This window comes from Nocardia sp. NPDC049737 (assembly GCF_040674755.1).
GTDB lineage: Bacteria > Actinomycetota > Actinomycetes > Mycobacteriales > Mycobacteriaceae > Nocardia.
Genome location: NZ_JBFANH010000004.1, coordinates 116,033 through 173,703 on the forward strand (window position 1 = coordinate 116,033; position 57,671 = coordinate 173,703).

Sequence of the window (57,671 nt, forward strand, 5' to 3'; positions counted from 1 at the left end):
CCCACGCCAGGCACACCAACCCATGCCAGGCACACCAACCCATGCCAGGCACACCAACCCACGCCAGGCACACCAACCCACGCCAGGCACACCAACCCACGCCAGGCACACCAACCCACGCCAGGCACGCAAAAAAAACTTGCGCCAGGCACGCAAAACTTGCTCGGCGGTGGCCGAACCGTGCCCGGCACGCCAGTGTGTGAGCGGCGGCGGTCGGCGGGTGGCTACGCCCGCATTTCGTAAGCGCCGTCGTAGGCGGCGACTTCGGTCCAGACGCGGTCGAAACGGGGGCGGTCGGTGACCGGTGGGCGTAGCGCGGAGGCGGCCCACGCCTGCTGGTCGGGAGTGGCGGAGGGCTTGCCGTAGAGGGTGGTGGCGTGGCCGTTGAAGTCGCGGATCTGGAAGTCGAAGATCTGCTCGATGATGTCGCGATCCAGGCCGGTGATGGCGCCCTGCTCCAGGATCAGCTGGCCGTAGACCACCAGGGAGAACAGGTGGCCGATGGTCAGCATGAAGTCCAGGTCCTGCTGCTGGTCGGCATCGGGGGCGGCGGTGGTCAGCAGGGTGCGCAGGGCTTGGGCCTGTTCGTAGAAGCGCGCGACATTTGGCAGGTCGGCGTGCTTTTCGTACACCGGTGCCCAATCGGCGAACTGCACCTTGCCCGCGCCCCGGGCCGGCCCCTGCCGGAAGAAGAACTCGTCATCGGCCGCATCGAGGCGGGTGCCGATCTCCGGGTATTCCTTCGGATTGAACAGGTAGTTCGGCATGAATTTCAGGATCTGGCCGACATTGACGTGCACCGTGCCCTCGAGCCGAGGCAGCGTGCCGATATAGCGCGCGACCTGCGCGAAGTAGGTGTTCTTCTCGAATCCTTTGGCGGCGAGCACATCCAGCAGCAGCGTCATGACGGTCTCGCCCTCGGAGGTCACCTTGGACTTGGTCATCGGGTTGAACAGCAGGTAGCGGCGGTCCTCGAGGCTGGCGCTGCGGAAATAGTCGACGGCGCGGTCACTGAACAGCTTCATCGCGACGATGCGCGCGTACGCATCCACGAAATTCGTACGCACATGCGGGAATTCGGTGACGGCCTTGCCGTAGAGAATGCGGTTGTTGGAGTGCGTGATGGCCTCGTAGAACGAGTGCTCGACCATGCCGATGCTGCCGTGGCACAGGTTGAACTTGCCGACATTGACGGTGTTCAGCGCGGCGGAGAAGGCCTCGGGACCGGTGGACAGGATGTCGGCGGCGGTCACCGGGTAGTCGTGCAGCGCGAAGGTGCTGACATACAGCTGACCATGGATGACATTGTCGATGAGCTCGTAGTTGTCGTGGCGGCTGTCGGCGGCGAACCACACGTAGCCGTCCGCACCTTCGATATCGGCGCGGCGGGAGAAGACCGACACCATCGATGCGACATTGCCATTGCCGATGTAGTACTTGACGCCATTGGCGCGGAACAGGATTCCGGCCTCGGCATCCGCGCTGCCCGGTTCGGTCGGCGTCAGGATCAGGTCGGTGTTGTAGATGTCGGCACCGTGGTCGCGCTCGGACAAACCGAACGCCATCACCTGACCGTCGGCGAGATCGGCAGCCGCGCGCTTCTTGGCGTCCTCGTTATCGCTCTGCCAGATCGGGCCGAGGCCCAGGATGGTGACCTGTTCGGCGTACCAGTACGCGAGACCGTAGAAACCGAAGATCTCCGACAGCGCCGCATTGCGCGCACCGTCCCACCGCCGGTTCGCGTCACCGTCGGCGTAGGCGGCCGGGGTCAGGAAGGTCGCGAACAGGCGCTCCTTCTTGACGAACTCGAGGAAATCCGACACCCAGACCGCATCCGAGTCATCAGCCAGCAGCTGCCGTTTACCCCGCGACTCGAACCACTCGATGGTGGCCGCGAGCAGCCGCCGCGTCTCGGCGTCGAACTGCTTCGGGTCATAGCTGGTCGGGTTGAACAACAACGCGTCGGTGCTCGTCATGCCGCTAACTTACCAGCGGGTAACAGCAGCCAGAAGGGGGTCCGGGATTAACACGCGACACGAATCGTGCCTACGGAACCGTAGGTCGGACGAATGCGAGAAGCCCGGTCGACTGGGCTCAGTCGACCGGGCTTCCCCACCGGTTATCGAAGGCCGAATCTACTGTCCGCCGCGGACCTGCGCGAGCACCGATTCGACCACCGAATCGGCCGGGACCTCGTTGGATTCGCCGGTGAAGCGGTCGCGGATTTCGACCTTGCCCTCGACCCAGCCGCGTCCGACGACCACGACAAGCGGGACGCCGATCAGCTCGGAATCCTTGAACTTCACGCCGGGCGAGGCCTTGCGGTCGTCCAGGACGACATCGAGTCCAGCCGAATCCAGCAGCGCCGCAACCTGTTCGCCGCCCGTACGCGAGGAGTCGTCCTTGTTCGCGATCACCACGTGCACGTCGAACGGTGCGACCTCGCGCGGCCAGCGCAGCCCCTTCTCGTCGTGCTGCTGTTCGGCGATCACCGCGACCATGCGGGAGACGCCGACGCCGTAGGAGCCCATAGTGAGCCGCACCGGCTTGCCATTCTCGCCGAGCACATCGACCTCGAACGCGTCGGTGTACTTATTGCCCAGCTGGAAGATGTGGCCGATCTCGATGCCGCGCGCGGACACCAGCACGCCGCGCCCGTCGGGTGACGGGTCGCCGTCACGCACCTCGGCGGCCTCGATGGTGCCGTCGGGGGTGAAATCGCGACCGGCGACCAGGCCGACGACGTGCTTGCCCGGCTCGTCGGCGCCCGTGATCCAGCTGGTTCCGGTGCCGATGCGCGGATCGACGAGGTAGCGAACACCGTTGGCCTGCAATGCCTTCGGGCCGATGTAGCCCTTGACCAGGAACGGGTTGGCGGCGAAATCGGCCTCGGTGAGCAGTTCCACCTCGGCGGGTTCGACCGCGGCGCCGAGGCGCTTGTCGTCGACCTCGCGGTCGCCCGGGATACCGATGCCGAGCAGTTCGGTCTTACCGTCCGGGTGACGCAGCTTGACCATGATGTTCTTCAGGGTGTCGGCCGCGGTGACGGGACCTGCGGAGATGCCCGCATTGTTTGCCCAGTCCACCAGCGTCGCGATGGTCGGGGTGTTCGGGGTGTCGTGTACGACGGCCGCGGGCAGACCGTCGATGGGTTGCGGTTCGGCAGCGGGCGTGACCACCGCTTCCACATTCGCGGCGTACCCGGACTCCCGGCACACCACGTAGGTGTCCTCGCCGACCGGGCTGTCGGCGAGGAATTCTTCCGACGCGCTGCCACCCATCGCACCAGAGGTGGCCGCGACGATGACGTACTTGACCGCGAGGCGGTCGAAAATGCGCTGGTAGGCCTCGCGATGAGCGTTGTAGCTTGTCTCGAGTCCGTCCTCGTCGAGGTCGAAGGAATAGGAGTCCTTCATGACGAATTCGCGCCCGCGCAGGATGCCCGCGCGAGGCCGCTCCTCATCGCGGTACTTGGTCTGAATCTGGTACAGCGTGACCGGCAGATCCTTGTACGAGCTGTATTCCCCCTTCACGGTGAGCGCGAACAGCTCCTCGTGTGTGGGCCCGAGCAGATAGTCCGCGCCCTTGCGGTCCTGCAGCCGGAACAGGCCGTCGCCGTATTCAGTCCACCGGTTGGTGGTCTCGTACGGCTCGCGTGGCAGCAGCGCGGGCAGCGAGATCTCCTGCGCGCCGATGGCGTTCATCTCTTCCCGCACGACCTGCTCGACCCGCCGCAGCACCCGCAGGCCCAGCGGCAGCCACGAGTACACACCAGGGGCGATGCGCCGCACATATCCGGCGCGGACGAGGAGTTTGTGACTGGGCACCTCGGCGTCGGCGGGATCGTCGCGCAGGGTACGCAGGAACAGGTGGGAGAGGCGGGTGATCACGGAACGACAGGGTAGTCGCTGGCCGCGCCATGTCTGCAACGCATTCGCCCATTCGGCGTGAGCGGATCTCTCCGAGACTACGCAGGCAACCGCCTCCGAGGCCGCACCACCCCACAACGACAACTCGCGCGCTCGGTCCATAGTGCGCGATTGCGCGCGGTGTTGATGGTTCGCTCGACGCGCTCGCTCATGACTCCACCTCGCTGCCGCTCGGCTCCGCCACGACTGAGCGATGCTCGGCTGTGTTGACGGTTCACCAGCTGACGTTCACACACGCGGTACCGTATCCGCTCGTGCTGGTGCTGCTGCCTCCTTCCGAAACCAAGTCCGATGGCGGAACCGATGTGCCGCTGGAGCTGGAGTCGCTGGCGATGCCGCAGCTCACGGCGGTGCGCGACCGGCTCATCGACGAGGTCGTCAAGCTGGCCGCCGACCCGGACGCCTCGCGCGCGGTGCTCGGGCTCGGCAAGGGGGCTGATACCGAGATCGCGCGCAATGCGGCGCTACGCACGTCAGCCACCCGGCCTGCACTGGAGCGCTACACCGGCGTGCTCTACGACGCACTGGATGCCCGCTCCTTCACCAAGGTCCAACGCGCCAAGGCCTATGCCCGCCTCGGCATCGGCTCCGCACTGTTCGGCGCCGTCCGCGCTGATGACCTCATCCCCGCCTACCGGCTCTCCGGCGGTTCCAAACTTCCCGGTCTCCCGACGCTTTCGGCCATCTGGCGCGATATCCTGCCCGACGCCCTGGTCGCCGAGGCCGCCGGGGAACTCGTCATCGACCTGCGCTCTGGCACCTACCAGCAGCTCGGCCGCATTCCGGATGCCATCACCGCCAATGTCCTCACCGAACACCCCGACGGCTCCCGAACAGTGGTGAGCCACTTCAACAAACACCACAAGGGCCTACTCGCCCGCGCCCTCGTCCTCACCCGCGCCGACCCCACCGACATCCGCGCGGTAGCCCGCATCGCCACCAAATCCGGCCTGCGCGCCGAAATAGCCTCCCCCACCGAACTCCTCATCATCACCAGCTGATGTCGGCACATGACCAGTGCACCTCTCACATAGGTCGCATGCAACCTATGCGCGACGTCGACTGCGTATGCGACACCATCGGTAGCGGGCTCGGACCCGCGGCGGCGAGCAGTCGACGGGGTCCTGTCCTACGTACCGTCAGCGCTGTGCGGCGGCCAACGCGGTTCGGATCTTGTCAGCAGCCGCGGGGGCAGCGGGGTGCTCCCAGAACGGGAGATCCGCGGCGTAGGGGTCGCCATAGACGGGGGTGTTGGGCTGGGAGCGCCAGCTCTCGTTCAACGAGCCGACGTCGACTGTGTCGTAGCCGAGGGTGTCGAGTAGTTCGGCGGCGCCCTTTTTCGCATCGGCGTCATCGCCTGCGATGGGAAGGGCCGAGCGGTCGAGGGCACCGGAGGGGCGGGCGAGGGCTGCCAAGTGGGGATAGAAGATGTTGTTGAAGGCCTTGACGACCTTCGAGGTCGGCAGGTGGCGCTGCAGCAGTTCGCTGCTGGTGGTGGTGCCGTCCTCGAGTTCGGGAAAGATGCCATCGCGGTCCGGGTAGTAGTTGTTGGTGTCGATGACGACCTTGCCCGCCAGCGGCTCCACCGGGACCTGCCGGTAGTTTTTCAACGGCACCGTGACCACGACAATGTCACCGGCCGCGGCCGCCTCCGCGGCGGTGGCGGCACGCGCCCGTGGCCCGAGCTCGGCAACCAGCTCCGCCAGCGTCTGCGGCCCCCGCGAATTGCTGACCACGACATCGAGTCCGGCCGCGACGGCCAACCGTGCCAGCGTGCCGCCAATATTCCCGCTACCGATCAATCCAAGCGTTGTCATGCCCCCACCCAACCGAGTCGACGCCACAATTGTTCCCGCATGCGCTCGGTGCAACGGAAAGCGTCGCGAGCAGTAAGCGGAGTGGGCCACGATGCGCGCGGTAGCCGACCTGATCGGCGTCGAAACCCCGGAAATAGGCCGCAAGTCGGTGCGCCAAAGCCAGATCGAAACCGCTACCCATGCCAGGGTCAGCACCGACGAGTCGGCGGAGCTGCAGCGGGACAACGCAGAACTCGAGCGCGCCGAAAGCGTCCCGATGTTGCGTCCGGTCGGACACAGGCGTTCGACGAAGATGGGCGAAGTCAGTGCCCAGGGTGGCTCCGGCGACCGCTCCATTGCGCCGACACCAGGCTCCATGCCCTCCCGCGCGAAAACTCGGATGCGCGGAAAATAATCGGTCTGTAGTGTTCGGCGAGCGGCGGGGGAAATCCGAAATGTAGGGCCGCACAAGGAATGTGACGGCATCGAGGGCGTCCGGGGAGGTAATTGATGACGAAGTTGAATCAGATCATCGCGGTGGAGAAGGGCGTCAAGAACGGCGCATTGCGCGAGTTGGCACACACCCAGGGTCAGCTGCAGAAGTCGGGGCTGCTGTCCGGTATCGCACGCACCTACCAGCCGAAAGACGAAGAGGGCGAACAGCTTCCGCCGGAGTCGACGCGGGTGCAGGTGAAGTCCGAGGAGGTTTTGCGCCAAACGGCCGCGACGCTGACCCGGCTGTTCGATGTGACGGCGACCAAGGACTGGGCGAACTGCGAGGCCAAGGCCGACGTGCGCGTCGACGAGGAGACCCTGCTGGCCGCAGTACCGGTGTCGTACCTGCTGTTCCTGGAGAAGCAGCTGGCCGACCTGTACACCTTCGTCAAGCAGCTGCCGGTGCTCGACGCCGCGGAGGCCTGGGCGTTCGACGATTCGTCCGACACCTGGCGCACCGACGCCGTGCGCACCATCCGTACCAAGAAGGTGCCGCGCAACCACGTCAAGGCCGAGGCGACCGAGAAGCATCCGGCTCAGGTCGAGGTGTACTACGAGGACATCGCCATCGGCTACTGGACCACGGTGAAGTTCTCCGGTGTGCTGCCGGCCCGCCGGGTCAACGAGTTGGTCGAGCGCATCGAAAAGCTCCAGCAGGCAGTCAAATTCGCCCGCGAGGAGGCCAATGGGAGCCAGGTCACCGACCGCAAGACCGGTGATGTGATCTTCCGTTACCTCTTCCGCTGAACCGGTCGGGGGCGAACCGTCGCCCCCGACCCACAGACGCCCTCGCCGCGTGCGAGGGAAGCGCAAGAGCGCAAACTCAAACTGAAGATAAGCCTGAAGACACGGTGACAGTGCGGGTTCGAATCCCGCTCCGGGCACACGCCCGGATAGCCCAATTGGTAGAGGCAGCCGGAATCTCAGACTCTCGCTCCAGATTGAGCATTCGCCGCCGAACACCCGATCACGAGGAAGGACACAATCGCGACGAGATACGGGTTCAAATCCCGTTCTTCCAGCCACAATGGAAGATGGTCTAATCGTATGACACGTCGTATCAGTTTGATCCGATCCCACCGACCCGGTGCGCGAATTCGGGTGGCACCAAGGAACCCGAGGGCAGGCTACGCCCTCGGGTTCCCTTGCGTTGGTACAGGCATGGTCAGAGCGCGTACTTGTCGGCGAGTCCGAGCACGTGGTCGAGAATGTGCAAGCCTTGTTCGGCCTCGGTCTCGTCGATAATGCACGGCGGAACCACATGCAGCCGGTTGAAATTGACGAAAAGCAGCAGACCCGCCGCCTTGGCCGCGGCAACAGTTTCGTTCATGGCCGCGCTGGTGCCGCCGTATGGTGCGAGCGGTTCGCGAGTTCGCTTGTCCCGCACCAGTTCCAGTGCCCAGAAGACGCCGGTTCCGCGCACCTCACCGATGCTGGGATGACGTTCGGCGAGTTCGCGTAGGCCGGGGCCGAGGACGCGGGTACCGATATCGGCAGCGTTCTCCACGATTCGCTCGTCCCGCATCGCATTGATCGTCGCGACCGCGGCGGCCGTCGCCAGCGGATGACCTGAATAAGTCAGCCCGCCCGGGTACGGACGATCATCGAAGGTCGCGGCAATGGTTGGACTGATCGCGACGCCGCCGAGCGGCACGTAACCGGAATTCACCCCCTTGGCGAAGATCAGCAGATCAGGGATGACGCCATCGAAATGCTCTATGGCGAACCACTTTCCGGTGCGGCCGAACCCCGACATCACTTCATCGGCGATGAATACGATGCCGTATTTGTCACACAACGCCCGGACACCCGCCATATACCCGGGCGGCGGAACCATGATTCCCGCTGTGCCAGGAATGGATTCGAGCACGATGGCCGCGATCGTGTCCGGCCCTTCGAAAACAATGGTCTGTTCGAGATGCGCCAAAGCCCGCTCGGCTTCCTCGTTTTCGTTGCTCGCATGGAACTGCGAGCGGTACAGGAATGGACCGAAGAAGTGGACGATGCCGCTATTGCCGTGGTCGTTGGGCCAGCGCCGCGGATCGCCGGTGAGGTTGATCGCGGTCTCGGTGCCGCCGTGATAGGAGCGGTAGCGCGAAAGCACCTTGTACCGGCCGGTATGCAGGCGTGCCAGCCGAACCGCGTGTTCGACCGCATCGGCGCCGCCATTGGTGAAGAAGATCTTGTCGAGCTCGCCCGGGGTACGCTCGGCAATCAGCCGAGCGGCCTCGGAGCGGGCATCGTTGACGTGCTGTGGTGCGATGGTGCACAGCTTGGCGGCCTGCTCCCGCACCGCGGCAACGACTTTCGGATGCTGGTGACCGATATTGGTGTTGACCAGCTGCGAGGAGAAATCGAGCAGGCGATTGCCGTCGCCGTCCCATACGTAGCAGCCCCGGGCCGCAGTGATGGTCATGGGCGTGCGCTGCGCCTGCGCCGACCACGAGTGGAATACGTGGCGGCGATCGAGCTCATAGGCGCGGTCGGCGGCCTGCCGGACGAGTTCGGGTGCCGATCCATTCGCGAGGGTCATCGAATTCTCCTGCGAGCTAGTTGTTCTGGGGGAATCCGAGTTCGAGTCCGCCGTGGCTGGGATCGAGCCAACGCGTCGTTACGGCCTTACCCCGGGTGAAGAAGTGCACGCCCTCGATGCCGTGCGCATGCGAATCGCCGAACAGCGAATTCTTCCAGCCACCGAAGCTGTAGTAGGCCATCGGAACCGGGATCGGCACATTGATGCCGACCATGCCGACCTCCACCTCATTGTGGAAGCGCCGGGCCGCGCCGCCATCGTTGGTGAAGATGGCGGTCCCGTTGCCATAGGGATTGGCGTTGACGAGTTCCAGCGCGTCGTCATAGCTGTCGACGCGAACAACCGACAGCACTGGACCGAAGACTTCGTCCGTGTAGACGCTCATCTCGGTGCCCACATGATCGAGAACCGTCGGCCCGAGCCAGAATCCATCCGCTTCGCCATCGGGCTGAACGCCGCGACCGTCGAGAACGACACTGGCACCGGCGGTTTCGCCCGCATCGATATAGGCGGCGACTCGATCGCGGTGCTCGCGGGTCACCAGCGGACCCATATCGGTGTCGCGGGCACCGTCACCGGTCCTGATGGTCTTGGCCCGCTCGGTGATCTTGGCGACCAGTTCGTCACCGACCGCACCGACCGCCAGCACCACACTGATGGCCATGCACCGCTCCCCCGCGGACCCGAATCCGGCGTTCACCGCGGCGTCGGCGGCCAGATCCAGATCGGCATCGGGCAGCACCACCATGTGGTTCTTGGCGCCGCCGAGCGCCTGCACGCGCTTACCGCTGGCGGTGCCGCGCTGGTAGACGTACTTCGCGATGGGTGTGGAACCGACGAACGAGACGGCCTTGAGATGCGGATTGTCGAGCAGTTCGTCAACGGCGACCTTATCGCCCTGCAGCACATTGAAAACCCCTGCGGGCAAACCGGCTTCGTGCCACAGCTCGGCCAACCACAGCGATGCGGACGGATCCTTCTCACTCGGCTTGAGCACCACGGTATTTCCGGCCGCGATCGCGATCGGGAAGAACCACATCGGCACCATCGCCGGAAAGTTGAACGGCGATATCACCGCGACCGGGCCCAGCGGCTGGCGGATCGAGAAGATATCCACCTTCGTCGAGGCGTTCTCAGTGAATCCGCCCTTGATCAAATGTGGGATACCGCAGGCGAATTCGACCACCTCCAAACCGCGGTTCACCTCGCCGAGCGCATCGGAGTGCACCTTGCCGTGTTCGGCGGTGATGAGCTCGGCGAGTTCTTCCTTGCGCTCGTTGAGCAGTTCGCGGAATCGGAACACGATCTGCGTGCGCCGTGCGAGTGAGGTATCACGCCAGTCCGGGAAGGCCGCCTTGGCCGATGCGATCACCGCCCTGGCGTCCTCGACACCGGCCAGTGCCACCTGCCCGGTCACCACCCCGGTCGCCGGATTCGTCACCGGCGCGGTCGCGGAGCTCGTGCCCGCGAAGGGTTTGCCGTCGAGCCAGTGCGCGATTGTCTGCATATCTCCTCGATTCGATGCTGAGCGCCGCATGGTGTCGTGGTTCCGACTCTGCACCATCGATGCCCGTTTTCTGCCCGACGTTCTGTATGCGATTTCGCATTTCCTATTACGATTTGTCGGATGCTGCTCTCCGTTGCCGATGTGCTGGCCATGCCGGTCGTGCGTGCGGGCGAGCCGGAGGTCGTCGGTGCGGCCGCGCTGGATCGGCCGGTGCGGTGGGTGCACGTCAGCGATCTGCCGGATGTCGCCGAATTGCTGGTCGGTGGGGAGCTGATGTTGACCACCGGTTTGGCCATGACCGGCAGCGACGAGTCGACGGTCGCGTATCTGAATTCGCTGGCCGCCGCAGGGGTGGCCGGACTGGTCATCGAACTCGGTGCGGCGGTGCCGCACTTACCGCCGATCGTCGTGGCGACCGCCGACGCACTGGAGCTCCCGGTCATAGCGCTACATCGCGTCACACGCTTCGTGGAAATCACCGAGGCCGTGCACCGAGTGATCGTGGCCGATCAATACGCCGAACTCGAATTCGCGCGCACCGTGCACGAGACCTTCACCGAGCTCAGTGTGCGTCGCGCCGCGCTGGCCGAAATCGTCGAGACGGCTGCTGACATGCTCGATTCCTCGGTTGTACTGGAGGATCTGGCGCACCGGGTGCTAGCCCTGACCGCCCGGCACACCAGCACCTCGGCGATCCTGGAGAACTGGGAGACCACCTCCCGACTGCTGCCGGAGGGCTGGGATGTGGTGCAGGTCGGCCCGCATACCCAGCGCTGGGGTCGGCTGATCCTGCGTTCGAGCCGGGTCGCGACACCTCGCGCCCGCATGGTGCTCGAGCGTGCCGCACAGACACTGACGCTGCACCGGATGATCGATAAGGATCGCTTCGGCCTGCATCGTCAGGCGCAGACCGGACTCATCGACGATATGGTCAACGGCCGCGTCCTCGACGAACTCGATGCACAGGCCAGGGCCGCGGCGCTGGGGCTGCTGACCCGGCGTGTGCACTACGTTCCGCTCGCGATAGACGTTGCCGCCCTTGCCGAAGCCGATCAGGTCGCCAGGCAGCGCCGCAGCGCGGGGGTGCTCGACGCGGTCACCCACGGTCTCGGACTGTCGAAGGCCACCGCATTGACCGCGGCCGAGCACGGCGACCGGGTCGGCATGCTGCTCGCGATCCCACGCGGCGCCGATCTCGACGACACGCTCCGCACCGTTTGCTCGGCGATCATCGCCGAAGTGCGACGAGTGGATGGGGTACGCCGGGTGGTCATAGGCGTTGGCGCGGAGGCGGATTCGCTACTGGACACCGCGCGCGAATTGACGCATGCGGCGCACGTCGCCGAGGTCGCGTTATCGTTGGAGTCGACGTTTGATCGGCCGCGCTCCCGGGACGCTACGTCGTCACGCTCCGCTACCGCCTCCGCGTCCGTCGCTCGCGCGGCAGTGCCGCGACCGTTCTATCGCAGCGGCGATATCCGGTTGCGCGGGTTGCTCTCGCTGATCCGCAATGAACCCGGTGTGCAGAGCTTCGCCGAAACTGAGCTGAGTGCGTTGCTGCGCTACGACATTCGGCATGCCGCCGATCTGACGCGCACGTTGCGACAGTTCCTCGACGTCGCGGGCAATAAGACCGAACTCGCCAAGCGGCTCAATATCAGCCGACCGACCCTCTATGACCGGCTCGCTCGCATCGAGCGGATTCTCGATGTCGACCTCGAGGACGGTGAATCGCGCACCTCACTGCATACCGCACTGCTCATCCGAGATCTGACCGCCGACTCGAACTCCAGGACCGACAAGTGATTTCGATCGGATCGGGAATGTTCGAGAGTCGGCGAACGTTTCACCAATTCATGACAGCTGTGCTCTCCGAGGAATTGAAGAAGTACCTGGACGAGTCGAAGGTCTTCGCGACCGCCGCGACAATCGGACCGAACGGACAACCGCACTTGACCGTCATCTGGCTCGAGCGCGATGGCGACGATCTGCTGTTCTCCACGACGGTGGATCGGCAGCAGGGCAAGAACCTGGCCCGTGATCCGCGGATCACGGTGATGATCAATCCGCCGGATAATCCGTACGTGTACGCGGAGATCCGCGGCACCGCCACGATCACCCCCGATCCGGATAAGGCACTGCCGGACAAGCTGTCGCACCATTACACCGGGCTTCCGTACGCCGAATTCAACCCGGCCTCCGTCAACGACGGACCCCGCGTGATCGTCCGGGTGACCCCACGCAAGGTCACCGGTCGCCTGTGAGCTCGCCGCCGGGCGCGGTTCAGCCCTGCCCGGCCTCCTCGCGCGCATGCTGCGCTTGGCCGACCTCAGCCGCCGTATAGCGCAATGTCAGTGCCACCAGGCCGACCAGCAGTGCGCCGATGGCGGTGACGAAAAGCACCAGCGTGTAACCACTTCCGAGGGCATCCAGCTCCGCGGGCGTCATACCGGTTGGCTTACCCGTCCGACCGCCGTGCGACAGCGTGCGGGCGGCGGCAACCGGAGCGAGCAGACCGATCGCGAAGGGTGTGCCGAGGTTCATGAACATCTGGCCGACCGCCGTGAGCGGGCCGATATTCTTCGGCGCGACACCGACCAATACGCACAGTGGGACGACCACCACGGCAACACCGATACCGAAGCCGATCATGATGAACAGACCCACCAGGGTCGGCCAGTACCGCACCCCCCGTTCGAGCGTCGAGCCGAACAGCAATCCGACGACGAGAAGCGCCGCGGCACCGCTCAACAACCAGCGCGGGGCGACCGTCATCGCCAGCTGCGAAGCCGTGGCGGTGCCCATACCAGCGCCGATGGTGAATGGGATGAACGCGACCCCGGCGACCAACGGGCTGTATCCGACCACATTCTGAACGAACAGACCTGCGAAATATGTTGTCGCGGCCAATACTCCACTGGCCAGGAAGATGGCGCCGAAGGTGGCGACCCGATCACGCTTATCGAACAGCGACCAGGGCAGCAGCGGGTTGACCACCCACCGCTCGGCGAGCACGAAGACGATCAACAGCACCAGACCGACGGCAATCGACCCGATGATGACCGGACTGTCCCAGCCGAACTCGGGCCCTTCGGTCGCACCGAAGACCAGGGAGGCGCAGGCGAGGGTGCCGAGCACGGCACCGCGCACGTCCAGGGACAGTCGGTGGGGGGTGGTGTCGCGCAGCCGCAGCACCGCGCCCGACAGGATCAACCCACCGATCGGCACATTGATCAGGAAGATCCAGCGCCAGCTCACCTCGGTGAGCGCACCGCCGATCACCAGTCCGCCGACCGAGCCGACCGCTATCATCGAGCCGAAGATCGCGATCGCCTGATTGCGCACCCGACCGGGCGCGAAAGTGGTCGCTACCAGGGCAAGTGCGGTGGGGGCCGCGAGTGCCGCACCGGTGCCCTGGATGGCGCGGGCCGCGATCAGCATGCCATCGTTCTGCGCGAGCCCGCACAGCAGCGAGGCCAGCGTGAACAGCGCGACGCCCGCGATGAACATGCGTTTGCGGCCGAACGAGTCACCGATCCGGCCGCCGAGCAACATCAAACCCGCGAACGGCAGACCGTATGCGGTGACCATCCAGGCGCTACCGGAGCTCGATAGCGCTAGTTCTTCCTGTAGCCGGGGCAAGGCCAAAATCACCACGGTGCCGTCGAGCACGACCATCAGTTGCAGCCCGCTCAGCACCAGGATCGCCAGGCCGAAGGCCCGCCGCGTCACCGGATACGGCGTCGTAGCGGGATTGTCTGGCACAGTCAGCCACTGTAGTCAGAGCGACGGATGACAGGTAGCGGCCCCGTCCGCGGCACCACCGGCATGGAGCCGGTCCGCTGCGATTCCTCTTGCGCGTGCTGTGCCTCGGCCAGTTGTCGGGGCGTATAACGCAATGTCAGCGCGACGAAGCCCGCCAGCACCGCGACCAACGAGCAGACCGCGAGCACCAGCGTGTATCCGCTGCCGAGCGCGAAGATCTCGGCCTCGTTCATATCGGCCGCCTTACCTGTGCGCCCGCCCATCGACATGGTGCGCGATGCCGCGATGGGAGTGAGCAGCCCGATGAATACCGGCGTCGCCAGGTTCATGAACATCTGCCCCACAGCGGACAGCGGGCCGATATCGGACGGTGGCACCCCGACGAGCACGCACAGCGGCGCGAGCACCATTGCCACGCCGACACCGAAGCCGATCACTATCAACAGTGGCAGCAGGGTGGTCAGGTAATTCACGCCGCCGTCGAGCTGCGAACCGACCAGCAGTCCGGCGGCCAGCACGAATGCCGCGCCGCACACCAACCAGCGCGGTGCGACGTACAGCGCTGCCTTGGAGGCCACCGCACCGCCGATGCCGATGCCGATGGTGAACGGAATCGACGCGATACCCGCGACCAGTGGTCCATAGCCGAGCACATTCTGCAGGAACTGCGCGACGAAGAAGGTCATCGCACCGAGTACGCCACCGGCCAGGAAGATCAGCATGAAGGTGGTGACCCGATCGCGACTGTCGAACAGCGACCACGGCAGTAGCGGATCATCGACGGTGCGCTCCACGACCACGAAAACGATCAACAACACCGCGCCCGCCACCAACGCACCGATTACGGCCGGACTGCCCCACCCCAACTCGGGCCCCTCGGTCGCGCCGAACACGATCGACGCGCAGGCCATGGTGCCGAGCACCGCGCCCTTGATGTCGAGTGCGGATCGGTGGTGTTCGGTATCGGCGAGTTGGGACAGCGCACCGAGGATGATCAGCACGCCGATGGGCACATTGATCAGGAAGATCCAGCGCCAGGACAGCTGGGTCAGGGCACCGCCCACCACGAGACCGCCGACCGAGCCGATACCGACCATCGAGCCGACGATCGCAATGGCCTGATTGCGCGCCTTGCCCGGTGCAAAGGTGGTTGCCACCAGCGCGAATGCAGTCGGCGCCGCAATTGCCGCGCCCGCACCCTGCACGGCGCGGGCCGCGATCAACATGGCCTGGCTCTGCGCCAACCCGCACATCAGCGAGGCGATTGTGAACATCCCGACGCCGAGGATGAGCATGCGTTTACGACCGAACGCATCCCCGAGTCGCCCGCCGAGCAGCATCAGCCCCGCGAAGGTCAGACCGTAGGAGGTCACCGTCCACGCGCCGCCCGCGCTGGTCATGCCCATTTCCTCTTGCAGTCGAGGCAGCGCGAAGATGACCACGGTGCCGTCGAGCACAACCATCAGCTGCAGCCCACTCAGCACGAGAATGGCGAGCCCGAAGGCCCGCTGCGTCACCGGGTACTGCATCTTCGCAGGGGGATTATCGAGCACGGTGAGCCACTGTAATTGATCCGGAACCCAGGTCTCCGCTCCCGCGCGTGCGATTCACTCAGTCATAGCGAAAGTCACTGGTCGGTTGTGAAACCTTCCAGTTGCGGGAGCCGAGCGGTTGAGTCGTCGAATCTCGCACGCGGCGTTCGCGGCCGGATGCGGCAGCGGCGAAGCCGGAACGAACCGATTGAGCTCATCGAGCGGCATAGACGCGATGATTCGTCGATGCCAGGATGCGTTATCCGGCAGCGGACTTTGCCTGCGGTTCGGCGGCATCGGCGGAGAAGCCGGCCGTGGGCCCGATCACAACGATCGCGGGTGGGCGGATGGCTTCTTCGCGAACGCGAGCGGCAACAGTGCCGAGGTCGGCACGCAGGACGCGTTGGGTGCGCAGCGTGCCCTCCTGGATCACCGTCGCCGGTGTGTCGGCGGGTCGGCCACCCTCGATGAGGGCGGTGGCGAATTGTTCGATGCGCTCGACCGCCATCATGAGCACGATGGTGCCACGCAGGCGGGCCAGGGCGGGCCAGTCGACGAGGGAGTCCGGATGATCGGGTGCGACGTGGCCGCTGACCACCACGAATTCATGGGTGACGCCACGATGGGTCACCGGAATGCCCGCCGCGGCGGGCACGGAGATGGGGCTGGTGATGCCGGGGACCACGGTCACCGGAATGCCCGCCTCGACGCAGGCCTCGACCTCCTCATAGCCGCGCCCGAACACATATGGGTCACCGCCCTTGAGCCGCACCACGAACTTGCCCGCCTTGGCGCCCTCGATCAGCGCGGAATTGATCGCCTCCTGCGCCATCGCCCGCCCGTAGGGAATCTTGGCCGCGTCGATCACCTCGACGTCCGGACCGAGTTCGGCGAGCAGTTCCGGCGGTGCGAGCCGGTCGGCGACAACGAGATTCGCCCGGGCCAGCAGGCGGCGGCCGCGCACCGTGATCAGATCCGGATCGCCGGGACCGCCGCCGACCAGCGCGACACCCGGGGTGATCGGCGTCGAATCATCGTTCACCACACCTGATTGCAGCGCCTCGAGCAATGCATTACGCACGGCCGCGGACCGCCGATGCTGTCCACCGGCGAGCACGCCGAGCGTGAGGCCGTCGTGGCGAGCGGTCGCCGGAGTTACCGCCGTGCCGAGCCGGGCGACATCGGCGCGCACGCAGAAAATCCGTCGCTGGGTGGCTTCCTCCACAACCGCGGCATTGGTCTCGGGTTCATTGGTGCATGCGATCGCGTACCAGGCACCATCCAGATCGCCGTCGGCGTAGGCGCGCAAATTCAGCGTGAGTTGCCCGGACGTAGCCATTCCCTCCACCGCCGGGGTGACGTCGCGACTGATGACGTGCACGTCCGCTCCGGAGGCGATCAATAGTCCGAGCCTGCGCTGCGCGACCGTCCCGCCGCCGACTACGACGACGCGCCGCCCATTGAGATCGAGCCCGACCAGGTAGTTCGGATCACTCGCGGGACGGTCGGCCGGGTTGATTTCCGGCTGGTCATCGGTAGGTACTGACGTGTTCGGCACAGTGTTCGAGCCTACGTCCTGCGTGCACGCGCCCGGCAATCACCCGCCGCGGACGGCTTCCCTATACTTCGGCCCATGAATCGCTGGGGGTCGGGCGGGGTGGAGCCATGACACAGGCCGATCAACTACTCGAGGTGGCTTACGCCGAGGCACTACGTGGCCGGGCCGAAGGCGGGGTTCCGATCGGCGCGGCCCTGTTCGCGGTCGACGGCACCCTGCTCGGGCGTGGGCACAACCGCCGGGTGCAGTCCGGTGATCCCAGCATGCACGCCGAAACCGATGCGTTTCGCAATGCGGGTCGCCGCCGTGACTATGGCTCGACCATCATGGTGACCACGCTGGCACCGTGCTGGTACTGCAGCGGGCTGGTGCGCCAATTCGGGATCGGGGCGGTAATCATCGGGGAAGCGCAGACTTTTCATGGCGGGCAGGACTGGCTGGCCGAGCACGGCGTCGCGGTAACCGTGCTCGACGACCAGCGCTGCATCGACCTGATGACCGATTTCATCGCCGAGCAACCGCTGCTCTGGAACGAAGATATCGGGGTAGCCGGGGATTGATGTCGGACAAGGGATTTCAGCGGAAGTACGGATAGTCCTGCACCCAGTTGAACCCACGGCCGCGCAGCGGGAAGCTGTTCAGATCAACCTGCTGCAAGGTGATGGTCACCGGCCGACCGTTCAACTGCCCGTTGAGCCTCAGACGGTCGGGCGCGGGCTGTTCGAAGCTGAAGTCGGCGATCTGAGCGGGTTGCGCGTCCGGCCGCTGCGGCGGCGCGGACACCGAGATCTTGTGCGCGGCGGTATCGATAGCGGGAACGGCGGGCACAAGGGTGCCGTCCATCTTCTGATAGGTCATGCCCGGCACATCGAAAACTACACGCTGCCAACGAGTTTCATCGGTGGTCAGCGGCGGGACCGGCACGCCGTCCTGGGTGAATTCCGATACCGTCCAGATCCCGTACAGCGGCGGCTTCGGGCTGCCACCGCCACCCTCGCTCCAGTACTTCAGGCCGGTGTGCACGAAGCCCGATGCCATCCACACTCCCACTACGACTTGCAGTGCGATCGCGATCCGGCGAGTTCGGTTGCTGCGGAACGGATCCGGCTGCGTGGCGGGTTCGGATGGCCGATTAAGCACCAGTACATTCGCCAACCGCCGCGCCTGCGGTGCGAGCAGCACCATGCTCAGCAGCATGAGGTGGAAGGCCAGGATCTTGACCGGCACGTCGAAGGTCATATTGAGCACGAACACCTGCGCCAAGCTCACCAAGCTCAGCATGGCGCCGACGGTCGCGGTCCTAGGCAGCAACAGCAGCAGTCCGCCGAACACTTCGGCGCAGCCGAGCAGGATCTCGTAGCCGGGTGAACTCCCGACCTGATTCCACAGCACCGAGGCGGGACTGAACTCGCCGTAGGGTTGCAGCAGTTTGGCCAGTGTCGGCTCCGGCATCTGCGTCGGAATCGCCTTTGCGAACCCGTAGAGCAGCATCTGTCCGCTCAAGGACATCCGGATGAAGAGCAGGAACCAGGCCTGTAGCTGCCGATAGTTCGGCCTGCGCCGGTCCAGCCCGGTCCAGATGAGGGTCGCCACCGCGGCGGCGATCAGTACGCAGAAGACGAATGTCCAGATGAAGTATTGATCGCCGCTGCCCGAATCCTCGCGCAGCACGACATCGGTATCGAAGAACAGTCGTCCGGCCGGCTCGATGATCGGGCGCAAGGCGCGAAATTCCCAGAGCACCGCGTCATCCGGCAGCGATTGCGCGAGCAGCCCGGCGAAGGCGAACGGAATCTGGGTGAACAGCAGGCAGAACAGGACGAAATAGCCGAAGGAGAACCGAAAAACGATCCTGGTCACCGGATTCCATCGATCGGGCTGTTCGGGCGGTATGACGCTGCCTTCCCTATCGAGAACCTCTGTACCGATCGCGCTCACAACCGCGCCTCGCTGGCGCTCGGCTCCGTCGTGCGCGAAGGCACCCTGTGCCGATGGTTCACTCGCTGGCGCTCGCTCACGCAGATCCTTCCCTCTCACAACTCCACGTCAGCCGACGGTATCGACGCCGCGGCCCGGCCCGCTTCCAGGAAAACCCCGATTTCCACCCCGATCCATCGGCGTACGCGACTCCGCCGGAGGTATGACCCGCCACCTGGTGCAGGGGATTGTCAATACCGAATATCACCCAGTGAGGGTCGCTCGATTTCTTCGGATTTCTGCGGTAAGCACCGACTAGAACGCGTTACAGTTTCCGCAGGCACATGCGTCAGGAGGACAAAGAATGGCCGACGATCCCGATCCCACCGCGCGACGGCAGCTGACCGTCAGCGCGCGGGACCTCGACACCCTCGCCGAGGACCTGTCCCGGTGGCTGGACGGCAAAGTCCACGCGGATCACCCGCCCAGGATTTCTGCGCTGTCGCGGCCGCAGGGGGCGGGAATGTCGAGTCCGACGGTGCTGTTCGATGCGCAATGGAGTGTGGACGGGCGCGCCGACGGCGGTTCGTTCGTGGCCAGGATGACACCGGAGGCCGATTCCTTCCCGGTCTTCGAAAACTATGACCTGGAGCTGCAATACCAGATCATGGCAGGAGTCGCGGCCGCCTCCGCGGTGCCGGTCCCCGAACTGTGCTGGCTGGAACCCGACGAGAAGCCGCTCGGCACAAAGTTTTTCGTGATGCGCCGGGTCGAGGGCAGGGTGCCCTCGGACAATCCGCCGTATGTTTTCATCGGCTGGCTGTTCGACGCGAGTCCCGAGGAGCGGGCCGAGCTGACCGCGAAGACCGTCGAGGTCATCGCGAAAGTGCACGAAATACCGGATCCGGCAACGCGATTTCCGATGCTGGACGGTCCGGGCCAGGCGCTGCGCCGACATGTCGAATGGCACCGCAACTGGTACCGCTGGGCATTGGCCGATGACGGCTATTCGATTCCCCTGATCGAGCGGACCTTCGACTGGCTCGACGCGCACTGGCCCGCCGATCCCGGTCCGGACGTGCTGAGTTGGGGCGATTCGCGCCCGGGCAACATTCTGTACGAGGGCTTCACCCCGGTCGGGGTACTCGATTGGGAGATGGCCGGACTCGGCCCGCGCGAACTGGATATCGCCTGGGTGATCTTCATTCACCGCTTCTTCCAGGACCTTGCCACCCGCTTCGATCAGCCCGGACTGCCGGACTTCCTGCGGCGCGCGGATGTCGTCGCGAAATACGAAGAGGTCACCGGATATACGGTTCGCGATCTCGACTTCTACATCGTGTACGCCGCGCTGCGGCACGCGATCGTGATGGCCAGGGTCAAGCGCCGGATGATCCATTTCGGTGAGGACACCGACACCCCCGATCGCGACGACTACGTGATGCACCGAGCAAGCCTGGAGGCGCTGCTCGACGGAACCTACGAATGGGATTAGAGGAAATCATGGCTGTATCCGATGGTCGCTCCGCAGGCTCCGCTCCCTCGCCCCTTGACGAATACCCCATCCACCAGACGCACCTGTCCATGTCCCGAGTCGCCAGCAGCGACCGGAACTTCTACGACAGAAGCTATTTCAACGGACACGACCGCGACGGCGGCACCTTCTTCGTCACCGGCGGCGGGGTGTATCCGAACCTCGGAGTGATCGACGCGTACGCCTGCGTCCGGCGCGGCGATATCCAGCGCACGGTCCGCTTCTCCGACGCGCTCGGCGATCGCGGCGTCGACCTGCGAGTCGGCGGCTACCGCGTCGAGGTGCAGGATCCGCTGCAGCGGATCCGGGTGGTCTGCGAGCACAATGACCTCGGCTTCGACCTCACCTGGCACGGATCGTTTCCCGCCGTCGAGGAACAACCGCATCTGATCCTCAACGGCAACCGCCCGATTATCCAGGCGACCCGCTTCGCGCAGGTCGGCTCGTGGGAGGGGACGCTGCACGTCGACGGCACGGACCTCACCGTCGACCCGGCCGTCTGGATGGGCACCCGGGATCGCTCCTGGGGCATCCGCCCGGTCGGCGAACCCGAACCGCCGGGCCGGGCCGCCGCCGAACCGTCCGGCGGATTCTGGTGGATGTATGTGCCGCTGCGCTTCGACGATTTCGCCATCGTGCTGATCCTGCAGGAGGAACCCGACGGCAAGCGCACCCTCAACGACGCCGTCCGCATCTTCCCGGACGGTCGCACCGAACAGCTGGGCTGGCCCCGCTACCACATCGAATACCGTTCCGGGACAAGGCATCCCATCGGCGCACGGCTGGAACTGACCACCCCGGACGGTAAGCCGCTCGAGGTCGAGGTGCGGACCGTCACCAATATTCCCCTACACGTAGGCTGCGGGTACGGCGGGGATCCGGACTGGCTGCACGGTCGATGGATGGGTCGCGACTGGTCGTCGAGCAGCAGCTACGACCTCACCGATCCGGCGATCGCGGGGCGAATCCCGTTCGGGGTCATCGACCACGTGGCGCATGCGCGCTGCGGGGATTCCGAGGGGTGGGGCCTGTTCGAACACGGGAGTCTCGGACGGCACGATCCGACCGGGTTCGCCGACTGGGGTTCGGTCGCACAGTAAGGTTTTCGGTGGGCGCGTGCTCGTGCGCGCCCACCCGAGTCAGCTCACCGGCCGCGCCAACTCGGGACGTTTCCGGTAGTCCGTCAGCCCGATCACATTTCCCCACGGGTCGGAAACCTCTACGCTCCAACCGGTTCCGACCTCGAACGGCGCGCTGATTACCTGCACGCCGCGCCCTTCGAGCTCGGCCGTCGCGACCAACGCATCGGGCACCTCCAACCACAGCCGCATTCCGGACAACCCCGCCTCCCCCGCCCGTGGATCCACCCGAGCCATCACACCGGCCACCTCCCCGCCGACATCGAATACCGCAATCCCCTGCTCCGGCAGCGTGAACTTCACCGCCAATCCCAGCACGCCCCCGTAGAACGACACCGCGGCATCCAGGTCACCGACCGAAACCAGCACATTGTCGATACCACAGATATCCATCACCCCACTAAACCACGCCGGTCCACGGGATCGGTGACGAATCGATGGGCTTCCCGCAGCTGAGAACTGTCGTACCAGCGGGCTGACCCGATGTCTGGCACCATGCCCCTCCACCGGCGAAACATCTTGCTGAACATGATGATTCGGCGGAAGTTTTGTCTGGTCGTGTATGCGACCGATCGTCCATACCCGTGCCAACGGGTCGGCACCGCCCGAGGGGTCATCATGACAAGTCTTCCCGCATTCCCCGCCGCCGACGAAAGCCCGCTCGACACCTGCATCCGGCTACAGCAGACCGCTCCGGTGGTCGAAGTGGAATTCCCGGGCGGTGTGCCCGCCTATTTGGCCTTGACGCACGATGCCGTTGCGGAGATCCTCGCCGGAGATAACAAGACCTTCGCCAGGGACCCGAAGCATTGGCCCGCGCTATACGACGGATCGATCCCGGAGGACTGGCCGCTGCGGGCCATCGTCCAGGGCGACCACCTGGCCACGAAGGATGGGGAGGATCACCGCCGGTTGCGTGGTCTGGTCGGAAAGGGGTTCACACCTCGGCTGGTACAGGCAATGGAGCCGCGGATCCAAGAGATCATCGATGGACTGCTGGACGAGGTGATCGCGGCAGGTGATGGAGTGGACCTCGTGCCCATGTTCACCGACGCACTGCCGATGGCGGTCATCGCCGAATTGTTCGGTGTGCCCGAAGGGGACCGACCACGGCTGCGGAAATGGACCTCTACTCTGTTGGCCCACACCACCCCACCAGAGGTGGCATTCGCGACCCAGAACGAACTCGGGGCGTTCCTGCACGAACTGGTGCAGAGCAAACAGCGGGAACCCGGTGACGATCTGACCTCGGATCTGGTGCAGGCGCGCGATGCGGGCGATCGGCTCACCACCGACGAATTGGTCGGCGTGCTCTGGCTGATGCTGATCGCCGGTCACGAGACCACGGTGCATCTGCTCGGCCACGCCGTCGTCGCACTGCATCGGAATCCCGATCAGCTCGCAGTGGCCAAGGCCGAAGACCGCTGGGCGGACGTGGTCGAGGAGACGTTGCGGTTCCGCCACTCGGTCATGATGACCAGCTACCGGTTCACGCTGACCGATGTGACGATCGCAGGTGTGACCATTCCCAAGGGGAGTGCGGTCGGTGTGGTCTATCAGGCGACCGGAATCGATCCGGAGAAGTACGGCGAGACCGCGAACCAATTCGACCTGACCCGCCAGCAGACCGGACATCTCGGCTTCGGACACGGACCGCGCTACTGCATAGGCGCACCACTCGCGCGATTGGAGAGCCGACTTGCCCTCGCCTCGCTCTACGGGCGACTGCCTGACCTGCGGCTAGCCATCGACCCGGATGAGATTCCCTACTCGCCGTCGTTCTTCACCGTCGGCCCGTTGTCCCTGCCGATCGAACTGGGAAAGGTGTCCTGACTCTCGTTACGTCAGTGGTGATTCAGCGGCGAGAGCGGCCGCGATCACTATTCCGTCGACGGTCCGCTTGGGAATTACGAGCGGACCGTTGGCGGCCAGTAGCGCGGCTGCCTCGGCGACGCTGACGGTGCCGAGGGCGTCCTGGGTGCGTGACGAGGGATTCGGCACGTCGACCTGCGCGAGTTCGGCCGCCGTAAAGGTACGGATCGAGACGCCCAAGCGGTCGGCGGCGGCACAAAGTTCCTCGGCGCGCCGATCGATGGTCGCGAGACAGGCAACAGGCTTGTCGCCCACTACTTCTCGCAGCGCATCGAGAATTCGTTCGCTCGATGTGCCCGGTCGGAACCCGAGGCCGACGGCGAAGATTGGTGACGCCGAGGTGTCAGATGGCGGCACAGGTGCGGGCGTAGTCGGCGACTGCCGCGACGAAACGGCTTGTGGCTCTGGGGTTTCCGGCGGGATGTGTGTGCAGGTAGGAGGCGTGGACGTGGTGGACGAGAGCGCCCTCGCGAATGCGGTCGCCTGCGGTGCGCCAGCCCCAGGCGGGGGTATCGGTGCCGGTGGCGACCAGGCGAGTGCGGTGGAATTCGTGGCCGCGCACCCGTTCTCCCGCGCGCCATAGGGCGGAATCGGCCAGTGCAACGGCATCTCGATAGCCGAGGGTCAGGCGGGGACCGAATTCAGCTGTCGCATCGACTACACCGGCCATCGGATGACCATCCAGCGAGCGGCTGAGATACAGCAGTCCGGCACATTCGGCATGCACCGGAAGGCCCTGCCCGGCCTGCTCGGCCACCTGCGCCAACAGCCGATCATTGGCCGCCAATGCTGCCGCATGCTCCTCTGGAAACCCGCCGGGCAATACCAAACCGGCTGTCCCAGTGGGAAGTTCGTCCCGCATCGGGTCGAAAACCACAACTCGCGCGCCTGCGGCCTCCAACAGCTCCCGATGCTCCGCATACCCGAACGTGAACGCAGGCCCGCCGGCCATCGCGATCACGGGACCGAGCCCCCCAGCCACACCCGAGCCACCCGCGGCCGTCGAGCGCTCTGCGACCAGACCCGTCACACGCACTCCGTCGCCGATGCCCGCAGGAGCGCCAGTCGCGCGATTCGAACCAACCTCCTCGAGCTCGGCGAGGTTCCCCGCGAATGCAGCCGTGCGACTGGCACCTGCGGGACCTGAAGCATTCGAACGACTCGCGCCCCCCGCAAACGCACTGGTCACGTCGGCGGACACCGCTTCATCCACGCTATTCGCGACCACCGAGACTTGGGTTTCCCGGATCACGGTTACCGGATCCCAGGCGGCGGCGGTGATGGTCGAGCGGGCGAGGCGGGCGATGGTGGGGAGGTCGACGTGGGCGGCCACGAGGTCGGTCATTGCTTCGACGGCAGTGGTGGCAGCAGCGCCATGTTCGACGGCGGGGATGAGGCCGAGGTGGCGGGAGGGGACCTCTAGTTCGGCCATGCGCGGTAGTGATCCGAGGACCGGGAGGCCGACTCGGTCGCAGGCCGCGCGCAGCACTTGGTCGTGGCGTTCGCTGCCGACGCGGTTGAGAATGACGCCGCCCAAACGGATCGCGGTATCGAAGGTTGCGAAGCCATGCAGGAGGGCGGCGAGGCTTTGACTGTGGCCACGCGCGTCGACCACCAAAATTACTGGGGCACCGAGCAATCCAGCTACCTGCGCAGTGGATCCCTCGGCGATCGGTGCGGCGTGGTTCTCATCGATGCGGCCATCGAACAGGCCCATGACGCCCTCGACCACCGCCAGATCACAACCCTGGGCACCGTGGCGGTACAGGGGGACAACACGTTCCGCGCCGACCAGCACTGGATCGAGATTGCGACCGGGCCGCCCCGCCGCCAAGCCGTGATATCCCGGATCGATATAGTCCGGGCCCACCTTGAACGGCGCCACCCGATGCCCGGCCCGCCGCAGCGCCCCGATCAGACCGGTCGCCAACGTCGTCTTCCCACTCCCCGAAGCGGGCGCGGCAATCACCACCGCCGGGACCCCACTCACAGCCGCACCACTCCACGGGTTCCCCGAGGGGCACCCCCAAGGAGGGCAGGTCCCGACAACGGGTGCGGATCGTATGACGCGCCGCGCGGTGAGGTCACCATTCGATGCCTCGCTGGCCCTTGCGGCCCGCGTCCATGGGGTGTTTGACCTTGGTCATTTCGGTGACCAGGTCGGCGGCGTCCAAGAGGGCTCCAGGGGCATCGCGACCCGTGATAACCACGTGTTGGTTGCCGGGCCGGTTGCGAAGAGTTTCGACGACCTCGTCGACATCGACCCAACCCCATTTGAGGGGGTAGGTGAATTCGTCCAGGACGTAGAAGCGGTGCTGTTCGGCCTGAAGCCTGCGCGCGATCTCCCGCCAACCGGCCAGTGCCGCAGCAGCGTGGTCCTCATCGTTGCCCTGTTTACGGGTCCACGACCAACCCTCCCCCATCTTGTGCCATTCGACCGGCCCACCGACACCGGTCTCCTCGTGCAGACGGCCGAGCGTGCGAAAAGCGGCCTCCTCCCCCACCTTCCACTTGGCACTCTTGACGAACTGGAATACCGCGATATCGAAGCCCTGATTCCACGCGCGCAACGCCATCCCGAAAGCCGCCGTCGACTTCCCCTTACCCGGCCCGGTATGCACCGCGAGCACTGGCAGATTCCGCCGCTGCCGCGTAGTCAGCCCATCATCCGGAACCGTCTCCGGCACACCCTTAGGCATCCAAACTCCTCGGTAGCCAATTGATCAGAACTTGCACACCGACCCGTTGCGTCACCTCAGGCGGCTCGGGTCGCGCTGGGGCGGCCGGATCCGGCGCGGACGACCTCGGCGACCGAGTCGCCGGTCAGTTCGGCCAGTTGGAGGTAGCCTGCGCGCAGGGTGCGGGCCAGTTCGGCGGCGAGGCCGAGGCGGATCATGCCGCGTTCGCAGTCCACGACGATCGAGGTGATCGCATCGGCGGCAAGCAGATTCGCCGCGGCGCGGGAGCGGGGCACCGGATCGACGCCGCCGGTGGCGCGGCCATCGGTGAGCAGGACCAGCATCGGGCGGCGGCGTGGATCGCGGACGCGTTCGCGGTGCACGACCTCCCGGGCCTTCAAAAGCCCTGCGGCGAGCGGGGTTTTGCCGCCGGTGCGGATGCCGGACAGGCGTCGCACCGCGATATCTACCGAGGAGGTCGGTGGCAGGACGAGTTCGGCTTCTAGGCCACGCACGGTGATCACAGCGACCTTGTCCCGCCGCTGGTAGGCGTCGCGCAGCAGAGCGACGACCGCGCCGGTAACCGCGGAGAGCCGGTCGCGCGCTGCCATGGATCCGGATGCGTCGACCACGAAGACGACCAGATTGCCTTCGCGCCCTTCGCGATACGCACCGCGCAGATCATCGGCGGCCAACTTCAACGGCCCTTCGGCTCGGCCGCGGGCGTGCTGGTGCGGTGCGGCGGCGAATACGGTGCCGAGCAGGTGTAGGCCGCCGGAGGTATCGGTACTGGACCGCACCGTGCGTCCCTGTCTGGTCTGCGCGCGCGAACGGCGACCCGCCGCGCCCTCGCCGACGCCCGGCACTTCCCAACGAGGCGGTGTCACAACGGATGTCGCGGGTGCGCCGATACGACCCTCGCGCGCGGACGGTGACTGCCCGCCGCCCGGCGAATCCGGACCGCCGTCGTCGGGGCCAGGCGCGGCTGAACCGCCCTTGCCGGGACCACCATCCGGATCATCTTCTGGGCCTTGACCATCCGGGCCACCATTGGTTGGACCACCATCCGGATCGTCCGCATTGTTCAATGCGCTATCCGGACCGCCTTCGGACCCGGCATCATCGGCATCGCTGGGGCGGCTGTCCAGATCACGCGAACCGCCACCGTCCGAACGGCCGCCGTCGAGATCCTCGGCCCCGGTCTCCGCTAACTCCGCACGCTCACCGGACTTTGCCGCCTCTTCTCCCGCCGCACGCATCGCCTCATCCAGCTGCTCTTCGCTGATCCCCGGCTCATCGAACGGATCCCGCCGCCGCCGATGCGGCAGCGCCAACTCGGCCGCAACCCGCACATCCGCCTCGGCCACGGCATCCGCGCCGCGCCAGGCCGCATGCGCGGTGGCGGCCCTGGCCACCACCAGATCGGCCCGCATACCGTCCACATCGAATGACGCACACAGCGCGGCGATCCGCCGCAATTCCACATCATCGAGCGCAACGGATGCGACCCGATCGCGGGCGGTCAGAATCCGCTCGGCCACCTCCCGATCGGCCGCGGCATAGCGCGTAGCGAATCCCGCCGGGTCCGCCTCGTAGTCCAGCCGACGCCGCACCACCGACATTCGCACGTCCACATTCCGCGAAGCCGCGACATCGACGGTGAGCCCGAACCGGTCCAGCAGCTGTGGCCGCAGCTCACCCTCTTCCGGATTCATGGTGCCGACCAGCACGAACCGTGCCGGATGCGAATGCGAAACCCCATCACGCTCGATATGCACCCGACCCATCGCCGCTGCATCGAGCAGCACGTCCACCAGGTGGTCGTGCAGCAGATTCACCTCGTCGACATAGAGCACGCCGTGATGCGCGGCCGCCAACAGTCCGGGCCGGAACGCCTGTTCGCCATCGCGCAGCACCCGCTCCAGATCCAAAGAACCGACCACTCGGTCTTCAGTGGCACCCACCGGCAACTCGACCAGCCGAGCGGGCCGTGCACCCGTCTCATCGACAATCGGAGGCAGCAATTGCGCAAGCGCCCGCACAACGGTCGATTTCGCGGTCCCCTTCTCTCCGCGCACCAATACGCCGCCGATCCCGGGATGCACCGCACACAGGATCAATGCCAGTTGCAACCGCTCCTGCCCCACCACCGCCGAGAACGGAAAGCCCGCATCACCATCGGCATCGGGACGCACCCCGGTCAGCGAAGGGGCTTGCGGCGCGTTTTCGGTACGGGACAGTGACACGCCCCAACTCTATTCGCGCCGCAACCACCGTCCGGCAGCACCCTCCACCGTCGAACCATGCCCGGCCCACACTCAGCAGTGCCTCGCATCCCCAGCGGTCCTCACCCGAGCCGCACGCTATGCGAGGTAGTTACGGGGTATGCGACCGCTCGCGGTTCAGCCCCTGCGCATGGGCAAGTGCATGATGCCGTCTTCTTCGAACTCGTCGCCGTCGGGCTTGAACCCGAATTTGGCGTACATGTCGACCAGGTAGGTCTGGGCACTCAGGCGCACGGTCGCCGAACCCGCCTCAGCGAGCGCGGCCTGCACCAGCCGGGTGGTGTACCCGTGCCCGCGCGCCGGAACCGAGGTGCACAACCGGCCGATGCGGAACGATTTCACGCCGTTGTCGTGCTCCTCGGTCAAGCGCAATGTCGAGATGATCTCGCCCTCATCATCGAGCCAGAAATGGCGCGTCTCCGGCAGCAGGTCGAGACCGTCCAACTCCGGGTACGCGCACTTCTGCTCGACGACAAAGACTTCGACGCGAAGCTTCAACAGCTGATACAGGGTGGCGGTGTCGAGATCGAGCGCCCAGGACCGTTTGAGTGCAACCGTTGACATCATCGAGTCTTGCTATCACAACTACGCGATCGGCGCGACCGGTGTGTCCAATTCGCGATGTCGCGGGGCCCTGCGTGGCCACGCAAGCTACCGCCTCCGGGCCCGTCGCTCACACCGCTGTGTCCAATTCGCGATGTCGCGGGGCCCTGCGTGGCCACGCAAGCTACCGCCTCCGGGCCCGTCGCTCACATCGCTGTGTGCTTCGGCGTGTTGTCCGACACACCGTTCAGGTTCAGGGTTTTGGTCGACCAATCCCAGACTTCCTGGAACAGCGCCTGGTTTTCCGAGAGCTTCACGCCCAGCGAGGGCACCATTTCCTTCAGCTTGGGTGACCAGTCGGCGTACTCGCGCGGGAAGCAGCGCTGCAGCACGTCGATCATGGCGGTCACACAGGTCGACGCGCCGGGCGACGCGCCGAGCAGACCCGCGATGGTGCCGTCTTCGGCGGCGATAACCGCCGTGCCGAACTCGAGCACGCCGCCCGCACCCTTGCGCCGAATGACCTGCACGCGCTGTCCTGCGGTGATCAGCTCCCAGTCGTGACCGTCCGCGCGCGGAATGAACTCCTCCAGCGTGGCCACCTTGCCCGCCTCGGACTTGAGCAGCTCGCTGATCAGGTACTTGGTCAGGCCGAGTTCGGTGACGCCGACGCCGAGCAGCGAGAAGATGTTGTTCGGCTTGACCGACTTGAACAAATCGGTGTTCTTACCGTCCTTGAGGAACTTCGGCGTCCAGCCGGCGTACGGGCCGAACAGCAGGCCGGGACGGCCCTTGATGATGCGAGTGTCCAAGTGCGGCACCGACATCGGCGGCGCGCCGACGGCGGCCTTGCCGTAGACCTTGGCCTCGTGCTTGTAGATCAGGTCCGGGTTGGTGCAGCGGATGAACTGACCACTGATCGGGAAGCCGCCGAAACCCCTGGCCTCCTTGATGCCCGCCTTCTGCAGCAGCGGCAGCGCACCGCCGCCGGCGCCGACGAAGACGAATTTACTGATGAGCGTGCGGGTTTGGCGGGTGCGCAGGTTGCGCACCTTGACCAGCCAGGAACCGTCGGACTGCTTGGTGAGGTTGCGCACCTCGTGACCGAAGGCCAGATCGACACCGGAGCGGCCGAGGTAGGCCAGCAGTTCGCTGGTGAGCGAACCGAAGTCGATATCGGTGCCCTCATCGGTCCAGTTGAGCGCGATCGGATCGGAGAAGTCGCGGCCCCTGGCCATCAGCGGCAGCCGCTTGGCGAATTCGTCGGGGCTGTCGATGTATTCCATCGTCGAGAACAGCGGATGCCGCGACAGCGCCTCGTACCGCTTGCGTAGGTAGTCGACGTTGTCCGCGCCGTGCACGAAGCTGACGTGCGGGATGGGGTTGATGAAGGCGGAGGGATCGCCGAGGATGCCGTTCTCCACGCCGTAGGACCAGAACTGGCGCGAGACCTGGAAGCGCTCGTTGATGTCGATGGCCTTGCTGATATCGACCGAGCCGTCCGGATTCTGCGGGCTGTAGTTCAGCTCGCATAGTGCCGAGTGTCCGGTGCCCGCGTTGTTCCACGGATCGCTGCTCTCGGCGGCGGCCGCGTCCAGCCGCTCGAACAGGGAGATCGACCATTCCGGCTGCAACTGCCGAAGCAGTGCGCCGAGAGTGGCACTCATGATGCCGGCACCGATGAGTACTACATCGGTCTTTTCAGTGATGGCAGCGTTCGGCACGGGTAGATCGACTTCCTTGTCCTTCTGCGCACGCCCACCCCCACGGTGGGCCTGCTGGGCACGGGCGCTATGTGGTTGTTGCGAGTCCTGCGTGACTCGGCGGGGTGTAGGTTACCCGCCGTTCACCTAGCCCAATTGTGCACCTCACCTGTTCGAAGTCCGGCAACGAACCCAACGAATGTGACATACATTCCTTCCGGGCTTCGATCTTCGAAACGGCGCTGACGTCGCCTACATTGATCGTTGTGACGAACGAAGTCTCGCTCAGCGTGTCCGATATCACGGCCCCGGCCACCGAGCGCTGGCAGCCCGATGTCCTCGGCGCGGGCTATGAGCAGCGCACTCTGCCGCTCGGTCCGGACCCCGATGGTGAGGGCGAGGCCGTGGCAACCCTCGTTCGCTATACCCCCGACACCGATGCCGCCGCTAGCGATCGCTTGCGGGTCACTCGAAACGACACAGCCACCGAGCCCGCGGTGCTCTACGTGCACGGTTTCACCGACTACTTCTTCCAGCAGCATCTTGCCGAACACTTCGCCGGGCGCGGGCATCGCTTCTACGCGCTGGATCTACGCAAGTGCGGTCGCTCGCTGCGGGAGGGCCAGACGCCGCACTACGTCACCGATCTGGCGCTCTACGACGCCGAACTGAACGAGTCGCTACGCATCGTCCAGGAGGAGGCGGGCGACAACGTGCTGCTGGTCGCGCATTCGACCGGCGGACTCGTCGCGGCGCTCTGGCTGGACCGGCTCAACAAGACGAATGGCACGGCCAAATCGGGCATCGTCGGGCTGGTGCTCAACAGCCCGTGGTTCGACCTGCAGGGTCCCTCGTACTACCGGACCATCGGCACCCCGGTGATCAGGTTGCTCGGCCGGTTCCGGTCGATGTTCGAACTACCCGGCGCCAAGATCAGCTCCTATGGTGACAGCCTGCACCACAGCGTCGCGGGCGAGTGGCATTACAACCTGGATTGGAAACCGCTCGCGGGCTTCCCGGTCCGGTTGGGCTGGTTGCGCGCGATTCGCAACGGGCACGCGCAACTGCAGGCGGGTCTGTCGGTCGGCGTGCCCGCGTTGATTCTGCGTTCGCGCATCACGAAATTCGCGCGCAAATACGGTCCGGCCGTCGATGTGGCGGATGCGGTGCTCGATGTGCGCCAGATTCAGCGCTGGTCGGGCTGCCTGGGCGATCGGACCAATATCGTCCCGATCGACGGCGCGCGCCACGATGTCTTCCTGTCCTCGGCCGAACCGCTGACCAAGGCCTTCGCCGAACTAGACAGCTGGCTGGACTGGTTGACGGTTTTTCGCAAGAAGACCGCGGGTTCACCAGAGGCTGGTGCGTAACACGATCTCGGTGGCCAATTCGTGGTCGGCCTCGGTCGCCACATTGTCGACATCGATCTCCACCACCCGGAATTCGCCGTAGACGTAGCGACCGGAGGCATCGGCGACCGAACGCGGCAGATTCTTGGTGACCAGCACGGTGGCGGCGACCTCCACCGGTCGACATGTCGGGTCCGCCACGGTGCCGTCGGCGGCGGGTATCGCGGGATGGCCGCGGTCGGCGACGACAAGGCTGATGAACCGGCCGAATCCACCCGCGCAGACCTGCCAGCCCAACTGCGCGCCCGCGCCGCGTCCGGCGACATTCACCCAGGGGATGCCGAGTTCGTCGAGGATGGCGTGCACGCCCGCCGGATCCAGGTCCGCCACCGATTCCACCGCGATGGTGCGCAGGTCCGAGGTGTGCAGGCGCGCACACACCTGGTCGTAGACGTCGACCGGATCACCGGCATCGGGCAACAGCAGCACGCTGTGCCGAGACTCCGGGCCGTCGACCCGTACGGTCCATGCCCGGTCACCGACCGTGATCCGCCGAGATTTCATGCCGGAGTACGCTACACGCCCGAACTGAACGGGACCGCGTGTCAGTTACCCGCGAGTCAGGAACATAAACATTTCGGTTATTGTCCGCGCAGGTCAGAGGGGACTGCTGCCGACTGCCAGGCCGGAGACGATGGTCGGCGGATCGGCAGGTCCGCCGTCGGTGAGCAGGCGTTCGATGTGGGCGATATCGAGGTGCTGTTCGATCAGGTCGGCGAGCAGGTCGAGTTGGGACGAGCGGATCGCGGCTACCGAAATGTTGTCGGCGACGACGAAACCGTGCCGCCCGGCGTGGGCGGCGACTATGCGGAGCCAGGAGCGACGGAACTCATCCGATTCCAGTAGGCCATGCAGGTGGGTGCCCCAGATCGCCCCGCGCACTGTGCCCTCGGGTGTACTGTCCACCTCCAGCCAGGCCGGATCACCGCTGCGCTCAACACGACCGTGGTGAATCTCGTAGCCGTGCACGGGAATTCCGTTACCCCGTCCGGCACTTCGCTGCAGCACCTTCGGATCGGCGAATTCGATCTCCAGATCGAGCAGACCCAACCCCGCGACCGTCCCCGCATTCGATTCGACCCGATCGACGATGCGACTGCCGAGCATCTGATATCCACCGCAGATGCCGAGAACCGGCCGACCCGCTACGGCCCTAGCCCTTAGCGCATCGGCAATTCCGGTGCGCCGCAACCACTCCAGATCCGAAACGGTCGCCTTGCTGCCCGGCAGCACCACCAGATCCGCATCGGCAAGCCGGGACGGGTCGCTGACCCAGCGCACCGCGACACCGGGCTCACACGCCAGCGCTTCGACATCGGTGGAATTGGAGATGCGCGGCAGACGGATGGCGGCGACCGTGAGCCATTCGGTGCCGCGCGGCGGGCCGGAGCGGCCGACCGGTGCGTCGGCGATGGTGCCGAGGGAGTCTTCCGCGTCGATCCACAGTTCGTCCGCGTACGGGATGACGCCGAGGGTCGGGCGCCCGGTCAGCTCGGTGAGCCGATCGAGTCCGGGACGCAGCAACTCGACATCACCGCGGAACTTGTTGACGATGAATCCGGAAATCAGTTGCTGGTCTTCGGGTTCCAGTACCGCAACGGTGCCGAATAGGTGCGCGAGCACGCCGCCGCGGTCGATATCGCCGACCACGAGGACCGGTAGTCGCGCCGCCTGGGCCAGACCCATATTCGCCAGATCGGTGGCGCGCAGGTTGATTTCGGCGGGCGAACCCGCGCCCTCGCAGATCACCACATCGAATTCGGTGCGCAGCGAATCCAGTTCGGCGGTAACGACTTCGCGCAGATCCTGGCGGTGCTGGAAATAGTCGCGCGCGCCGACGGTGCCGATTGCCTTGCCGCGCACCACGAGTTGGGAGCGTCGGTCGCTGCCGGGTTTGAGCAGGACCGGGTTGAACCGCACGCTCGGCTCCAGCCCACACGCTGCCGCCTGCAGCGCCTGCGCCCGACCGATCTCGCCGCCGTCGAGGGTGACCACCGAGTTGTTCGACATGTTCTGCGCCTTGAACGGCGCGACTCGAACGCCGCGCCGGGCGAGCATGCGGCAAAGTCCGGCCACTACAACGCTTTTCCCCGCGTCGGAGGTTGTTCCGGCGATCAGCAGCGCGCCTTTCAATGCGCTGGCTCCGTCAGCGGTGCGTACGCCACATCCCCGGCATCGCACCGCGCACGAGCCGACCCCGGGCACGCGCGCGCATGACGGGCTCGCATCACGGCAGGGTCAGGATCTCGGCGCCCGCCTCGATCACGACCCAACAGCGCGAGCACAGAACTGCGCGGTCCACACGTCACGGCAGGGTCAGGATCTCGGCGCCCGCCTCGATCACGACCCAACAGCGCGAGCACAGAACTGCGCGGTCCACGCGTCATGGCAAGGTGAGAATTTCGGCGCCCGTGTCGGTCACGACCAGCGTGTGTTCGAATTGCGCTGTCCACTTGCGATCCTTGGTGACCACGGTCCAGCCGTCGTCCCAGATCTCGTAGTCGATACCGCCGAGGTTGATCATCGGCTCGATGGTGAAGGTCATGCCGGGCTCGATCACCGATTCGATGGCGGGCTGGTCGTAGTGCAGGATGACCAGGCCGCTGTGGAAGGTGGGGCCGACACCGTGCCCGGTGAAATCGCGCACCACGCCGTAGCCGAACCGGTTGGCGTAGGACTCGATGACGCGCCCGATCACATTGAGTGCCCGGCCCGGCCGAACCGCCTTGATCGCCCGCATCGTCGCCTCATGCGTGCGCTCGACCAGCAGTCGCACCTCCTCGTCGACATCACCGGCCAGGAAGGTCTTGTTGGTGTCGCCGTGCACGCCGTCGATGTAGGCGGTCACATCAATGTTGACGATGTCACCGTCCTGGATCACCGTCGAGTCCGGAATGCCGTGGCAGATCACCTCGTTCAGCGAGGTGCAGCACGACTTCGGAAAACCCTTGTAGCCCAATGTCGATGGGTATGCGCCGTGGTCGCACATGTACTCGTGCGCGATCCGGTCCAGCTCATCGGTGGTGACCCCGGGCGCGACCGCCTTGCCCGCCTCTTCGAGCGCCTGTGCGGCGATCTTGCCCGCGATCCGCATCTTCTCGATGGTCTCGGCCGTCTGCACCCAGGGTTCGCTGCCCTCGTTCACGGTCTTCTTCCACGCATACTCCGGACGCTCGATCGAGCGCGGAACCTCACGGGTGGGCGAGAGCGTGCCGGGAACAAGCGGCTGGCGGGTACGCACTGACATGGACCAAGAGTATCCGCACCGGTCAGCGCGCATTGTCCTTGCCCGCGCCACGAACCCGCGGTCCATAGATGGAATAGTTGCGGACCATGGTCCGTTTAGGCTAGTGGTTGGCGTAGAAACTACACACGAACAGGACTCGAGCTGTGGAACTGGGACTCACGACTTTCGCGGAGCTATACCCGGTCGGCGACCGACCTGCGCCCACCGCGGCCGAACGGCTGCGCGAGGTCGTCGACGAGGCGGTCGCCACCGAGCGCGCCGGACTCGATGTCTATGGCGTCGGAGAACATCACCGCAAGGATTTCGCGGCATCCGCTCCCGCGGTCGTGCTGGCCGCAATCGCGGCACGGACCGAGCACATTCAGCTGACCAGCGCGGTGAGCGTGTTGAGCTCCGATGATCCGGTACGGGTGTACCAGGATTTCGCTACGCTGGACGGACTCTCGAACGGTCGCGCCGAGCTGATGGCCGGACGTGGTTCGTTCACCGAGAGCTTTCCGTTGTTCGGTTACGACCTGAGCGACTACGACGAGCTGTTCGAGGAGAAGCTGGCGCTACTGCTTCACATTCGCGCGGACGAACCCGTGACCTGGAACGGCAAATTCCGTGCCCCGCTGCGCGATGCGGTGATCTACCCACGCACCGACAACCGGCCGCTGCCGGTCTGGATCGCGGTGGGCGGCAGCCCGGAATCCGTGGTCCGCGCCGGACTGCTCGGCTTACCGCTGGCGATCGCGATCATCGGGGGTCAGCCCGCTCGCTTCAAGCCGCTGGTGGACCTATACCACCGCGCGCTCGAAGAGGGCGGCCACGAGAAGCAGCCGGTGGCAGTGCACGCGCACGGCTATATCGCCGATACCGACGAACAGGCCGTCGCCGACTTCTACGAGCCGTATGCCGGGGCGATGAGCACCATTGGGCGCGAACGCGGTTGGGGCCCGATGACCCGCGCGCAGTTCGATGCCCTGCGCTCCCAGAGCGGTTCGCTCTTCGTCGGCACGCCGGACTATGTCGCCGAAAAGATCACCGATATCCGTGACACCCTCGGCCTGGACCGCTTCATGCTGCACACCAGCGTCGGTACGCTGCCGCATGAAAAGGTGCTGCACAATATCGAATTGCTCGGCGCGAAGGTCGCACCCCAGCTGCGCTGAAGAACCCTCACGAGGTCAGAACGTTCTGCCGGTGCCGGGGTTGCGGTGTCGGCAGCACGGTGAGAATTCCCAAATCCGGTCGCGCAGGCGTTGTAAAACCTTGCCGGTCACGGTTTTCGGCTGCGCGGAAAGCCATACGATGGCCCCATGTCAGCACTGCCCCTGATCTTCACCGCAGGCTGGGCGAGCGGGGTCAATGCCTATGCGGTGGTCCTGCTGCTCGGGCTATTCGGCGTGACCGGTCTATCCGATGACGTGCCCGAGGCGCTGCAGCGCACCGATGTGCTGATCGCCGCCGGTGTGTTGTTCCTCATCGAGGCCGTCGCGGACAAGGTCCCCTATCTCGACAGCTTCTGGGATGCGGTGCACACCATCGTGCGCCCCGCAGCGGGTGCGGTCGTCGCCGCACTACTCGCAGGCCAGGACGGATCGCTGCCCCAACTGGCAGCCGGTGCGGTCGGCGGAACCACTGCCCTGGCAAGTCATCTCGTGAAGGCCGGGACACGGATGGCGATCAACACCTCGCCAGAGCCCGCGAGCAATATCGTGATGAGTCTCGTCGAGGACCTGACCGTCGGCGGCATTGTCACCATCGCGATCTTCCACCCGGTCGTGGCGGCCATCTGCGCGGGCACACTGCTGGTGATCGGTGTGATCCTGGTGTATCTACTGGCGAGCCGGATCCGCCGCTACCGCATTCGCCGCAGACAGCGCCGCGAGGCCAAGCGCGCCGCGGCCGTCTAGGCCGGTTTGCGCCACACCAGCGAGTAGCGCCAAAAGACCAGCCGCCGCACCCGCGCACCGGGCAGAATCGACGCGACCCGCGCCCGCACCTGCCGCGTCGTCAGCGGCGGATCGAGCACAACCGGCATGACATCGTGGGTCGCCTCGACCGCATACCAACTCCCCCGCCCACGCGCCCGAAGAATCCGAAACACGATCCCGAACAACCGATGCCCGATCATGGCCGCCAACTCGACGGGCAATTCCCGAAGGAGATCAGGCCGGGGCAATGCCACAGCGGCGATCACCCCGCCCGGCCGTACTGCCCGCGCCAACACCGGCAGCACCTCATCGAGCGGCATATGGTGCAACGTGCTGATCGATACGATCGCGTCGTAGGAACCCTCGGCGAGCGGCGCTGTCAGCACATCCCCGAGGATGCAGCCGACATTGTCCGGCGTCGCCTGCTTCGCGGCATCGATCATCATCGGTGACCGGTCGATCGCATCGACATGCTCAGCCCGCCGCGCAAGTTCTCCCGCGAATGCCCCGGCCCCACAACCAACGTCCAACACCCGAGTACACGGGGCGGGCAGCTGCCGCATGAGAAAACCTTGGTAGTAAGCGTTATGGCTCCAATTGAGCTTGCTCATCGAAAACACCTTGCCACGCGTGTGCCGAAAGTTCAGCCGCGCCCGAGTTTATGTTCCGATCGCGGCGGAATTCCGTTGCGGGGCAGAGGATATTGATCGGCCCCCTGCTGCGCGGCGGGTGATCGACACTGAGCTGGCACGAACTCGGATGGTCCGGGTGCCATTCTTCGATCACACCATTGGAGACAGTATGACCGAGTCGGTCATCCAGCTGCCCACCGCTGGAGAAACGGTTCTCGAAACCTATGAGCGAATCGCTCGACGCGGGCCACTGGTTCCGATCGAGCTGACCGGCGGCGTCGCGGCTTGGAGCGCGGTGAGCTATCGGGCGGTGAGCGAGGTGCTCGCGGGCGACGGCACAATCTTCAGCAAGAACGCCCAGAAGTGTCCGGCGCTGCACGATGGCACCATTCCAGCGGATTGGCCGATGCGCGCGTTAACCGATATCGACCATATGCTGAACAAGGACGGCGAGGACCATCGGCGGTTACGCAAGACGATCAGCGCCGCATTCACACCCGCTCGGGTGGCCGGGCTCGAGCCCCGGATTCACCAGATCGCCAACGAAATCATCGATGACTTCGCCGACGAACAGGGCGAATTCGACCTCGTCCAGCGATTCACTACCCCGTTTCCCGTGCGGGTGATCTGTGAACTGTTCGGTGTGGAGAAGGCGGACCGCGCCCGAATCCGGGACTGGTCCACCACGATCGTGTCGCACACCAGCACCATTGAGCAGATGCAGACGGCGATGGGGGAGATGATCGCGTTCTTCACCGAGCTCATCGAGGGCAAACGACGCGAGCCGGGCGACGACCTCACCTCCGCCTTGATTGCGGCCAATACCGACAATCTGACCACCGACGAGTTGGTCAATATGCTGTGGTTGGTGATCGTGGCCGGACACGAGACAACCGTGCACCTGCTGGCCAACGCGATCATCGCCCTCAGTGAGAACCCCAGGCAACTGGACAAGGCCCTCACCCAGGACCGCTGGCCGGATGTGGTCGAGGAGGCATTGCGTTACCGGTCGCCGGTGTACAGCGCGAATCTCCGTTATGCCCAGCAGGATGTCACCATCGCGGGCGTCGACCTGCCGAAGGGGGCGATCGTCATCTGGTACGGCGGTGTCGGACGGGACCCGCAGCACTACCCGAAGGCCGATGTCTTCGACATCGATCATGATCACCGCGGTCAGCTGGCCTTCGGGCGCGGGCCGCACATCTGCCTCGGCGCTCCGCTGGCCCGGCTGGAAGCACGTATCGCGCTGTCCACGCTGTTCAACCGCTTCCCGCTGTTACATCTGACGCAGGACTCGGCGTCGCTTCCGGTCAGCCCGCAAATCCTCACCGCGGGCCCGCTGACTCTGCCGGTGCGGTTGTATCCATCCGAATGACCGCCGGTGTCGGCTGGTCGATGGTCTCGGCCAGCCGGCGTTTGCGGAATTCTCTCGGGGTTTCGCCGTAGCGCGTCTTGAACGCGGCGGAGAACCACGTCACGGTGAATCCGCTGCGCGCGGCGATCTCGCCGATTGTCAGTGTGGTGCCCGGGTTTTCGAGCATGGCGCGCGCCGCACGCAATGATTCATCCTGGCGCACTTCACGATACGTGGTTCCGGCGTGCTCGAGCGCGATGCGTAACTGCCGTGGCGACCAGCTCAACGCCCGCGCCACCGCGGCCAGCCGTAGATCGGCGACCCCGATATTGTCGCGCACATACCGGCGCACCGCCTCAGCCGTCTCGGCCAGATGTGCCCGTTGCGGACTGCTATCGCCGACGGCCATCATGCACAGCAGCTCGGTGGTCCGGTCGCAGACCGCATTGAATTGCCGGCCGGTGAGCCGGGATCGCTCGGCATGGGTTTCGCGGATCATGGTGCGGGCGATGCGCCCGAGTCCGGATTCGAGGTCGAATACCGGTCGGCGCGTACCCAACGGTGCTATCGCGTGGTCGACGTCGGTGCGCGGGATCTGGAAGCCGAATGCCACCGAGCTGGGTACCCATAATCGCAGCCTCTGGTCCAAGCCCGTAAGAACAGCCTGTCCCGGTGCGACACAAGTGATTTCGTGATCATCGGCGACAGTGAACGAGCCGCGCTCCGGGATCACCAGCCAGTAGAAGTTCTCGGCGGGCATCCGGCGGATGTGTGACGGCGTGCGGAAGGCCTGTCGGTCGCCCGGCTGATCCCAGCGCAGCAGGTTGTAGCTCGTCGTGTGCTGCGTGATCAGCGTGACCTGCCACTGGCTCCGATCTCGGTACCGGTGGTCCATCGGAACGATGCTGTTGGCCACAGCGGTCCATTCATCGACACCGGTCACGTACAGTTCGTCGTATCTCATGTCGACACACTCCGATCGCCTCGACGAATAACGATATCCGCCCTGCTCACGGTGAACAATCGGGTGGATTCGCCGACCGAATATCCTGCCCTACAGCCGAACTCGCGTATCGACAATCTTCCCGATAACACAAGTTTCCTGCCCCGAAACATAAAATGGGTGGGCGGGCCGACCGCACTGCCGAGCGACTGCCTTCTACTCGGACTCCGACCGGGCACGTAAGCTCTCTGCCCCACAACGGAATTGCGTGCGCTCGCCGATCGTCGAGTTCGGGCGACTGCCCGGCCACGTTGACACAGGTCCGGCTCGCGGGTTACGCATGAGTCATGCACAACGACCGGCGAATCTGATCGTGGGCACGCTACTGGCCTTGGTTTCCGCATTGAGCTATGGGCTGTCGGATTTCGTGGGCGGAGTCGCGTCACGGCGCATCGGATTCGGGCGTGTTGCCCTGTTGGGCCAGCTCGGCGGGTTCGTCGCCACTGCCCTCGTCGGTCCGTTCGTCTCCCACACAGCGCCTCAGCCGATGGATCTCGGATGGGGAGCACTATCCGGTGTCGGGACCGGTATCGCGATGACCTTCCTGTTCCGCGGAATCAGCCGCGGGGCAATGTCGGTGGTGGTACCGGTCAGCGCCGTCGGTGGTGTCGCGCTGCCGGTTCTGATCGGAACCGCCCTGCTCGGTGAACATCCGGCACCATTGGCGTGGGTCGGGATCGTGCTCGCACTGCCCGCGCTCTGGCTCGTCGCGGGCGGCACCACCGGCAGCGGTCCGATTGTCGGTGCCGCCATCGGTGACGGACTGATCGCCGGTCTCGGCATCGCCGTGCAGTATCTGGCGCTGGCACAAGCCGCGCCATCGGCCGGAATCTGGCCGGTGACGGCGGGCCGGGCCGCGGCCGTCGTCCTCGTCGCCCTGCTCGCATGGCAACTCGCATCCGAATCCGGGGATACCGCACCGGCCCAACGACATCGAAACGACCTCTTAGCCGCATGTTCCGGCATCCTCGCCGCCGTAGCGCTGGTGTCCTACCTACTCGCGACCCGGACTCAGTACCTGGCCGTCGCAGTTGTGCTGTCTTCGCTCTATCCGGTAGTCCCGGTAATTCTGGGCGTGTCCGCCCTGAAGGAGCGACTGCGCCGAGGCCAGGTCATCGGGCTGGCCGCCGCATTGATCGCCAGCACGATCATCGCCACTTCCTGATACGTCTCAATACGGGATGCTGCTCACAGCAGCTGGGACAGCATGATGAACCCGACGGTGATCGCAAGGACAGATGCGAGCCACGATAGCCGCATACCGAGCGTTCGGCCGGTACCGATGTGCTCGGCCCGCTGTCTTCACAGGGCAATCTGAAAAGGGTTCCGTTCCAGGGGCGCTCGACATATATTCGAATGCGTGTTCGAAGCACTGAGCGGAGTCGGTGCAACCTCGGTCCCGCCGGTTCGGCGCTATCCGATGCATCGGACATATCCTCACAGCACGGATCGAACGGTGGCGCGATAGAGGGGGTTCTCGAAGGATGGCGGTACAGGCGACGAAGTTGTTGCGGGATATCGAGCCGTTGACGGCAGCCGAGCGACAGCATGCGATCGCGGCGGGGGCGTTGCGTTTGGCGGGGAGGCCTGAGCTCCGGCAGCTACTCGCCGAGCTGGCGGGGCGGGGGTACTACGAGCGGGTCATCGCGATTCGTATGGCTGCGGTCGTCGCGGACGTCGCGGTCGTCGCGGACCATGAGCATCTGCTGGCCGAACTCGATTCGGGCGGACCGGAATTCGGTACGCGAGCGGTTGTCGGGCTGGTGCGGACGGGCGTAGATCCCGAAGTGCTGATCGAGCGGCTGCCCCGGATGTCACAGCGGATACGGCGAACCATGTATCGAGCCCTCGGCTACGGTCAGCGCTCCCAACTCGCCGATCCCCTGCTCCCGCAAGTGCGACGCTGGTTCGGCGATGCCGAGGCCGCGCGGGTACTGCCGAATTGCTCACCTCCGGTGGTCGCCAAGTATTTGCCCGAACTCGATTACGCGGTCGAGAACTGGGCAGCGTTGGGCCGCAGGCATATCGATGCGGTCCTCGACCATGTCGAAGGACTGGCAGCGGAAGCGGGCGAGTCGGATTGGCCGAATCTGTGGCGATGGATTGCGGCCGGATCCGTCCCGGCCGCCCAACGCCACCCGGATCGGCTGCTCGCCCTCGCTACCAGGGCAGTCCGGTACACCTCGATCTATGAACTGAGTTCGGCGGCCGGACAACTCGCCCGGCACGACCCGGCCCGGGTTGCCGAGCTGATTCTGGATCCGACCGCCAATGGCACCGGCTTGAGCGGAACCGCCCTGTGGCGGGCACTGGGCGGACTACCCGACGATCGGCTGGTCGCACTGGGCACGGTCTACTCCGGATACCAGCGCGACCGGTTTCTGCGCGCACTTCCGCTGGCCCGCCGCACCATCGTGGTGCGGCAGGTCTTCGCCCGAACCGGCGTCGATCCGGACCAAGTCCCGATGACCGCGCTCGATGCCCTACCGCACCAGGAACGTACGGCCCTCGCGCGAGAACTCCTCGACCGGCCCGGTGGGGCCGATGTGCGCGCGGTCCGCGAACGGTTGATCGCTCGTCTGCCCTGGAACGAAGCCGAACCGATATTGGCCGAGGCAATTCGACGCCCGACCGCGGATGAGCGGGCGCAGGCATACCCGCTGTTCATCATGGCGGCCGCGGGCACTCGCGATCCCGCGGTCGTCGCCACCATGCTCGAATCCCTGCGCCGCCTGCGCAATGAACAGGACCCGGTGCGCTACACCGCACTCCAGGCGGTCAACAACCTTCCGCCATCACTGCTGCGCGCCGAACACCTCACCGTCCTCGAACAACTCGGCACCGAGGCACTGCAAGCGCGCGACTGCTCCTACCCGACCAGGACGACCATCTCCGGACTGGCACGAACCCTGCTCCGCCGCGGCGTCGAGATCGATGACCCATCGTTCACCGACACCGCACTGCGCCTGATCGAAAGCCTTGCGACCCACGCGGTTTTTCCCGATCTGAATGACCTGGACCGATCGCTGCCACATGGCACGGAACAGCGGATCTTCGCGGCACTTCGCCGACGAATCGACAATGACGCCGCCCGCGACCAATGGCGCCTGACCCTCGATTTGGCCGATGGCCTCAACAAGCGCTCGTGGAAGATCCCTGCCCTGCAACAACTCCTGATACGAGCATGCGGAGCTCGCGACGACCAGGTGGTCCGGCGGGCGGTGCGACTGGCACTGAGCAATCCGTCCACTCGCGACCAGACCCTCACCACCTTGCTCAACCGGGACCGCTCCCTGATCACGCTGGATATCGTGCAGCGGCTGATCGCCACCCGACGCACCGATCTACTCGATTCGCTCCTCGGCTCCGCGACCCCCGGCCGCTTCGCATCGCCGAAAGTGCGGTTGGTGCCCGACTTCTACTCGGGATTCGACCGCTGGACTCCACCGCAGGTCGAATCGTATGCCCGACTGCTGACCAGCCACTTCGAGTCGAAGAAGTCATCGCAATACGAGAAGGTGCGGGCGGTAAGGATTTTGGGTCGGTTGCCGGGCAGCGCGGACCGCCTCGCGGAATACACCGAGCATCCCGATATTCCCATCGCCGAGGCGGCACTTACCGCATTGGGACGCAGCGACCAAACCGAAGCGGCAATCGAATTGCTCGCCCGCCACGTCGACACCGATCGAGCGCGTGCGGCGGTCAGCAGCATCGCGACCTGCGCTAAAAGCCTCGGCCCCGATAAGGTTGCGAACGCTGTCGCACCACTCGTCGACTCCCCCAAGATCACCTCACGCAAGGAAGGCGTCCGGCTGCTCGCCGAACTGCACGCCCCCGACGCGATGGATGCGCTCCAAGCGCTGTGGGCGCAGCCGGATCAGCACCGCGATGTCCGTCGCGCCGTAGTCTTCGCCTGCCGCTGGCTATTGGACACCGACGCGGCCTGGCAAATATTCGCCGATGCCGCAGCCGATCCCACGGTCGCGGATGAAATCCTGAACCTGAGACCGGAACTGCTCCCAATCGCCCAGCGCCACCGGATGGCCGAGCTGATCCGGCAGATAGCGAGCGGCACCGACAGTCAACTCGCCGCTCGGGCAATCCCGGTACTGCACCGCTGGAGCCGCTGGAGTCCGCCCGACACGGCGATAATGTTGGCGCACCGGATCTGCGATCTCGATGAACTCGGCCTGTGGTTACCCGCCACCCAGGCGCTCGTCGACAATATCGCTACCACCGCAGATGATTCGGCGCTGACGGCCGCCGTCGATCGGCTACTGGCAGGGGGCGATCACGTCATCCCGGGACGGGACCTACCTGCCGTACAGCGCCTGGTCGGACTGACCGCCGCACTCGGCACGGCGGCCGAACGCTCCGATGCTGCCAGGTCCGCGGCGAGCGCCCTCGCCGATCAGTTGTCGACCGAGCCGTTCTGGCGCGAATCGGCCATCAATCTGTATCTGGCCCAAATTCGCTGGGCGGAAAGCAAACCGACCGCGCGGTTGATTCAGCAAGCAGGTGCGGTCGCGACTGGCGCGCTGGTCGACTATCCCGCGCGGCGAGTGGAGGCGACGTTGCCGAGCGTGCTGCGCACCGCACGGCCGGAGACAATGCATGCCATCGCGGGCACCCTATCCCGTAGCGACGAATTGGCCGGCCTGCTTGCCGCGGTGACGCTGATCCAGCAATGCGGGAATCACTTCGGCTGGTCGACACCGTGGGTCGATCTGCTCGCGGCACTGCGCGCACATGACACGATCGATATTCGCGTCGCGGCGGCAGCGGTCTGGATGGTTGCCGAATGAGTTCGGACACTGTCGAATTCGCTATTAACGGTGAATTCGTGGCGGGCGTGCCGCGCCAGTCGACCACGCGGCACGCCGGGCGGGGCGCCCCGTTGCGCCCGCCGTCACTGTGCCGGCGACGTTAGCTTCCGGGTCGGGCCATTGGTCGGATAACGCCGACCCGGGACGTCGCCAATTGAGCAGTAACGCTGTCGGGGCAGTGTCACTATTGCGGACGGAGGTCGCCGTCAGGACTTCACTGTTCAGGCAAACGGCGGCGGCCACCGGCCACGTCGGTCACCAGATCAGTGTAGCCGTCGACGAGTTCTGCCAAGTGGTACCAGTGTTTATGGGTATTGTCGCTGCGCGCGCCGTCGACATCGATGGCGGTGTTGGCGTCTACCCAACTGCGCGCCATCCGATCCACCACCGCGCCGAGGCTCTCGGTATGTAGCGAGGCACCATTGCGATGCTGCGGGATCTCCTGAGCAATCCACTCGTTGATATCATCGATGAGTTCACTACGACGGCAATCGATTTCGGCCACGAGATTCATGTCCTGAATCTCGGCACGGCGTGCGTGCAGTTCGGCGAGAGCGTGTGCGGAACGCAGTAATTCACGATCTTGAAAACGTCGTCCCTGGAATGCACACAATATCTGCGGAGCGGTCGGCAGCACCCCCACCGTAGGCGCGCTCATCGCCGTACTCCGAATTCACCCGACACCAACGCGCTTTGTACCAACATGATTGGCTCTCGATTCGGTAATCCCGGTCATCGGATCGGTTCTTCACAACTAGCGTAGCTGGATCATGCTCTTACAAATGCAAGAACGCAAGAGTGCGTTCTCATTGCTGCGGTCACGACCCTGATCACCGAGTAGCGAGCCCACAGCCAGTTGGTGACAACGACTTTCACGCTCGATACTCGCCAGGAGCTGGGCCGGTGGCCAAGAGTTTGCCACATCATCGGCCCGCGCGTGGGCAGTATGCGATCGCCGCCTGCGGCCGGTGAGTCCCGAGGTAACTAGTTACCCCACCCGCTGGGCGCGAGGATCGTCTCCCACGTCGGTAGCGCCAGATCCGGGTGACGCAGCCGCAGGATCTCGCCGAAAGTGTGCCCAGCGGCGCTTGTTCGGATTCGCGACGGTCTGCGCTTCGATGGCCGCCGTGAGCGCGCGGGTACCGCCCAGTCACGGATACGCGCGGTACACCCGATCGGCGTATCCCGGCTGGCAGATCGGCCGGACCGGCCGCGACGTCGATCCCGATGCCCGACACCGCGATCCAGATCTCCGCCGGACGCCGACGCCGGAAGACCTGCGACTCGTTGAGCCGGTGGTATGCGCGGCAATCCCGTCCCGCACGATATCCACTCGCCCATCGGTGCGGCTGTGTCCTCGAGGAAATTCACAGCGAAGTCCGCGCCGTCCATTTCGAATCGCTGCGCACCGTTGGCTATTTCGGCAAGGCCGAAATCGTACAGCACAAAAATCAGGAACATCAGTTCTTCGTCGTAGTCCGCGCCGGGACGGATACCAGCCTGCTCGGTGAGCGCACGCCCGAAAAAGATAGCCGCGCACATTGTGATTTCGCAGCGCTTTCGCCAACTCCCGCGTGACCAACTCCTGTGTGACACGAACCAACGGAGTCGAGCGATGGACCAACGAATCTGGTTGTGCCACAGCCTATCTTGCCAGCCACAGCGTGGTACCGGCCACTCCGACTCCGAGGACAGTGCGACGTTAAATAGGCATGGGTCAACTCCTGATCTATTCGTGCAGTGCCGAATTCGGAATAGTTCGCTACGAGGCGTGAAAGCGATGGCGATAATCGGTTGGCGTAGTGCCGAGTAATTTCAAGAAGATGCGCCGCATCTTCTCCTCGGAACCGAAACCACAGAGCCGCATAATGGTGGCCGCCCCGTCGGTTGACGATTCGAGCAATGCCTGGGCAGCCAACACCGCACCTGCTCGACGTAGCGGCCCGGCGATATTCCGATTTCCTTGGCGAACAACCGCATCAGTTGACGTCCACCGAGCGCAGCGCGCTCGGCCATGGCGGCAAGAGCGTGGTCGGCCGCCGGATCCGCGACCACGGCGGCGACCACCTGGCGCAGTCCGGGCGCGCACGGCGTGCCGATGCTGTTGCCGACGCTGAACTGGGATTGACGACCGGTGTCTGCACCGGAATACGATCAGATGTTTCGCAAGTGCGCGCAATTCAGCGCCGTGGTCCTCCTCCACGAGCGCGAGTGCCATATCAACACCCGGCCCGAAGGCAGCACCTGCACCGACCCGGCCACATCGAGCAGCAGCACACCGTCCGAATCCGCCACCACGATGTCGCCGTGCTCCACCGAACCCATGCCCCCGGTCGCGGGTAGGCGGCGCCGCGGCTACCAGGACGAATGCCCCACAGATCCGGCCGTCGACCGACGATCTGCCGCCAGGAGGCATACCGCACCGAAAACTCCGAACTTCATTGCTGCAAATGGCGGTAGTCTCTCACCACGCTGCGATTGCATATTCGCGGTGTATGGCGGGCACCTACTACAGACATGTACGCAAGAGTGCTATTGGGTGCGCCGGGCGAAAGGGTTGTCATGGCAGGCAAGCGCACAGTTCTCACCGCGGGTTTGCGGCGGCTCTCGGTGCTACTGACCGAGATGCGCGAACACGCGGGGCTCAGCAAAGAGGACGTCAGCGGCAAGACCGGCATCAATATCACCACGCTGTACCGCATCGAGACGGCGCAGGCGCGCCCGCAACGGCGCACGCTGATGGCGATGCTGGATCTCTACGACGTCACCGAACAGCAGCGCACCGATGCGCTCGAGCTCCTCTCGGACGCACTCAAGCCCGGCATGTCCCGCCCGTACGAGGCGACGCTGACCGAGGTGCACGCGGCCTATATCAACTTCGAATCCGAGGCGCTTTCAGCCCGGCACTACCAAACCTCCTACATCCCAGGGCTATTGCAGACTTCGGAGTACGCCGAGGCGGTCATCGACACCAATATGCCGAAGCTGGACAGCGACACGGTGTCGCACAATGTGCGGGCGCGGATGGATCGGGCCATGCATCTCACCAAGCCGGATCCGCTAGAACTGTGGGTGGTGCTCGACGAAGCGGCGATCCGGCGCATGGTCGGCGGCCCGGATGTCATGAAGGCACAGCTGAAGCGGCTGCTCGACGATTCGCAGATGAAAAACGTAATTCTGCAGATACTTCCGTTCAGCGCGGGGGTGCATCCGGGTATGGCCGGATCCTTCACGCTTTTGGACTTCAAGGATCCGGCCGATCCGGAGCTGGTGTATGTCGAGGGCATCGCGGGCGATCAACTGATCGAGGGCCATCCTCAGATCCGACGCTTCGGCATTATTTTCGACCAGTTGCGCGCCATGGCGCTCAGCCCGCGCGACTCCATGGCGCTGATCGACAAGGCCTCCAAAGAGATGAGCTGATCAGCTGCGGCTGGCCCGCCGATAGCCGACCGCCGCGGGAATCGAGAAGACGACGAGCCCACCGACACACCAGGCGATGGTGGCCAATAGCGAATCACGCACCGGGCCACCGAGGGACAGTCCACGCATGGTGTCGATGGCGTAGGACATCGGCTGATGCCGCACGATCGGCCTGGCCCACGCCGGGTAGGCGAACAGCGGCACGAACCCGGTACTGAAGAACATCAGCAGCGACGAGCCGAGCGAAACCGCCTCCACCAGTGCGGCTTTCGCACTGAACACGGCCACTGCGGTGACCAAGGTGGCGAAGGCGATGCCGTACAGCAGCGGCACACCGAACAGCGCGATACCAGCGAGCAGCCCCTGTTGGAATCGGAAGCCGAGCGCCACCCCCACCGCGTACATCACCGCGGTGCACAGCAGGATCCGGATCCCCTCCGCGACGATGCGGGCGGTGAGTCCGGATGCGCGGTGCACCGGCAGCACCCAGAAGCGGGCCAACAGACCCTCGTCGCGCTCGCGTCCGAGGGTGATGGCGCCGGCCACTGAACCGGACATCACGCCGACCAGCGCCACCATCGGCACCGAACCGTAGAGCGCGTTCTCTCCCGTGACGGACGAAATCTGTTGTCCGAGAACGGTATTGAATACGAAAAGCAGTAGCCCGGGAAAGACGAGCGACTGCACGACGGTCAACGGGTCACGCCACCAGCGCACCAAGAGCCGCTTGGTCTGGATCATCGTCTGCGGGATCAGCAAACGCCAGGTCTCGGTCCGACCGGTGACCTTGGGCAACGCCGGAGGATCCAGTACCCGAGTCATGACGACCTCCGTATCGAAATGAATACCGCTCCGACGCCGAACACCACGACGGTGCCGAGTGCCCAGGCCAGCGCGGGCCCGAAGATCGACCAGCCGACCACACCCGCGTGACCCGATGGGTCACCGGCCAGTGCCCGCAGCCCGTACACGTATTGCGAGACCGGCTGGTTGCGTGCGAAGCCCTGGATCCAGCTCGGGAATTGGCGGGCCGGCGCGAATCCGGTCGAGACCATGCCGAGAATCAACTGCGGCAGGATGAGCGCCTGGGTGGTCGCCTCCGGACTCTTGGTCACGCTGCCCAGCAGATCCGCGCCCAGGCACAGCGCCAGTGCTATCAGCATCGCGAACCCGATGAAACCGACGGTATCCCACCAGCTTCCATAGAAGCGGAAGCCGATCACATGGGCACACACCAGCGCCGCGGTCAGCGAGACCGCCGCCCGGTACATCGCGGCCGTGACCCGTGCCGCGAGCGGGACCGCCGAAACCATCGCCATCGATCCGAACCGCGTATTGAGCCCGTCCTTGGCATCGGAGGCCGCCCGGAACGCGGCCGTGATGGCGCAGAAGGCGACCGCCTGCATGACGATCATGGGCGTGAGGAACTGGGCGTAGCTGCTCAGCCCGTGCCCCTTAATGGTCATTACGAAATTCAGCGGCACATAGAAGCCGACGGTGAAGACCGTGGGCGCCAGCAGTGCGGTGATCAGCTCACCATTGCGCCAGGACGGCCGGACCAAGCGACAGGTCAGCGCCCACCATTGCGCCACCGTCGCCCTACGCGGCGGTGGCGCGTCCACCAGCCGCTCGCTGCTCAGGCGGCGGGTTTCCCCGACGTCGCGTTCCTGCTGGACGGTGCTCGATACCGCGTCGCTACCGATGCTCATCTGCACGCTCCCATCCTGCGCGTCAACCGTGCTTGTCGGTGGGGAACCGGCTGTTCTCAGCATGTCGCACCCAACCGCAGCCGGTACAGCTTTCCGCACTCTTCGAGTACGTACCGCATGGCCGATCTCGCTCGCTTCGTCCCCTGCCCACCGAAATCGGGCGCGCCGCCGCCGTTCGGGGCGATCAGGTCGCCGTCCAATCTCGCCGCACCGACAACGTTTCGATACCGCCCCCGGGTGTCGGAACGGCACTCCGAGGGGGCGATGAATCCCACCAAGGTGTGTGCCGATTCGAGCCGAACGCTGCCCCATGGGCAGGTGAATTATGCAGTGTAGCTATCGTTTTCGACGGAATGCCCGATTCGCGAGGTGACTACCGCGCACCGGGTGAGTAATGTATGCCCCGATGACCAGCATGGAAGCTCGTTTCCGTGAAGCAGCGCGGACCGTGCCCCTCCCCAGTCCTTGGAATCTGTCCGCCTACCTCGCAAATGTCGCCGCGCACCGTGGTCGCTCCATCTCAGTGCAGCCGATCCCCGCGGCCGCGCTCGCGGACATCGGCTGTCGTGGCAGCGGACTCTGGATGGCGCGCGGTCACGACGACATCATCGTCTACGACGCGTCCGCCACCGAGCGCAATGCGGATCACATCATCCTGCACGAGGTCGGCCACATGCTGCTCGGGCACGGCAAGGAAGGTACAGGGGCGGGCGAGCCGATCACACCGTCGCTGGCCGCACTGCTGCCGTCCATCTCACCGTCGTCCATCAAGCACCTACTCGGCCGCGAGCATTTCGGTGCCGACCGCGAACGGGAAGCGGAGGTCTTCGCCGATATGACGATGGTCTACGCAACCCTGCCGCGCCGCCCGGCACGTTCGTTCCGACTTTTCGGGCGCGGACGCTAGCCGCCGGGTAAACGGCGGGTGCCCTCGCGTAGTCCGTCGATGAGATCCTGATAGCTATCGGCCAGCTCGTTGAGCTGCACCCACGCGTCATAGAAGACGGCCTCCGGCGCCGCGGACAGTGGCAGGAAGGCCTGCGTGGTCATTCCGGCCAGCCGATCCACCAACTGGCCGACGGTTTCGGAGTGCAACTGCGCCTGCGAGCTCGGCACCGGCATCACCAGCGCCACCCACAGGTCGATCGACCGCACCAGTTGGGCACGCCGCCGATCCTGGTTGGCCATCTCGGAAACCGGCGTCTGCTCGCGAATTTCGTGCAGCTGCGCCAACTCCCCCGCCGCCTCCAACATCGGATGATCGTCGTGCGGTAGCCCCCGGCATGCGGCCAGCAACATATCCCGCCCCGGAACCATCCGGTAATTTCCGACATTCATCATCTGAGCCTCCCGCTGACGCCGGAACGCGCCGCCGTCGGCGCCCACTCCCGACCAGCAACGCCGTTTCCGCACCGCACGACCACACGCGACGCCTCGATTATCGACCCAGATCCGCGCTCGCGACCGGAAACCGTCGATATCAGTTTGTTACAGACACGGGCGTGCGCGGCAAATACACAGTAACCAAGGCTATGGTCCGACGGTCAGCAAGCAAGAAGCCTCGACTAGGCAGGTATGCCCTCGGCCGCGCCGTCCGCCAAATAGTCCTGACCGCCGACATAGAACGTGCGACCGGATTCGCTTGCGGCACTTGCGGCCTCGCCGACGACGGCGGCGAACTCCTCGACGGTCGGCAGTGCGCCGTGATCGCGGCGAGCCGAAACCGCGTCGGGATTGCGACGTTCCAGCAGGCGGACAATGATCGTGCCATCGATCATGTCACCGGACACCACATTCAGCCCGATGCCGCGTTCGGTCAGCTCCGGAATCATTGCGCGCAAGGCATCTTCGCCCGCACGCTTGCTCGCGGCGATCGGCTCATAGTCCGCCGGAACGGGTTTGCGGCCGTGAAAGTGCGCCTGATGGCTGGTCACGAAGACGATCCGGCCGCCGGATGGCAGGTGCGGCAAGGCTTCCCGCACCAGACGGACCTGTGCGTCACGGTTCAATGCCATAGCGTATTCAGGCGCGGCATTACGCTCGAGACCACCGGATGCGTTGAGCACCAAGACATCCAGCCGCCCGAACTCCGCCACCACATCGGCGATCAGCGCCGCGGTGGCATCCGCATCCGCGATATCCGCACCCGCGCTCGACGCACTGCCACCGGCCGCGCCGATCTCATCGGCGATCGTCTGGGCGCGCTTGCGTTTCTCCCGATAGTTGATGATCACGTGATCACCACCCGCCGCCAGCACTTTCGCCGTCTCGGCCCCTATCCCCCGCGACGCGCCGGTAATCAGCACAATCCGTCGTTCCGTCGAGTCGCCCACCATCTGCCTCTCACCTCATCAGCCCACAGCAATGCTTCTAATTTAGAATCACTATGGTAGTTCGAAATGAGAAGTGCAAATGGAGCCAAGCCGTCGCGCGGGCGAAACGACCCGGCGAACGCGCCCATGCTGGCCACCATGGAGCTCATCGGCCAACGCTGGATCCTGCGCGTCCTGTGGGAATTGGAACCCGGCTGCCTCGGATTCCTCGAACTGCGCCGCCGCATGGGCAACTGCTCGTCGAGCATGCTCTCGACCCGGCTGCAACACCTACAGACCGCAGGCGTGATCACCAAGAACGCGGACAAAACCTACGAACTCACCCCGGCGGGCCTCGCCCTCACCGCAGCCCTCCAACCACTCTGGGACTGGTCCGAACGCTGGACCTCGCCATCCCCCGATCCCGAGTAGTACATACGACAAAGGCGGTCCCCACCCGGGAACCGCCTTCGCCTACGTATGGGTTACTTCAAGCGGAGCTTGCCGAACAGACCTTCCTTCTCGTCCTCCGGGCCCGCGGTGAAATACAGCGAATCGGCATCGCCAAGGCTCTCGCCATTGCCGAACATCAAGGCCCACAGACCTTCGATCTCGACCGGCTGCCCCTTCTCATCGCGCAGGTAGTCGACGAACTTGCCGGTGGCGTCGTCGTAGGCGAGCACATGGCCGAGGCCGCCGAAGTTGCCGACCAGCAGTTTGCCGCTGAGCGGACCGAAGTTCGCGGGAGCCACCACGACACCCCACGGCGCATTGAGGCGACCGTTGTCATCGAGGATGCGGACCAACTTGCCGTTGCCGTCGAATTCCGCGACCTTACCCTTGGCGGGCTTACCCTTGGCGTCCTTCTCCTGATCCTTGTCGAGCGAATCCTCTTCGGCCTTGTCGAACTTGGACGCATCCTGCTCATCGGGCTTGGTGTCCGCATAGGAGACGAATACGCGGTTGCCGATGGTGGTCACATTGAACGGCGCGGGGTCGCCCGGCTTAGCCTTCTTGCCCTTATCCGGTGCGGCCGCATCGATCTGATCGCCGGTGGCGAAGGGGTTGGCGAAGCCGACGGTCGGGATCAGCTGCCAGTCCTTGTCGAAGGTGCGGATCTGCGGGTTCTCGCCGAAGTCGGCGGCGAGCAGCTTGTCACCGGACGGGGCGAGCGCGATACCGAAGAACGCCATGCCCTGCGATTCGCCATCGAAGACCAGATTCGCGGGACCATCGTGCCGGATGATCGCGCCCTCGGGCCCCTGCTCGGTCCAGGCCGAGATCTTGCCGGAGTCTGTGGCGAAGATGAACCGCGACGAACCGGTCAGCGACACCGGCGCACCGTCGACATCCACCGGCTGGTCACGCACCACGAACAAGTCGGAGGTGATGGGAGCACCGTTGAAGACGACACCGGTGGTCTTGCCGATGCTCTTATCCGAGGTGTCGGCGTCCGCGCCCGGAATCGTGACGATCTTCAGCGGATCCTGGAACAGCTTCTGCACCTTGGGATCCGCGGACGCGCTGACATCGCCGACGAATTGGAAGGACTTACCGCCCGCGCCAACCCAGAAATGCCCGCCCGCACCCTTGGGGCGATCGGCTAGTCCCCACGCGTTCACCATGTCCGGAAAGGTGTACTGCGCCTTGTATTCGGCATTGTTGGCGGCGAGGTTGGTCTGCGCGTAATGATTGCCGTCGAGGGCAGCCACTTCATCGTTCGATGACTTCGAATCCGAGCATGCCGCGGCCACGACCAGGGCAGCGCCGAGCACCGATGCGCGCAGCAGACCGTTGCGGGTCCGCGACCGCCAGGCACCGTTGCGGCGCAATTCACTAAGGCGTGCGTTCAACTTCTTCGTCCTTTCCAGCCACTCGCAACCCTCATTTGGCGATTAGGCGATGCTAACCTTAGCTGGGGGGAATTTCGACCGTATGGGAACACCCCGGTTTCGACAGGTTTAAGCTGTCGCGCGTGGTCGCCCCCCAGCCTTCTGTCGCCCCCCATCCGGATATCGCTCCGCTCGCACCATTGCTCGGCACATGGCGCGGACCAGGGCACGGTGAGTACCCGACCATCGAGTCATTCGACTATGTCGAGGAAATCAAGTTCGGCCACCTCGGCCGACCGTTCCTCACCTACCGACAGCGCACCCGCGCCGCCGATGGCAGCCGGCCGATGCACGCCGAAACCGGTTATCTGCGTTGTCCGCGCCCCGATCACGTCGAACTGATCCTGGCGCACCCGACCGGCATAACCGAGATCTGTGAGGGCAGCCTCACCATCGTCGACGGCGAACTGCGGATGGAATTCGAATCGACCAGCATCGGCCGCAGCAGTACCGCGAAAGTGGTGACCGCCCTCGGCCGTTCGATCGTATTGACCGGCGACACCATCGAATACACCTTGCGCATGGCCGCGGTAGGCGAACCGCTGACCCACCACCTAGCGGCAACCCTGAACCGCGCCTGACGAGTCGTGTCGGTTGCGCACCGGATTACGTCGTCATACCCGCTCAACCGCATGGGTGTGGTGACGAATTCGCGCAGAGTGCTCGCGGCGGGTCAGTCGCGTGTCGGGTCCGGGTGCCAGGGCACGTAGGTTCGTCCTTCGGCCTCGGCGGCGACCGCAGCCGAGTGCAGCTGATAGGGCGTGATGCCGCCCGCCTCCCAAGCCCCCACAGAACCCGCGGTGACGGCGTCGGGTGACTTCGCGGTCAACCCGATCTCATTGCGCACCACCGCGATCGGCCGATCGGCCAACGTGAACCAGTCCAGGTCCAGGAAATCGTGGCTGCCATGAGTGAGTGCGCCGCGGCGCATGGCATCGCCCAGACGCGTCGCCATGCCCGCGGTGCGCAAATGTCCTTCGTTGGCCTCGAACAATCCGGCTCCGGCAGGTAGGTAGCCGGTTTCGAAGAGCGAAATCACCATGGCGAGCAGGCTGAACGCGCGCGGGTCGTCATTGGCGCGCGCCATGAAGGCGAACACCTCGATCTCGTTCTCCAGCGTGGTGCCGTACCCGGCGAGCACATGCACCCAGTCGTGCTGAGCGAGCAGCGGCGGCGCGGAACCCGGCAGGCCGGGCGTGACGAAACCCCGATCGGCATAGAAATCGGCGACGCCGCGGCCGAGCGTTCCGACGGGTAACTCGCGCAGGCCGGCCCACTGCGCGGCCAAGGCCGGATCATCGCTGACCTGTCCCCAGGACGAATCCAGACTTTCGGTGTGCAGTGCGGTCAACCGGCTCGGGTCCAGCCCACCGAGGTACCCGTTGCGGTCGAAGTCGACCACGGCGAGTTCGATCGCACCCTCGGCGTACTTCTGCGCCACCGCGATCATCTCGTCGTCGACCTCGAGCGCGTCGGCGAACTCCCGCAGTTTGGTCGCGACCGCGGGCGGCAACGGCCGCACCACCAACGCAGACAGCAGCATGGTCTGCACGATTCGCTCGCGGAAGATCCGGTTGCGCCGGGCCAGCCCGACCGCGAAGGTCTCTGCATCGATGGGCGGCAGCGTTTCCAGTTCGACCCGATGTCCGGTCATCGACAGGAACAGCGACGGAACCAGCAACTGCTGCAGCGGAGTCAGCCCGTCCGCACCGGACGCCGCGGCGACCACACCACTGGCCAGCAGCGCCACTTCGGCCGCATCGGGCGGGGTCAGCAGTACATCATCCATCCGGTCAACTCCAACAAGATCGCCGACGAAATCCACCGCAGCGGTGGACGATCCCATTATCGATCCGAATTCGGCACGGCGCGTAATCATTTCGCCGACGGCGTAGTGCGGGCACGGCGCGCCATCAGTGCGTATGCTGAACTCCATCGCGTGACGCTTCCGTCGGCGAAACAGCCGTGGGGCAGCGGCGGTCCGGAAGCGGCTTGCGTTCGGAGGGAATCTGGTGGGCTCTGCGGGCTCGAATCGACCGGCACTCGATATTCGAGTGCTCGGACCGGTGCGCCTGCTGGTCGACGATCAGGCGGTGCCATTGCCGGGCGCCAAACTGCGCGCGCTGCTGGCCATGCTCGTCATCAATCGCCGCAGGGCCGTTGCGAAAACCACACTGGCGAACAGCATCTGGGAAGAGGAGATGCCCAATCGCTCCGTCGACGGCCTCTACGCCTACGTCTCGAATCTGCGCACGATTCTGCGTTCGGCCGGGGTGGACGATCGAGCCGTCCTGCGCACCGTGCACGCCGGGTACCTCCTCGATATCCGCGAGGACCAATGCGACGTCGGCCGTTTCGAGCGGGCCAGGACCCAAGGCTCGCTGGCCTTCACCACCGGCGATCTGGAAACAGCGGCCGAATGTTTCGCCGACGCGCTCGCACAGTGGAGCGGTGAGACGGTCGCCGGATTGCGCGGCCTGCGCTTTGCCGACAATTTCGCCACCGATATGGACGAACGACGGTTGAATGCCATCGCCGATCGCCTCGACGCGGATATCGCGTGCGGTCGCGAGGGCGCGGTCCTGGGCGAGCTGACCGCATTGACCGCTGAACACGCCGTGAACGAGCGACTCTGGCGACTGTTCATCTCCGCGCTCTACCGCGCGGGCCGCCAGGCCGACGCACTCGCCGCCTGCCTGCGCATCCGCCGCAACCTCGCCGACGAGCAGGGCATCGATCCGGATCCACGCACCCTGGCACTGGAGGAAGCGATCCGCAGCCAGCAGGCACTGCCGACGGTCTCTTCCTCACCCGGGGTGACCAAACAGGACCTGCCCGACCTGCTGCGGCAGGCCTGGTTGCGGGTCGGCGACGGCGAAGCGATCGCCATCCCGGCGACCGGGCTGCGGATCGGCCGCGAATGGGATAACGACATCGTGCTCGACGATGCCCGGGTCAGCCGCAAGCACGCGCGCATCGTGCCGCGCGACAACCGGATCTTCATCCGGGATCGGGATTCGGCCAATGGCGTCTACGTCAACGGTGTGCCGATCGGCGCCGATACCGCACTCGCGGACGGTGATGTCATCCGAATCGGTTCCACCACACTGCGTTATGAAATGCCCGACCGCGGCACCCCGCCGGAGTCCACCAGTCGCA

At 65.2% G+C, this 57,671-nt stretch carries 48 protein-coding genes and 1 tRNA gene (1 of these 49 cut by a window edge); 21 read left to right on the top strand and 28 right to left on the bottom strand.

The window, feature by feature from the left end:
* Positions 1–224 precede the first annotated feature (224 nt).
* Both AB0J47_RS07315 and AB0J47_RS07320 read right to left on the bottom strand, forming a co-directional pair.
* Positions 225–1,976, bottom strand: coding sequence for an acyl-CoA dehydrogenase family protein (locus tag AB0J47_RS07315; RefSeq protein WP_364341554.1), 1,752 nt, complete (start codon positions 1,974–1,976; stop codon positions 225–227).
* A 159-nt stretch (positions 1,977–2,135) separates the two neighbouring features.
* Positions 2,136–3,890 (bottom strand): proline--tRNA ligase, encoded by a 1,755-nt coding sequence (locus tag AB0J47_RS07320; RefSeq protein WP_364341556.1) that lies wholly within the window; start codon positions 3,888–3,890, stop codon positions 2,136–2,138.
* 293 nt (positions 3,891–4,183) lie between these two features.
* Here AB0J47_RS07320 and yaaA point away from each other — a divergent pair, with 293 nt between their 5' ends.
* Complete coding sequence (yaaA, locus tag AB0J47_RS07325; protein WP_364342020.1) at positions 4,184–4,930, top strand: peroxide stress protein YaaA; 747 nt, start codon at positions 4,184–4,186, stop codon at positions 4,928–4,930.
* A 138-nt stretch (positions 4,931–5,068) separates the two neighbouring features.
* Here the strand turns inward: yaaA and AB0J47_RS07330 are convergent, their stop codons facing one another.
* Complete coding sequence (locus AB0J47_RS07330) at positions 5,069–5,746, bottom strand: NADPH-dependent F420 reductase (protein WP_364341558.1); 678 nt, start codon at positions 5,744–5,746, stop codon at positions 5,069–5,071.
* Positions 5,747–5,837: 91 nt separating this feature from the next.
* On the opposite strand from AB0J47_RS07330, the gene AB0J47_RS07335 reads away from it, so the two are divergent.
* The 3 genes from AB0J47_RS07335 to AB0J47_RS07345 all read left to right on the top strand — a co-directional run bounded on the left by AB0J47_RS07335 (position 5,838) and on the right by AB0J47_RS07345 (position 7,245).
* Positions 5,838–6,140 carry a hypothetical protein gene (locus AB0J47_RS07335; protein ID WP_364341560.1) on the top strand — a complete coding sequence of 101 codons (303 nt, stop codon included), beginning with the start codon at positions 5,838–5,840 and terminating at the stop codon, positions 6,138–6,140.
* A gap of 95 nt (positions 6,141–6,235) precedes the next feature.
* The gene (locus AB0J47_RS07340; protein WP_364341562.1) at positions 6,236–6,967 is read left to right on the top strand and encodes a hypothetical protein; all 732 of its coding nucleotides are present in this window, start codon (positions 6,236–6,238) and stop codon (positions 6,965–6,967) included.
* A 143-nt stretch (positions 6,968–7,110) separates the two neighbouring features.
* Positions 7,111–7,245: transfer RNA gene (locus tag AB0J47_RS07345), tRNA-OTHER, on the top strand.
* 140 nt (positions 7,246–7,385) lie between these two features.
* On the opposite strand, the gene AB0J47_RS07350 is transcribed toward AB0J47_RS07345, so the two are convergent.
* Together AB0J47_RS07350 and AB0J47_RS07355 are read right to left on the bottom strand one after the other, a co-directional pair.
* Positions 7,386–8,753 carry an aspartate aminotransferase family protein gene (locus tag AB0J47_RS07350; RefSeq protein ID WP_364341564.1) on the bottom strand — a complete coding sequence of 456 codons (1,368 nt, stop codon included), beginning with the start codon at positions 8,751–8,753 and terminating at the stop codon, positions 7,386–7,388.
* 16 nt (positions 8,754–8,769) lie between these two features.
* Positions 8,770–10,260, bottom strand: a complete 1,491-nt coding sequence (locus tag AB0J47_RS07355) for a CoA-acylating methylmalonate-semialdehyde dehydrogenase (RefSeq protein WP_364341566.1) — start codon at positions 10,258–10,260, stop codon at positions 8,770–8,772.
* Between the two features lie 120 nt (positions 10,261–10,380).
* On the opposite strand from AB0J47_RS07355, the gene AB0J47_RS07360 reads away from it, so the two are divergent.
* Together AB0J47_RS07360 and AB0J47_RS07365 are read left to right on the top strand one after the other, a co-directional pair.
* Complete coding sequence (locus AB0J47_RS07360; protein WP_364341568.1) at positions 10,381–12,066, top strand: PucR family transcriptional regulator; 1,686 nt, start codon at positions 10,381–10,383, stop codon at positions 12,064–12,066.
* A gap of 50 nt (positions 12,067–12,116) precedes the next feature.
* The gene (locus AB0J47_RS07365; protein WP_364341570.1) at positions 12,117–12,524 is read left to right on the top strand and encodes a PPOX class F420-dependent oxidoreductase; all 408 of its coding nucleotides are present in this window, start codon (positions 12,117–12,119) and stop codon (positions 12,522–12,524) included.
* Between the two features lie 19 nt (positions 12,525–12,543).
* Here AB0J47_RS07365 and AB0J47_RS07370 read toward each other — a convergent pair whose 3' ends face one another.
* The 3 genes from AB0J47_RS07370 to cobA form a co-directional block, all read right to left on the bottom strand.
* Positions 12,544–14,025: an MFS transporter gene (locus AB0J47_RS07370; RefSeq protein WP_364341572.1), complete on the bottom strand. Its 1,482-nt coding sequence runs from the start codon at positions 14,023–14,025 to the stop codon at positions 12,544–12,546.
* Positions 14,026–14,027: 2 nt separating this feature from the next.
* Positions 14,028–15,554: an MFS transporter gene (locus tag AB0J47_RS07375; protein WP_364342022.1), complete on the bottom strand. Its 1,527-nt coding sequence runs from the start codon at positions 15,552–15,554 to the stop codon at positions 14,028–14,030.
* 262 nt (positions 15,555–15,816) lie between these two features.
* Entirely contained in the window at positions 15,817–17,076 is a 1,260-nt protein-coding gene (gene cobA, locus AB0J47_RS07380) for a uroporphyrinogen-III C-methyltransferase (protein WP_364342024.1), read from the bottom strand.
* Between the two features lie 146 nt (positions 17,077–17,222).
* On the opposite strand from cobA, the gene AB0J47_RS07385 reads away from it, so the two are divergent.
* Entirely contained in the window at positions 17,223–17,675 is a 453-nt protein-coding gene (locus AB0J47_RS07385) for a nucleoside deaminase (RefSeq protein WP_364341574.1), read from the top strand.
* Between the two features lie 16 nt (positions 17,676–17,691).
* Here the strand turns inward: AB0J47_RS07385 and AB0J47_RS07390 are convergent, their stop codons facing one another.
* Positions 17,692–18,975, bottom strand: coding sequence for a DoxX family protein (locus AB0J47_RS07390; protein WP_364341576.1), 1,284 nt, complete (start codon positions 18,973–18,975; stop codon positions 17,692–17,694).
* Between the two features lie 421 nt (positions 18,976–19,396).
* On the opposite strand from AB0J47_RS07390, the gene AB0J47_RS07395 reads away from it, so the two are divergent.
* Together AB0J47_RS07395 and AB0J47_RS07400 are read left to right on the top strand one after the other, a co-directional pair.
* Complete coding sequence (locus AB0J47_RS07395; protein WP_364341578.1) at positions 19,397–20,527, top strand: phosphotransferase family protein; 1,131 nt, start codon at positions 19,397–19,399, stop codon at positions 20,525–20,527.
* Between the two features lie 8 nt (positions 20,528–20,535).
* Positions 20,536–21,666: a hypothetical protein gene (locus AB0J47_RS07400; RefSeq protein ID WP_364341580.1), complete on the top strand. Its 1,131-nt coding sequence runs from the start codon at positions 20,536–20,538 to the stop codon at positions 21,664–21,666.
* A gap of 39 nt (positions 21,667–21,705) precedes the next feature.
* On the opposite strand, the gene AB0J47_RS07405 is transcribed toward AB0J47_RS07400, so the two are convergent.
* Positions 21,706–22,098: a VOC family protein gene (locus AB0J47_RS07405; RefSeq protein WP_364341582.1), complete on the bottom strand. Its 393-nt coding sequence runs from the start codon at positions 22,096–22,098 to the stop codon at positions 21,706–21,708.
* 225 nt (positions 22,099–22,323) lie between these two features.
* Between AB0J47_RS07405 and AB0J47_RS07410 the strand changes: the two genes are divergently transcribed.
* A complete protein-coding gene (locus AB0J47_RS07410; protein ID WP_364341584.1) occupies positions 22,324–23,538 on the top strand; it encodes a cytochrome P450 in 1,215 nt (404 codons plus the stop codon).
* A 6-nt stretch (positions 23,539–23,544) separates the two neighbouring features.
* On the opposite strand, the gene AB0J47_RS07415 is transcribed toward AB0J47_RS07410, so the two are convergent.
* The 6 genes from AB0J47_RS07415 to mqo all read right to left on the bottom strand — a co-directional run bounded on the left by AB0J47_RS07415 (position 23,545) and on the right by mqo (position 30,807).
* Positions 23,545–23,934 (bottom strand): cobalamin biosynthesis protein, encoded by a 390-nt coding sequence (locus AB0J47_RS07415; RefSeq protein WP_364341586.1) that lies wholly within the window; start codon positions 23,932–23,934, stop codon positions 23,545–23,547.
* Entirely contained in the window at positions 23,921–25,567 is a 1,647-nt protein-coding gene (locus AB0J47_RS07420) for a cobyrinate a,c-diamide synthase (RefSeq protein WP_364341588.1), read from the bottom strand. The genes AB0J47_RS07415 and AB0J47_RS07420 overlap by 14 nt, the downstream gene beginning before the upstream one ends.
* A 94-nt stretch (positions 25,568–25,661) precedes the next feature.
* Positions 25,662–26,276: a cob(I)yrinic acid a,c-diamide adenosyltransferase gene (gene cobO, locus AB0J47_RS07425; RefSeq protein ID WP_364341590.1), complete on the bottom strand. Its 615-nt coding sequence runs from the start codon at positions 26,274–26,276 to the stop codon at positions 25,662–25,664.
* Positions 26,277–26,332: 56 nt separating this feature from the next.
* Positions 26,333–28,450, bottom strand: coding sequence for a VWA domain-containing protein (locus AB0J47_RS07430; protein WP_364342026.1), 2,118 nt, complete (start codon positions 28,448–28,450; stop codon positions 26,333–26,335).
* 207 nt (positions 28,451–28,657) lie between these two features.
* Complete coding sequence (locus AB0J47_RS07435) at positions 28,658–29,107, bottom strand: GNAT family N-acetyltransferase (protein WP_364341592.1); 450 nt, start codon at positions 29,105–29,107, stop codon at positions 28,658–28,660.
* Between the two features lie 182 nt (positions 29,108–29,289).
* Complete coding sequence (mqo, locus tag AB0J47_RS07440) at positions 29,290–30,807, bottom strand: malate dehydrogenase (quinone) (RefSeq protein WP_364341594.1); 1,518 nt, start codon at positions 30,805–30,807, stop codon at positions 29,290–29,292.
* A 245-nt stretch (positions 30,808–31,052) separates the two neighbouring features.
* Between mqo and AB0J47_RS07445 the strand changes: the two genes are divergently transcribed.
* Complete coding sequence (locus AB0J47_RS07445; RefSeq protein WP_364341596.1) at positions 31,053–32,156, top strand: alpha/beta hydrolase; 1,104 nt, start codon at positions 31,053–31,055, stop codon at positions 32,154–32,156.
* Here AB0J47_RS07445 and AB0J47_RS07450 read toward each other — a convergent pair.
* The 3 genes from AB0J47_RS07450 to map all read right to left on the bottom strand — a co-directional run bounded on the left by AB0J47_RS07450 (position 32,136) and on the right by map (position 35,442).
* Positions 32,136–32,699, bottom strand: coding sequence for an alpha/beta hydrolase (locus tag AB0J47_RS07450; RefSeq protein WP_364341598.1), 564 nt, complete (start codon positions 32,697–32,699; stop codon positions 32,136–32,138). The genes AB0J47_RS07445 and AB0J47_RS07450 overlap by 21 nt on opposite strands.
* A gap of 93 nt (positions 32,700–32,792) precedes the next feature.
* Positions 32,793–34,328, bottom strand: coding sequence for a cobyric acid synthase (locus tag AB0J47_RS07455; protein WP_364341600.1), 1,536 nt, complete (start codon positions 34,326–34,328; stop codon positions 32,793–32,795).
* Between the two features lie 250 nt (positions 34,329–34,578).
* Entirely contained in the window at positions 34,579–35,442 is an 864-nt protein-coding gene (gene map, locus AB0J47_RS07460; RefSeq protein WP_364341602.1) for a type I methionyl aminopeptidase, read from the bottom strand.
* Positions 35,443–35,585: 143 nt separating this feature from the next.
* Between map and AB0J47_RS07465 the strand changes: the two genes are divergently transcribed.
* Together AB0J47_RS07465 and AB0J47_RS07470 are read left to right on the top strand one after the other, a co-directional pair.
* The gene (locus AB0J47_RS07465; RefSeq protein ID WP_364341604.1) at positions 35,586–36,596 is read left to right on the top strand and encodes an LLM class flavin-dependent oxidoreductase; all 1,011 of its coding nucleotides are present in this window, start codon (positions 35,586–35,588) and stop codon (positions 36,594–36,596) included.
* Between the two features lie 147 nt (positions 36,597–36,743).
* A complete protein-coding gene (locus tag AB0J47_RS07470; protein WP_364341606.1) occupies positions 36,744–37,340 on the top strand; it encodes a DUF4126 domain-containing protein in 597 nt (198 codons plus the stop codon).
* Here the strand turns inward: AB0J47_RS07470 and AB0J47_RS07475 are convergent.
* Entirely contained in the window at positions 37,337–37,972 is a 636-nt protein-coding gene (locus tag AB0J47_RS07475) for a class I SAM-dependent methyltransferase (RefSeq protein ID WP_364341608.1), read from the bottom strand. The genes AB0J47_RS07470 and AB0J47_RS07475 overlap by 4 nt on opposite strands.
* Positions 37,973–38,162: 190 nt before the next feature.
* Between AB0J47_RS07475 and AB0J47_RS07480 the strand changes: the two genes are divergently transcribed.
* Entirely contained in the window at positions 38,163–39,368 is a 1,206-nt protein-coding gene (locus tag AB0J47_RS07480) for a cytochrome P450 (protein WP_364341610.1), read from the top strand.
* Here AB0J47_RS07480 and AB0J47_RS07485 read toward each other — a convergent pair.
* Positions 39,319–40,311: an AraC family transcriptional regulator gene (locus AB0J47_RS07485; RefSeq protein WP_364341612.1), complete on the bottom strand. Its 993-nt coding sequence runs from the start codon at positions 40,309–40,311 to the stop codon at positions 39,319–39,321. The two genes, AB0J47_RS07480 and AB0J47_RS07485, sit on opposite strands and share 50 nt — an antisense overlap.
* Positions 40,312–40,630: 319 nt before the next feature.
* On the opposite strand from AB0J47_RS07485, the gene AB0J47_RS07490 reads away from it, so the two are divergent.
* Both AB0J47_RS07490 and AB0J47_RS07495 read left to right on the top strand, forming a co-directional pair.
* Positions 40,631–41,515, top strand: coding sequence for an EamA family transporter (locus AB0J47_RS07490; RefSeq protein WP_364341614.1), 885 nt, complete (start codon positions 40,631–40,633; stop codon positions 41,513–41,515).
* A gap of 319 nt (positions 41,516–41,834) precedes the next feature.
* A complete protein-coding gene (locus AB0J47_RS07495) occupies positions 41,835–45,155 on the top strand; it encodes a hypothetical protein (RefSeq protein ID WP_364341616.1) in 3,321 nt (1,106 codons plus the stop codon).
* Positions 45,156–45,390: 235 nt separating this feature from the next.
* Here the strand turns inward: AB0J47_RS07495 and AB0J47_RS07500 are convergent, their stop codons facing one another.
* Positions 45,391–45,834 carry a DUF4254 domain-containing protein gene (locus tag AB0J47_RS07500; RefSeq protein ID WP_364341618.1) on the bottom strand — a complete coding sequence of 148 codons (444 nt, stop codon included), beginning with the start codon at positions 45,832–45,834 and terminating at the stop codon, positions 45,391–45,393.
* 1,859 nt (positions 45,835–47,693) lie between these two features.
* Here AB0J47_RS07500 and AB0J47_RS07505 point away from each other — a divergent pair.
* A complete protein-coding gene (locus tag AB0J47_RS07505; protein ID WP_364341620.1) occupies positions 47,694–48,599 on the top strand; it encodes a helix-turn-helix transcriptional regulator in 906 nt (301 codons plus the stop codon).
* Here the strand turns inward: AB0J47_RS07505 and AB0J47_RS07510 are convergent, their stop codons facing one another.
* Complete coding sequence (locus AB0J47_RS07510; protein ID WP_364341622.1) at positions 48,600–49,421, bottom strand: ABC transporter permease; 822 nt, start codon at positions 49,419–49,421, stop codon at positions 48,600–48,602.
* Positions 49,418–50,308 (bottom strand): ABC transporter permease, encoded by an 891-nt coding sequence (locus tag AB0J47_RS07515; protein ID WP_364341624.1) that lies wholly within the window; start codon positions 50,306–50,308, stop codon positions 49,418–49,420. Before AB0J47_RS07515 ends, AB0J47_RS07510 begins: the two co-directional genes overlap by 4 nt.
* Before the next feature lie 406 nt (positions 50,309–50,714).
* Between AB0J47_RS07515 and AB0J47_RS07520 the strand changes: the two genes are divergently transcribed.
* Positions 50,715–51,215: a hypothetical protein gene (locus tag AB0J47_RS07520; protein WP_364341626.1), complete on the top strand. Its 501-nt coding sequence runs from the start codon at positions 50,715–50,717 to the stop codon at positions 51,213–51,215.
* Here AB0J47_RS07520 and AB0J47_RS07525 read toward each other — a convergent pair.
* Positions 51,212–51,649: a DUF4254 domain-containing protein gene (locus AB0J47_RS07525; RefSeq protein WP_364341628.1), complete on the bottom strand. Its 438-nt coding sequence runs from the start codon at positions 51,647–51,649 to the stop codon at positions 51,212–51,214. The genes AB0J47_RS07520 and AB0J47_RS07525 overlap by 4 nt on opposite strands.
* A 224-nt stretch (positions 51,650–51,873) precedes the next feature.
* Positions 51,874–52,644, bottom strand: a complete 771-nt coding sequence (locus tag AB0J47_RS07530; RefSeq protein WP_364341629.1) for an SDR family oxidoreductase — start codon at positions 52,642–52,644, stop codon at positions 51,874–51,876.
* A gap of 63 nt (positions 52,645–52,707) precedes the next feature.
* Between AB0J47_RS07530 and AB0J47_RS07535 the strand changes: the two genes are divergently transcribed.
* Positions 52,708–53,052 carry a helix-turn-helix domain-containing protein gene (locus AB0J47_RS07535; protein ID WP_364341631.1) on the top strand — a complete coding sequence of 115 codons (345 nt, stop codon included), beginning with the start codon at positions 52,708–52,710 and terminating at the stop codon, positions 53,050–53,052.
* Between the two features lie 53 nt (positions 53,053–53,105).
* Here AB0J47_RS07535 and AB0J47_RS07540 read toward each other — a convergent pair whose 3' ends face one another.
* Entirely contained in the window at positions 53,106–54,380 is a 1,275-nt protein-coding gene (locus AB0J47_RS07540; RefSeq protein ID WP_364342028.1) for a TIGR03118 family protein, read from the bottom strand.
* Positions 54,381–54,586: 206 nt separating this feature from the next.
* Between AB0J47_RS07540 and AB0J47_RS07545 the strand changes: the two genes are divergently transcribed.
* Positions 54,587–55,093, top strand: a complete 507-nt coding sequence (locus AB0J47_RS07545) for a peroxynitrite isomerase (RefSeq protein ID WP_364342030.1) — start codon at positions 54,587–54,589, stop codon at positions 55,091–55,093.
* A gap of 92 nt (positions 55,094–55,185) precedes the next feature.
* Here the strand turns inward: AB0J47_RS07545 and AB0J47_RS07550 are convergent, their stop codons facing one another.
* Entirely contained in the window at positions 55,186–56,448 is a 1,263-nt protein-coding gene (locus tag AB0J47_RS07550; protein WP_364341633.1) for a hypothetical protein, read from the bottom strand.
* Positions 56,449–56,524: 76 nt separating this feature from the next.
* On the opposite strand from AB0J47_RS07550, the gene AB0J47_RS07555 reads away from it, so the two are divergent.
* A protein-coding gene (locus tag AB0J47_RS07555) for a BTAD domain-containing putative transcriptional regulator (RefSeq protein ID WP_364341635.1) crosses the window boundary here: on the top strand, positions 56,525–57,671 show its 5' portion. The gene runs 23 nt beyond the window's last position; 1,147 of the gene's 1,170 nt are visible here — the first part of the coding sequence; it begins with the start codon at positions 56,525–56,527; the stop codon falls past the right edge of the window.

Bases quoted from the DNA above. Each gene is read 5' to 3' on its own strand.
- AB0J47_RS07315 (WP_364341554.1), bottom strand. From the start codon at position 1,976: ATGACGAGCACCGACGCGTTGTTGTTCAACCCGACCAGCTATGACCCG.
- AB0J47_RS07330 (WP_364341558.1), bottom strand. From the start codon at position 5,746: ATGACAACGCTTGGATTGATCGGTAGCGGGAATATTGGCGGCACGCTG.
- AB0J47_RS07335 (WP_364341560.1), top strand. From the start codon at position 5,838: ATGCGCGCGGTAGCCGACCTGATCGGCGTCGAAACCCCGGAAATAGGC.
- AB0J47_RS07340 (WP_364341562.1), top strand. From the start codon at position 6,236: ATGACGAAGTTGAATCAGATCATCGCGGTGGAGAAGGGCGTCAAGAAC.
- AB0J47_RS07350 (WP_364341564.1), bottom strand. From the start codon at position 8,753: ATGACCCTCGCGAATGGATCGGCACCCGAACTCGTCCGGCAGGCCGCC.
- AB0J47_RS07355 (WP_364341566.1), bottom strand. From the start codon at position 10,260: ATGCAGACAATCGCGCACTGGCTCGACGGCAAACCCTTCGCGGGCACG.
- AB0J47_RS07360 (WP_364341568.1), top strand. From the start codon at position 10,381: ATGCTGCTCTCCGTTGCCGATGTGCTGGCCATGCCGGTCGTGCGTGCG.
- AB0J47_RS07365 (WP_364341570.1), top strand. From the start codon at position 12,117: ATGACAGCTGTGCTCTCCGAGGAATTGAAGAAGTACCTGGACGAGTCG.
- AB0J47_RS07375 (WP_364342022.1), bottom strand. From the start codon at position 15,554: ATGCAGTACCCGGTGACGCAGCGGGCCTTCGGGCTCGCCATTCTCGTG.
- AB0J47_RS07385 (WP_364341574.1), top strand. From the start codon at position 17,223: ATGACACAGGCCGATCAACTACTCGAGGTGGCTTACGCCGAGGCACTA.
- AB0J47_RS07395 (WP_364341578.1), top strand. From the start codon at position 19,397: ATGGCCGACGATCCCGATCCCACCGCGCGACGGCAGCTGACCGTCAGC.
- AB0J47_RS07400 (WP_364341580.1), top strand. From the start codon at position 20,536: ATGGCTGTATCCGATGGTCGCTCCGCAGGCTCCGCTCCCTCGCCCCTT.
- AB0J47_RS07405 (WP_364341582.1), bottom strand. From the start codon at position 22,098: ATGGATATCTGTGGTATCGACAATGTGCTGGTTTCGGTCGGTGACCTG.
- AB0J47_RS07410 (WP_364341584.1), top strand. From the start codon at position 22,324: ATGACAAGTCTTCCCGCATTCCCCGCCGCCGACGAAAGCCCGCTCGAC.
- cobO (WP_364341590.1), bottom strand. From the start codon at position 26,276: ATGCCTAAGGGTGTGCCGGAGACGGTTCCGGATGATGGGCTGACTACG.
- AB0J47_RS07435 (WP_364341592.1), bottom strand. From the start codon at position 29,107: ATGATGTCAACGGTTGCACTCAAACGGTCCTGGGCGCTCGATCTCGAC.
- AB0J47_RS07450 (WP_364341598.1), bottom strand. From the start codon at position 32,699: ATGAAATCTCGGCGGATCACGGTCGGTGACCGGGCATGGACCGTACGG.
- map (WP_364341602.1), bottom strand. From the start codon at position 35,442: ATGTCAGTGCGTACCCGCCAGCCGCTTGTTCCCGGCACGCTCTCGCCC.
- AB0J47_RS07470 (WP_364341606.1), top strand. From the start codon at position 36,744: ATGTCAGCACTGCCCCTGATCTTCACCGCAGGCTGGGCGAGCGGGGTC.
- AB0J47_RS07475 (WP_364341608.1), bottom strand. From the start codon at position 37,972: ATGAGCAAGCTCAATTGGAGCCATAACGCTTACTACCAAGGTTTTCTC.
- AB0J47_RS07480 (WP_364341610.1), top strand. From the start codon at position 38,163: ATGACCGAGTCGGTCATCCAGCTGCCCACCGCTGGAGAAACGGTTCTC.
- AB0J47_RS07485 (WP_364341612.1), bottom strand. From the start codon at position 40,311: ATGAGATACGACGAACTGTACGTGACCGGTGTCGATGAATGGACCGCT.
- AB0J47_RS07490 (WP_364341614.1), top strand. From the start codon at position 40,631: ATGAGTCATGCACAACGACCGGCGAATCTGATCGTGGGCACGCTACTG.
- AB0J47_RS07495 (WP_364341616.1), top strand. From the start codon at position 41,835: ATGGCGGTACAGGCGACGAAGTTGTTGCGGGATATCGAGCCGTTGACG.
- AB0J47_RS07500 (WP_364341618.1), bottom strand. From the start codon at position 45,834: ATGAGCGCGCCTACGGTGGGGGTGCTGCCGACCGCTCCGCAGATATTG.
- AB0J47_RS07505 (WP_364341620.1), top strand. From the start codon at position 47,694: ATGTACGCAAGAGTGCTATTGGGTGCGCCGGGCGAAAGGGTTGTCATG.
- AB0J47_RS07510 (WP_364341622.1), bottom strand. From the start codon at position 49,421: ATGACTCGGGTACTGGATCCTCCGGCGTTGCCCAAGGTCACCGGTCGG.
- AB0J47_RS07515 (WP_364341624.1), bottom strand. From the start codon at position 50,308: ATGAGCATCGGTAGCGACGCGGTATCGAGCACCGTCCAGCAGGAACGC.
- AB0J47_RS07520 (WP_364341626.1), top strand. From the start codon at position 50,715: ATGACCAGCATGGAAGCTCGTTTCCGTGAAGCAGCGCGGACCGTGCCC.
- AB0J47_RS07525 (WP_364341628.1), bottom strand. From the start codon at position 51,649: ATGATGAATGTCGGAAATTACCGGATGGTTCCGGGGCGGGATATGTTG.
- AB0J47_RS07530 (WP_364341629.1), bottom strand. From the start codon at position 52,644: ATGGTGGGCGACTCGACGGAACGACGGATTGTGCTGATTACCGGCGCG.
- AB0J47_RS07535 (WP_364341631.1), top strand. From the start codon at position 52,708: ATGAGAAGTGCAAATGGAGCCAAGCCGTCGCGCGGGCGAAACGACCCG.
- AB0J47_RS07550 (WP_364341633.1), bottom strand. From the start codon at position 56,448: ATGGAGTTCAGCATACGCACTGATGGCGCGCCGTGCCCGCACTACGCC.